The organism is Methanobacterium sp. BAmetb5 (assembly GCF_003491305.1).
Classification (GTDB): Archaea; Methanobacteriota; Methanobacteria; order Methanobacteriales; family Methanobacteriaceae; genus Methanobacterium.
In genome coordinates this window covers 2172501-2217500 of record NZ_CP022706.1, presented here as the reverse complement: position 1 = coordinate 2217500, position 45000 = coordinate 2172501, and the positions used below count along the sequence as shown (strand labels likewise).

38 protein-coding genes (2 of these 38 running past the window's edge) are annotated in these 45000 nt (G+C 39.3%); 17 read left to right on the top strand and 21 right to left on the bottom strand.

Annotated elements, in window-relative coordinates; all coding sequences use genetic code 11:
• The 7 genes from CIT02_RS11025 to CIT02_RS10995 form a co-directional block, all read left to right on the top strand.
• Positions 1–1143, top strand: partial view of a glutamate synthase-related protein gene (locus CIT02_RS11025; protein ID WP_292612452.1) — the 3' portion only. 357 nt of this gene lie to the left of the window's left edge; 1143 of the gene's 1500 nt are visible here — the last part of the coding sequence; the start codon falls outside the window, past its left edge; the stop codon is at positions 1141–1143.
• A 359-nt stretch (positions 1144–1502) separates the two neighbouring features.
• On the top strand, positions 1503–2735 hold the full coding sequence (locus CIT02_RS11020; RefSeq protein WP_292612450.1) for an ammonium transporter: 1233 nt from the start codon (positions 1503–1505) through the stop codon (positions 2733–2735).
• Between the two features lie 60 nt (positions 2736–2795).
• Positions 2796–3134, top strand: a complete 339-nt coding sequence (locus CIT02_RS11015) for a P-II family nitrogen regulator (RefSeq protein WP_048072255.1) — start codon at positions 2796–2798, stop codon at positions 3132–3134.
• Positions 3135–3564: 430 nt separating this feature from the next.
• Positions 3565–4791: an ammonium transporter gene (locus tag CIT02_RS11010; protein WP_292612446.1), complete on the top strand. Its 1227-nt coding sequence runs from the start codon at positions 3565–3567 to the stop codon at positions 4789–4791.
• 15 nt (positions 4792–4806) lie between these two features.
• Positions 4807–5145, top strand: a complete 339-nt coding sequence (locus CIT02_RS11005; protein WP_292614980.1) for a P-II family nitrogen regulator — start codon at positions 4807–4809, stop codon at positions 5143–5145.
• 315 nt (positions 5146–5460) lie between these two features.
• Positions 5461–6243 (top strand): Fpg/Nei family DNA glycosylase, encoded by a 783-nt coding sequence (locus CIT02_RS11000; RefSeq protein WP_292612444.1) that lies wholly within the window; start codon positions 5461–5463, stop codon positions 6241–6243.
• Between the two features lie 126 nt (positions 6244–6369).
• Positions 6370–6864 (top strand): methane monooxygenase/ammonia monooxygenase subunit B, encoded by a 495-nt coding sequence (locus CIT02_RS10995; protein ID WP_292612441.1) that lies wholly within the window; start codon positions 6370–6372, stop codon positions 6862–6864.
• Positions 6865–7119: 255 nt separating this feature from the next.
• On the opposite strand, the gene pdxS is transcribed toward CIT02_RS10995, so the two are convergent.
• A complete protein-coding gene (pdxS, locus tag CIT02_RS10990) occupies positions 7120–8001 on the bottom strand; it encodes a pyridoxal 5'-phosphate synthase lyase subunit PdxS (RefSeq protein ID WP_292612439.1) in 882 nt (293 codons plus the stop codon).
• A gap of 518 nt (positions 8002–8519) precedes the next feature.
• Between pdxS and CIT02_RS10985 the strand changes: the two genes are divergently transcribed.
• Positions 8520–8879 carry a hypothetical protein gene (locus CIT02_RS10985; protein ID WP_292612437.1) on the top strand — a complete coding sequence of 120 codons (360 nt, stop codon included), beginning with the start codon at positions 8520–8522 and terminating at the stop codon, positions 8877–8879.
• Positions 8880–9371: 492 nt separating this feature from the next.
• Entirely contained in the window at positions 9372–9860 is a 489-nt protein-coding gene (locus CIT02_RS10980; protein ID WP_292612435.1) for a tetratricopeptide repeat protein, read from the top strand.
• A gap of 40 nt (positions 9861–9900) precedes the next feature.
• Here CIT02_RS10980 and CIT02_RS10975 read toward each other — a convergent pair whose 3' ends face one another.
• The 6 genes from CIT02_RS10975 to CIT02_RS10950 form a co-directional block, all read right to left on the bottom strand.
• Positions 9901–11031 carry a DUF763 domain-containing protein gene (locus tag CIT02_RS10975; RefSeq protein WP_292614978.1) on the bottom strand — a complete coding sequence of 377 codons (1131 nt, stop codon included), beginning with the start codon at positions 11029–11031 and terminating at the stop codon, positions 9901–9903.
• A 260-nt stretch (positions 11032–11291) separates the two neighbouring features.
• Positions 11292–13043 (bottom strand): MJ1255/VC2487 family glycosyltransferase, encoded by a 1752-nt coding sequence (locus tag CIT02_RS10970; RefSeq protein ID WP_292612433.1) that lies wholly within the window; start codon positions 13041–13043, stop codon positions 11292–11294.
• Between the two features lie 48 nt (positions 13044–13091).
• On the bottom strand, positions 13092–14102 hold the full coding sequence (locus CIT02_RS10965; RefSeq protein ID WP_292612431.1) for a hypothetical protein: 1011 nt from the start codon (positions 14100–14102) through the stop codon (positions 13092–13094).
• A gap of 85 nt (positions 14103–14187) precedes the next feature.
• Complete coding sequence (nadA, locus tag CIT02_RS10960; RefSeq protein WP_292612429.1) at positions 14188–15099, bottom strand: quinolinate synthase; 912 nt, start codon at positions 15097–15099, stop codon at positions 14188–14190.
• A gap of 234 nt (positions 15100–15333) precedes the next feature.
• Positions 15334–16113 carry an S-methyl-5'-thioadenosine phosphorylase gene (gene mtnP / locus CIT02_RS10955; protein ID WP_292612427.1) on the bottom strand — a complete coding sequence of 260 codons (780 nt, stop codon included), beginning with the start codon at positions 16111–16113 and terminating at the stop codon, positions 15334–15336.
• Positions 16114–16140: 27 nt separating this feature from the next.
• Positions 16141–17589, bottom strand: a complete 1449-nt coding sequence (locus CIT02_RS10950; RefSeq protein ID WP_292612425.1) for an RtcB family protein — start codon at positions 17587–17589, stop codon at positions 16141–16143.
• A 364-nt stretch (positions 17590–17953) separates the two neighbouring features.
• Here CIT02_RS10950 and CIT02_RS10945 point away from each other — a divergent pair, with 364 nt between their 5' ends.
• A complete protein-coding gene (locus CIT02_RS10945) occupies positions 17954–18319 on the top strand; it encodes a hypothetical protein (protein ID WP_292612423.1) in 366 nt (121 codons plus the stop codon).
• Positions 18320–18393: 74 nt separating this feature from the next.
• Entirely contained in the window at positions 18394–19035 is a 642-nt protein-coding gene (locus tag CIT02_RS10940) for a PHP domain-containing protein (protein ID WP_292612421.1), read from the top strand.
• 37 nt (positions 19036–19072) lie between these two features.
• Here CIT02_RS10940 and CIT02_RS10935 read toward each other — a convergent pair whose 3' ends face one another.
• The gene (locus CIT02_RS10935) at positions 19073–19531 is read right to left on the bottom strand and encodes an archease (protein ID WP_292612419.1); all 459 of its coding nucleotides are present in this window, start codon (positions 19529–19531) and stop codon (positions 19073–19075) included.
• Between the two features lie 42 nt (positions 19532–19573).
• Complete coding sequence (locus tag CIT02_RS10930) at positions 19574–21859, bottom strand: CDC48 family AAA ATPase (protein ID WP_292612417.1); 2286 nt, start codon at positions 21857–21859, stop codon at positions 19574–19576.
• Between the two features lie 306 nt (positions 21860–22165).
• Between CIT02_RS10930 and CIT02_RS10925 the strand changes: the two genes are divergently transcribed.
• Positions 22166–22354, top strand: a complete 189-nt coding sequence (locus CIT02_RS10925; RefSeq protein ID WP_292612415.1) for a hypothetical protein — start codon at positions 22166–22168, stop codon at positions 22352–22354.
• Between the two features lie 47 nt (positions 22355–22401).
• Here the strand turns inward: CIT02_RS10925 and CIT02_RS10920 are convergent, their stop codons facing one another.
• Positions 22402–22770 carry a hypothetical protein gene (locus CIT02_RS10920; RefSeq protein WP_292612413.1) on the bottom strand — a complete coding sequence of 123 codons (369 nt, stop codon included), beginning with the start codon at positions 22768–22770 and terminating at the stop codon, positions 22402–22404.
• Positions 22771–23015: 245 nt separating this feature from the next.
• On the opposite strand from CIT02_RS10920, the gene CIT02_RS10915 reads away from it, so the two are divergent.
• Together CIT02_RS10915 and CIT02_RS10910 are read left to right on the top strand one after the other, a co-directional pair.
• Positions 23016–24224 carry a DUF1616 domain-containing protein gene (locus tag CIT02_RS10915; RefSeq protein WP_292612411.1) on the top strand — a complete coding sequence of 403 codons (1209 nt, stop codon included), beginning with the start codon at positions 23016–23018 and terminating at the stop codon, positions 24222–24224.
• Positions 24225–24291: 67 nt separating this feature from the next.
• Positions 24292–25119: an LCP family protein gene (locus CIT02_RS10910; protein ID WP_292612409.1), complete on the top strand. Its 828-nt coding sequence runs from the start codon at positions 24292–24294 to the stop codon at positions 25117–25119.
• Between the two features lie 24 nt (positions 25120–25143).
• Here the strand turns inward: CIT02_RS10910 and CIT02_RS10905 are convergent, their stop codons facing one another.
• Both CIT02_RS10905 and CIT02_RS10900 read right to left on the bottom strand, forming a co-directional pair.
• A complete protein-coding gene (locus CIT02_RS10905; protein ID WP_292612407.1) occupies positions 25144–26550 on the bottom strand; it encodes an undecaprenyl-phosphate glucose phosphotransferase in 1407 nt (468 codons plus the stop codon).
• Between the two features lie 38 nt (positions 26551–26588).
• On the bottom strand, positions 26589–27476 hold the full coding sequence (locus CIT02_RS10900; protein WP_292612405.1) for a glycosyltransferase family 2 protein: 888 nt from the start codon (positions 27474–27476) through the stop codon (positions 26589–26591).
• 422 nt (positions 27477–27898) lie between these two features.
• Between CIT02_RS10900 and CIT02_RS10895 the strand changes: the two genes are divergently transcribed.
• On the top strand, positions 27899–28522 hold the full coding sequence (locus CIT02_RS10895; RefSeq protein WP_292612403.1) for a CARDB domain-containing protein: 624 nt from the start codon (positions 27899–27901) through the stop codon (positions 28520–28522).
• Positions 28523–28552: 30 nt separating this feature from the next.
• Here the strand turns inward: CIT02_RS10895 and CIT02_RS10890 are convergent, their stop codons facing one another.
• From CIT02_RS10890 to CIT02_RS10860, 7 genes are all read right to left on the bottom strand, one after another.
• Positions 28553–29503 carry a glycosyltransferase family 2 protein gene (locus tag CIT02_RS10890; protein ID WP_292612401.1) on the bottom strand — a complete coding sequence of 317 codons (951 nt, stop codon included), beginning with the start codon at positions 29501–29503 and terminating at the stop codon, positions 28553–28555.
• Between the two features lie 56 nt (positions 29504–29559).
• On the bottom strand, positions 29560–30306 hold the full coding sequence (locus CIT02_RS10885; RefSeq protein WP_292612399.1) for an ABC transporter ATP-binding protein: 747 nt from the start codon (positions 30304–30306) through the stop codon (positions 29560–29562).
• Positions 30307–30325: 19 nt separating this feature from the next.
• Positions 30326–31126, bottom strand: coding sequence for an ABC transporter permease (locus CIT02_RS10880; protein WP_292612397.1), 801 nt, complete (start codon positions 31124–31126; stop codon positions 30326–30328).
• A gap of 1 nt (position 31127) precedes the next feature.
• Positions 31128–32465, bottom strand: coding sequence for a UDP-glucose/GDP-mannose dehydrogenase family protein (locus CIT02_RS10875; protein ID WP_292612395.1), 1338 nt, complete (start codon positions 32463–32465; stop codon positions 31128–31130).
• Positions 32466–32507: 42 nt separating this feature from the next.
• Positions 32508–34268, bottom strand: coding sequence for a hypothetical protein (locus CIT02_RS10870; protein ID WP_292612393.1), 1761 nt, complete (start codon positions 34266–34268; stop codon positions 32508–32510).
• Between the two features lie 104 nt (positions 34269–34372).
• Complete coding sequence (locus tag CIT02_RS10865; RefSeq protein WP_292612391.1) at positions 34373–36154, bottom strand: hypothetical protein; 1782 nt, start codon at positions 36152–36154, stop codon at positions 34373–34375.
• Between the two features lie 170 nt (positions 36155–36324).
• Positions 36325–38427 carry a glycosyltransferase family 2 protein gene (locus tag CIT02_RS10860; protein WP_292612389.1) on the bottom strand — a complete coding sequence of 701 codons (2103 nt, stop codon included), beginning with the start codon at positions 38425–38427 and terminating at the stop codon, positions 36325–36327.
• 231 nt (positions 38428–38658) lie between these two features.
• Here CIT02_RS10860 and CIT02_RS10855 point away from each other — a divergent pair, with 231 nt between their 5' ends.
• The gene (locus CIT02_RS10855; protein WP_292612387.1) at positions 38659–39912 is read left to right on the top strand and encodes an FkbM family methyltransferase; all 1254 of its coding nucleotides are present in this window, start codon (positions 38659–38661) and stop codon (positions 39910–39912) included.
• 97 nt (positions 39913–40009) lie between these two features.
• On the opposite strand, the gene CIT02_RS10850 is transcribed toward CIT02_RS10855, so the two are convergent.
• Positions 40010–42907, bottom strand: coding sequence for a glycosyltransferase (locus CIT02_RS10850; protein ID WP_292612386.1), 2898 nt, complete (start codon positions 42905–42907; stop codon positions 40010–40012).
• Between the two features lie 357 nt (positions 42908–43264).
• On the opposite strand from CIT02_RS10850, the gene CIT02_RS10845 reads away from it, so the two are divergent.
• Positions 43265–43972, top strand: a complete 708-nt coding sequence (locus tag CIT02_RS10845; protein WP_292612384.1) for a DUF4012 domain-containing protein — start codon at positions 43265–43267, stop codon at positions 43970–43972.
• A gap of 175 nt (positions 43973–44147) precedes the next feature.
• Here the strand turns inward: CIT02_RS10845 and CIT02_RS10840 are convergent, their stop codons facing one another.
• A protein-coding gene (locus CIT02_RS10840) for an ORC1-type DNA replication protein (RefSeq protein ID WP_394340415.1) crosses the window boundary here: on the bottom strand, positions 44148–45000 show its 3' portion. Its footprint extends 290 nt past the window's final position; 853 of the gene's 1143 nt are visible here — the last part of the coding sequence; the start codon falls outside the window, past its right edge; its stop codon occupies positions 44148–44150.

Here is a 45000-nt window from a genome sequence, read left to right as displayed (position 1 = left end):
CTGCCCACCTTCGATGACCTGGTAATTGTACCCGCCCAGGTTTCCCGGCCACCCATTGATAAATACCGGGAACCCTGCAACACCAGAGTAGTTCTGGGAAGCCGTTACGCTGAAAACCCCCTGGTATTAGACACACCCATCATGATCGGAGCTATGAGTTTCGGGGCCCTGTCTAAAGAAGCCAAGATCGCCCTGGCCATGGGGGCCACCCTGGCGGGTACTGCCACCAACACTGGGGAAGGTGGAATGCTCCCTGAAGAACGTAGATATGCCAACAAACTCATTGCCCAGTACGCTTCTGGCCGTTTCGGTGTGAGTGCTGAATATTTAAATAAATCCAATGCCGTGGAGATCAAAATAGGCCAGGGAGCAAAATCTGGTATGGGAGGCCACCTACTGGGAGAAAAGGTTACTGCCGAGGTCTCCAAGATCAGGATGATACCCGAAGGGACCGATGCCCTTAGCCCCGCCCGGCACATGGATATCGTGGGCCCGGAAGACCTTTCCATGAAGATCAGCCAGCTCCGGGAAATCACCGACTGGAAAGTACCCATCATGGTGAAATTCACCAGTGGAAGGGTCAGTGACGATGTGAAGATCGCAGCCAAGGCCGGGGCCGATGCCATAGTAGTGGATGGTATGCAGGGAGGAACTGGAGCCGGACCAGACGTGGTCACTGAGCACAGTGGAGTGCCCACCATTGCCGCTATCGTGGAAGCAGACGAGGCCCTTAAACACATCAACTTGCGGGAAGAAGTGAGTCTGATTGCTGCGGGAGGTATTAGGAATGGTGCCGATGTGGCCAAGGCCATAGCCCTGGGAGCTGACGCCTGTTACATTGCCACCAGCGCCCTGGTAAGTATCGGTTGCCGTGTGTGTCAGATGTGCTATGCTGGAACCTGTCGTAAGGGAATAGCCACCCAGAACCCACAACTTAGAAGGAGACTGGATTACATCGAAGGTGGTAAACGAGTGGCCCGGTTCATTGAAGCCATGACTGAAGAAGCAGTGATGTTAACCCAGCAGGCAGGTAACACTGACCTTCTGAAATTGGAGAAGGATGATCTGCGGGCCCTGACTGTAGAGTCATCGGCCATGACCGGAGTGAAAATGGCAGGCCTGGAAGCACCTATAAGGAGCTAAAAGGCCATAATACTTTTTTTCTTTTTTTTGAAACTTACCCAATTCTTTTTTTATTAACTTTTTTTTTAATTTAAGGACTTTTTATTTTTAGACTCCCCCTAAACATTTTGCTGGAAAATTTTCTTGCACTTTTTAGGGATAATAACGACCCTTTTTCAGCAGGAATTATTATAACCTCCTTAAAAATTAAGACACAAATTTTATATAATACCAAACCCATAATCGGAAGTATGTTTCCCCCATCCTATTGCCACCAGGTTCCGGCTTCAGGAACATGACAATTAACTGGGAGTTAAAACATGTTGAAAGTGGAGAAAAACAAATTTCAGAGATTTGTTTTATAAAAGGAGGAAAAATTAATGGATCCTATTCTTAGTAGCGGTGATACAGCCTGGATGTTAATATCCACCGCCCTGGTAATTTTAATGACTATACCCGGAGTGGCTCTCTTTTATGGTGGGCTTATACGCCGAGAAAATGTGTTAAATACATTGTTTCTATCGTTCATAACCTTTTCCATAGTAAGTGTATTATGGTTCATCTACGGATACGATATGGTTTTCAGCACAGATATCTGGGGAGTTATAGGGGCCCTGAGTAATCCATTCTTCAATGGAGTACTAGAATCCGGTGCCCTTTCTAGCTACGCACCAACCATACCTCAGGGACTCTATGCAATGTTCCAGATGACATTTGCCGCCATCACCGTGGCCCTTATCAGTGGTGCCATTGTAGAGAGAATGAAATTCTCAGCCTGGCTGGCCTTTGTACCCGTATGGTTGACCATGGTTTATATGCCCATTGCCCACTGGGTATGGGGTGGAGGATGGCTTTTCCAGATGGGTGTCCTGGACTTTGCCGGAGGAATAGTAGTACATCTAAGCTCAGGTGTGGCTGCCCTGGCCATGGTCTTACTGGTAGGAATACGGAAAAATGCTAAATTACTTCCACATCACCTTGGTTATTCCGTAATTGGTACCGGTCTTTTATGGTTCGGTTGGTTTGGATTCAATGCTGGTTCCGCATTAGGGGCCAGTAATCTGGCAGTTTCGGCCATGATAGTAACCAACACCTCGGCAGCCATGGGGATGCTGGCCTGGGTACTCATGGACAAAATCAACACCGGGAAACCAACGCTTTTAGGTGCTTTATCTGGAGCAATAGCTGGTTTAGCAACCATAACCCCTGCTGCAGGTTACGTGAATGTCACTGCGGCATTAATCATTGGTTTTGTATCATCGATAATATGTTACTATGCTGTAAGCCATTTAAAACCATTAATCGGCTACGATGATGCCCTGGATGTATTCGGAATCCACGGTATGTCAGGAATCATTGGAACTCTGGCTGTAGGCATATTTGCCACCCCCCTTATAAACAGCGCCATAAAAGGAGGAGTTATAGCCGGGAACCCCGCACAACTGGGAATTCAGTTACTGGCCATAGTGGTTGTGGGACTTTACTCATTTATAGTCACTTACCTTATTGGTATGGTTATTGACCGGACCATAGGCCTGAGAGTGGAAGAAGAACACGAAGTACAGGGCCTGGATATAAACCTACACGAGGAATCCGGTTACAGACTGTCATAGGCAGCTATAAATAATACAAAACGGCCATAGTCACTCATAAGAGAATCATGAGGTGATTAAATGAAAAAAATAGTAACTATTATCAGACCTGACAAATTAGAAGATGTTAAACAGGCTTTAGAAGAAATTGGATGCCTGGGAATGACTGTAAAAGAAGTTAAAGGAAGGGGAATACAGTTAGGAATCACGGAAAGTTACCGGGGCACGGACTACAAGGTGGATCTGTTACCCAAAACCCAGGTTGAAATTGTAGCCAAAACCGAGGAAGTGGAAAAAATTGTAGATACCATCGTCAAAAACGCCCAAACGGGTTGTATTGGTGACGGGAAAATTTTCATCTCCCCGGTAGAAGAAGTAGTACGTATCCGTACCGGAGAAAGGGGAGAAGACGCCATATAAATCCATCCTCCTCTCTCTAAACTCTTTTTAAGTTTTAAGTTTCATCATTTTTTAACCACCATTATTTTAAATACAATATAATTTTTAAAAACATCCCTCTCCAGTGTAACAAATTCTCAATGAATACTGGAAAAACATGTCAAAAATTCAGGGCATGTTACCTTTTGTCAGATTATGACCCAAACATTTATAAGGAGGAAGATACAATGATCAGTTGTCGGAAGTATGCTTCCGATATCCGGTAAATTGGGGTGAATCTTCCATGAAATAAATCAACAAAACTGTGGAAAACATAATTAAAGCTATTAATTAACCCAAAATACCATAAAACATCTTTAACACTGGAAAATAGTGTTTGTATCTTTGTTTACAAAATGTATCTTAAAAAAACCAAATATATGGATAATATGAATAAAGGAGGAATATATAAATGGACCCTGTATTAAACAGCGGCGATACCGCGTGGATGCTAATCTCCACTGCACTGGTAATGATCATGACCGTGCCGGGAGTAGCACTCTTCTACGGAGGTCTCACCAAGAAAGCAAATGTATTAAATACCATGTTCATGTCTCTTATTGCGTTCTCCATTGCCAGTATCATATGGGTACTCTATGGTTATCAGTTCGCCTTCGGAGAGGACATGTTAATGGGAATCATAGGAAATCCGGCTAATCTTCTATTCAGTGGAATAGGAGTGGATCAACTATCCACATTAGCCACAACCATCCCTGAAACCGTATTTATAGCCTTCCAGATGACTTTTGCCGCCATCACCGTGGCCCTGATCTCCGGTGCAGTGGTGGAAAGAATGAAAGTTTCTTCCTGGATGGTATTCATAGCCGCCTGGGTTTCCCTGGTATACGTACCTATAGCCCACTGGGTATGGGGTGGAGGATTCCTGGCACAGTTAGGAGCCCTGGACTTCGCCGGAGGTACCGTAGTACACATTAACTCCGGTGTAGCTGCCCTGGCCCTGATACTGTTACTGGGTAAAAGAAAAGACACCAAACTATTACCACACCAGCTAGGTTACTCCGTTCTCGGTGCCGCCCTACTGTGGTTCGGTTGGTTCGGATTCAACGCTGGTTCCGCACTAACTGCAGGTGGACTGGCCGGCAGTGCCTTCATAGCCACTAACACTGCTGCAGCAGCAGCAATGATCTCCTGGGTAATAATCGACTACCTCAAAACTGGTAAACCAACAGTACTGGGTGCAATATCCGGTGCCATAGCAGGTCTGGTAGCCATCACCCCGGCAGCCGGTTTCGTGACGGTGCAGGCCGCAGTAATCATTGGTCTAGTAACCAGTGTGGTCTCATACTTGTCCATAAGCTACCTCAAACCCAAACTGGGCTACGATGATGCCCTGGATGTATTCGGTATACACGGTATGTCCGGTTTATGGGGAGCACTGGCCACCGGTTTATTCGCCGCACCATTCATCAATGAACTGGGAACTGGATTGTTCTACGGTAACCCGGGACAGTTACTCACCCAGGTAATTGCCGTGGTAGTAGTAGCCGGTTACAGCTTCGTGGCCACACTCATAATTGGTAAAGTCATTGATATGGTCATGGGACTTCGTGTGGAAGATAAAGAAGAAATCGAAGGACTGGACATCAACCTACACGAAGAAACTGGTTACCGAATTTAAGGCTGAGGTGATATGATGAAAGAAATTGTGGCCATAATTCGACCAAACAAATTAGACGAAGTTAAAGACTCCCTTGAAGAATTAGGATGCCATGGAATGACAGTGACTGAAGTTAAAGGTCGTGGTCGTCAGTTAGGCATAACCGAAAGTTACAGGGGAAGTGATTACCGCATTGACATGTTACCCAAAACCCGTCTGGAAATTGTGGTGGCCGATGAACAGGTAGATAATGTAATTGATAAAATAGTAAAAACCGCACAGACTGGAGATATTGGGGATGGAAAAATCTTCATTTCCCCCGTAGAAGAAGTTGTGCGTATAAGAACAGGAGAAAGAGGAAACGAGGCCGTTTAAAACCCTCCAAAAATCCACTTTCAAACCCCTCTTTCCTCTCTCCTTTTTTTTATTTTTAAAACAACTTGATATAACTCTTTAACTGGACTCTTTTAATTTTGGATATTTTTAAGATTATTATTCCAGTTAGATAGTACTCGTTTTCTGTGATTTTGGCCTCGCGATTGGTTAATCTTAATGAATGATATATTTTTAACAAAAATTAATTAAATCTAAAAATTAATTTATTCTAGTTTACTTAAACTGATCCTTTACCAAAAATTGTTAAACTGATTTATCTAAAAACTGATCCTTACCTTAACTAACGGTGCTATCATGCCAGAACTACCCACCCTGGAGATCTATAAAAAATATTTTGATGAAACCTCACTCCATCAGACCATAAACAGCGTACGTGTGGTAAGTCCCGAAGTTCTGGTGGAAACCAGTAGTGAAGAGATTAAAGAAACATTACTAGGTCATGAATTTATACAAAGCCGCAGGTACGGGAAATATCTTTTCTCCCAGCTGGACAACGGCCTGTTTTTGATTATGCACTTTGGTATGACGGGTTTCCTTCACTATGGCTCTGTTGATGGTTCCCGATACCCCCGTCTTTTGATAGAATTTTCCACCGGCAAATTTTTGTCCTTTGATGATGCCCGCAAATTCGGTAAACTGGGTCTAACTCGCCATCCTGATGAATTCATTAAAGAGAAAAAATTAGGTCCTGATGCCCTGGAAATTAATTTCAAAAATTTTAAAGAAATTTTTAAAAACAAGAAAGGTATGATCAAACCACTACTCCTGAACCAGCATGTTCTGGCGGGTATTGGTAATCTTTACGCTGATGAGATACTTTACCAGAGCCGGGTACACCCCTTGACCCCAGCCCACATGCTGGATAAGGAAGAATGGGAACAACTCTTTAAAGATATGAAAAGGGTGCTTCAAAAGGCCATTGAATACCAGGATAAACCAGAGGCTCTCCCGGAATCATACCTTCTGCCTCATCGCCACCAGGGAGGTAAATGCCCGGAAGGAGATCAATTAAACATCATACAGGTTGGTGGCCGTACTACCTATTTCTGCCCCCAACGGCAAAAAATAAAACATTAGATATTTTTATTAAAAAGTTACTCATGATGGACCACCCACCCGCCGTGACCCCAAAAAATCAATAAAAAGGGAAATAGCTAAAATTATATACTTCCTATTCCTTTATTAAAATTGATCACCAACAGGATGTGGACCAACATGAAACGTAAAATAGGATTATTGGGAATTATAGGCTTATTCATACTAGTTGTTCTGGCCTCAGGGTGCACCGACCAAAAAAATAACCAGACTACTCCCGTTAACAATTCCAGCACAACCAATACCTCAACAGTTAAAGAAGCTGATGTATCGGCAAAAATGACTGGCCCAGCAACAGCAACCAAAGGGAGCACCGTAACCATAAACTGCAGTGTCACTAATAAGGGTTCTAAACCAGTTCAAAATGTTTTAACACATAGTCAGGATTTTGACAAAAATTTGGGCACCATTAACGCTGGTCAGACCAAAACCTTCACCTGGAACATGTACATACCTACTGACAAACAGGTCCAAGAGGACTTTGGAAGCAGCGCCACCGTATCCAACCCCTTTTCCATTGGAGGATTCGCAGTTACCTTCACCGATAATAACGGATCCAAACATACCATAAACTCCAATTCACTGGAAATAAAACTGAGTTAGACCCTCTAAAATGATAGAGAATCCGTGAAAAAAAATATTTAACCTGAAATACCCGTAACCCGGGTATAACTTTTTTTTATTAAATTTTAAGGATAAAAACCGTAAAATAAGATAGAATCATAATAACATACTAGTTAACGTGCTATTTTCAGAAAATAAGGGATTTTTGATAATATTTAGAATAACTCTACTTAAAATAACTCTTCTTAATTAGATGAAAGTTAACAGTAAAAAAAAAGTTTGAAAATAGGAGAATTACCATCCCCTATCCTGTAACCTTTCTGATTCTGGTATCTGACTTATTTCCAGTCCAGGCATGGCTTTACCCAGGTCACGGCTGACCTCGGCAATTAACTCGGCATCTTCGTAGTGGGCGGTTGCCTCAGCTATGGCTTTGGCCACTATTTCCGGGTTTTCGGATTTGAAGATTCCACTTCCCACGAATACCCCGTCTGCTCCCAGCTGCATCATAAGGGCGGCATCTGAGGGGGTGGCTACTCCACCGGCGGCGAAGTTCACCACTGGCAGGCGTCCCTGTTTCTGGGTTTCTTTAACCAGGTAAAACTGTGCTTCTTCCTGGCGGGCCACACTCCACAGTTCTTCTTCAGTTTTGTCCTGGAGTTCCCGGATGGTTCCCTGGATCATGCGCATGTGTCGGACTGCTTCCACCACGTTACCGGTTCCAGCTTCTCCTTTGGTCCGGATCATGGCTGCTCCTTCATCGATCCTGCGGAGAGCTTCTCCCAGGTTTCTTGCTCCGCAGACAAAGGGAATGGTGAATTGTTTTTTGTCAATGTGATATTTTTCATCGGCCGGGGTGAGTACCTCACTCTCGTCGATCATGTCCACACCCAGTGCTTCCAGGACCTGGGCTTCCACAAAGTGACCGATACGTACCTTAGCCATCACCGGGATGCTGACGGCATCCATGATCTCGGTGACCTTACTGGGGTCAGCCATTCGGGCCACTCCTCCGGAGGCCCGTATATCTGCTGGCACCTTTTCCAGGGCCATTACGGACACAGCCCCTGCCTCTTCGGCAATAGCTGCTTGTTCAGCGTTAACTACATCCATGATCACTCCGCCCTTGGTCATCTTGGCAAAGCCCTTCTTTAAAAGTTCTGTTCCATGTAACATGTCATTTCCTCCGTAAAATCATGTGATTAATTAGAATGTTCTAAAAAATCCCATTTGAACAAATTCCCAGTAAACAATAAACAAACATTATCATTTTATATTTATCCTGGAAATCAGGTCCTTTGAAACTATTTCAGTAAAATTTTGATAATTTTTTAGTATAGATATTTAAGTCTCCCTTCGGGTTATTAAAATTTTGGAAGGATACTTGAAAAACATACTAAACCATTACCAAACAGTACCTTACGGGAGAACAATATACTGATCATTCCCACTGGTGCTTATCAAAATTACATTAGGTAGGGGCGTATAACTAGGAAACCCCACATAATAGATATTATATTTTAGTTGTTGAGAAATATGAAGGGGGGTTTACTACGAAAGACCAGGATGATCGGGCGGAGATAATTGTCAAATTAACCAGATACAAGGTAGTATTAGAGGAAGAAAGACCTCGTCTGATTGAGCAACTTTTCAAATATTATCATCAGGAAGAAGGGGAAGGGAATTCACGGGAAATGGAAGATTTTGTTGATGGTCCTAAAAAGGTTAAATACATTAACTACGACAATCCCTACGAAGCCTATATTAGTGCACAGATACACCTGGATCAGGCGATGGTCCCTATACTGGAACAGCATATCGCGTTTTTGGAGGAAGGGGAGGATGTAGATCTGGTGCTGGAATCAATGGAACACAGTATATATCGGGTGAAGAAGCAGACCTACACCGATGTCCCGGAGTGGGAACAACTTCTCCACCACCTGCCCGCTGATCGATTGGAGGAAATTGAAAACAATCCCAAGGGTCCCGGTGATCTCCTCTTAAAAGAACTGATCTGGATTCAAAACTATGAAAGAAAATGGATGCAAAAATAGATTTACAGACCAATAATGGATTTACAGATGGAATAGATGAAAAACATTAATCAGTACCACTATTACCTTAATTTACTCATCAATAACTCTTTCTATTAGTAAATCTATTGACTTATCAGCAAGGTAAATATATGTAATGGACTGTATCTACTTATATTGTATGTAAGTACATTTCGATTTATTTCTTAGAAAATTCTAAAAATTTAAAAAATCAGATACCCCAAGATTAACTAAAAAGACACTCCACACCAATAATTAAAATTAAAGGGATCTCCCCGATTACCCCCATTAATAATAATCATACCAATTATAATAAAATTACAATAAATTAAAAGTATTACTTTTTACTAAATAATTACACATAATGTTGACAGGGCCAATTAAAAAAAGTAGTAGTGTGCCCCCTTTTACTGGTCTTAAACCACCGGGCGGAAAACCATACACTCAAAGTTATATACCCTCCCATCAAAATATAGCCAGGAGTTGATTTAAATGGCCACTAAAGAAGCTGAAATGTTTTACAAACAAGCAATGTCATTCTTAGATCAGGGTAAAGTAGAAAAATCCATAGAATTTTTTAACAGTGCAATTGAAATTGATAAAGATTATGTTTCCGCCTGGAATGATAAAGGAGTAGCCCTCATGGAACTTGGGAACTATCCTGAGGCACTTAAATGCTTCGAAGAAGTGATCCGGTTGGAACCCGGTGATAACATGGCCTGGTATAACCGGGGATATGTACTTCTCATCCTGGAAGAATATCAGGAAGCAGCCAACACCTTCGATCTGTTCCTGGGCCGATACTCCAAAAAGAAGGATGATTTTTATAAATATGCATTATTTTTACGCGCTCAGGGATTATACCACCTTAAACAGTATGATGAAGCCTTAGAACTAATTAAAGAAGCTCTTAAGATAGATAAAAAATTCAAAGAAGCCCGGGATCTCTTAGAACTGGTAGGAAAAGAAAAGGCACAGTAAAATAGGCACCTTGCACATAACGACCAATATAGCAAGATAACTAGTTATCCACCTTGATTAATTTTTCCAACCTTTTAATAGCCTGATATCTGTCTTTTTTTTCTAATCTGGCCTGCTGCAGAGCGTCCTGCAGGGTCTCGATGGAATGATCGTATACTTCCCGGTTCACCGGGTAAGGGAATCCATCTTTACCACCATGGGTGAAGCTATATTTTACTGGATCCTCCCAGCTAGGTTTATCTCCATAAACCAGGTCGGAAATCAGGGCCAGGGCACGTATTTTCTTGGGCCCCATACCCTGTAAAGATATTAGTTCTTCATAACTTTCTGGTTGTAATTCCCAGGCATTATGGAGGATTTCAAATTCCTTAGGGGATAAATCTGTGTTAAGCACAGGATGGTGACTGGGTAAAGTAAGTTGGGGGCAAAAAGCATCAAGGCTAGCCTGCTCGGCTACCACATCCACCTTCTTCTGGAAGTACTTCTTCAGGTGTTCGGGGTTATCCAGTATCAGGTCCAGGCTGGTTTGTCGTGAATGGAAACTCTGATCAGCGGTCATATCCAGGGTCTTGGCTTCCTTCAGATCGCAACAGATGCCATTGTGTGGCTCGTTAATATAGGTTTCCACTGAATCAGAGAGCCAGTGATAACGGCGGGCGTACTGGGTGGATTCATTCATACCCTGCTGCACCACTGACCAGTCACCCCTCTCTGTTAAAAAAAACACGTGATGATAGAGTTGATACCCGTCCTGAATGCAGGAATTATCTATTTTTGCGGAAATTTTACTGGCGTATACCAGGTCATCCAGTTTTGCCGTGGACAGTGAAAACAATTCCCCGGCACCCTGGATTTCTTGGGGTGTTCGGCGAGAAGCACGACCTTTGCCTCCAGCAATGAGTATTCCATGTTCTTCTGGATTTATGGCAGTTTTAAGTGCCCCACAGGTGGTGGTGGTAGTACCGGAACTGTGCCAGTCAAATCCCAGTACACAAGAAAATGCCTGGAACCAGTACGGGTCAGAAACTCGGGTTAAAAATTCTTCAGGACCATATTCATATATAATGGCCTCGGTAACTGCTCCTGCCAGTTTTACCATTCGCTGGAAAAGCCAGCGCGGTGCACGGCCACCGTGAAGGGGTAGATTGGCCACCCCACTTCTAGAACTCATATCCATGTCTTTATTCCTTTTACAATATTAGTTTTGAGGGAGAGTAGAGGAGAAGTATTGAAACTTTCTGGATATCCCATTCTTAGTGATCACAATCAAGGAGTAAATCAAACCACACCCCCAAATATGAACCATCCATTTAAGCTGGATAAAAGGAGGGGGAGAAGTTAGTGTCTGGGAAAGGAGATATACATCATTAAGGTCTATTTTAAAAATCTTCTAAAAATAGGAGGTAATTAAGTGAGGAATAATGTTTATGGTTATGCATACTTATCCAGGAGTGAGTCCAGTTCTTCTAAAATGGCCTGGTTATTATCATGTTTGAAGGTGAGATCTATGTTCTTACGGTATTCTTCCAAACGTGAGAGAAAGTTGGCAATATCCTCTTCCTCCAGATCCTGGTGGAACTCACCATAACCCAATCGGTCCATGTAAATCGCGTTTAAAATCTGTTCAAACTGTTTTTTAACCGGAACACTTAATACTGGTTTCCCCAGGTACAGTGACTCGCTGATAAGAGTGAATCCACCGTTGGCAATAACTGCCCGGGCCCGGGCCAGGTCCTGGAAAAACTCATCCTCATTGAAATTCTTAAACCGTAGATTTTCATCCCTACCCTCCTGGTGAAATCCATAGACAATGAATTCATCATCAAATTTCTTTAAAATATCCAGCAATTTCACATTGGAATCACTGGTCTGGTAAACCAGGACATGCTCCCCGTTGTATGGTTTGAGGTTTATGATAGCCTCACGCAGTACTGGAGGGAAATATTTACTTTTTTCAGGGTTTTTAAGGGGAGGATAGAAGTAACTGGTGATGAGGTAGAAGGTGGGCATTTGAATAAAGGATCGCACCACACCTTCGGCAGCTATTCTTTCCGTGCGAAACTTGCCCGGAACATCAAGTTCTGCCTGGGTAAGAACGTGCATGTTATCCAGACTGATAAGGGGAAGACGTAAAATTTTGGATAGTAAGTTAGAGTAGAACTCAAAATCAGAAATGATAACCTGGGGCTTTACTGCCTTGGCCACACTGTACATCAACCTTAAACTTTTTTTCAAATCACCGGGGAGGTCTTTCATCCCCTTAATGAATGTTTTAGTGTTCTGGACGGTGTTATCCTCATATACTGTGTTGAAACCACCTATCTCATAGACATTGTCAAAATGTTGGGACAGATAAGTGTAGGCACGGTCAGAGGCAAATATGTGAACTTCGTTCTTTTGGGTTAGATGATGGAGAAGTACCTTGGCCCGGATAGCATGACCCATACCTTCTCCGCATACTGAATAAATTATTCTCTTGGTATCGGGATGGCCGAAGGTGTAATCCAGATCTTCGGCGGTGATCTGCTTACCTCGGAACTGGTAGAATGTACTTTTAGCATATTTGAAGGCCACATTACGTAAACCTTCTTCCTGGAGACGTCGGGTTGAAACCAGGAGTTTTGGACTTCTTAAAACCTTAAATTGGCTGATGGCACCGATACGTTCAATGTAATCTGTGTCCTCCCCAAAGTCCAGGTCTTCGTCAAATCCTTCCACTTCCTGGTGGAATTTTTTAGTGGTTACTATACCGTAGCAACCTGCTCCGTGGGGTTTGATCTTTTCCACCTTTCTCATGAAGAAATTGGCAAAATCATGGGTTATTTTATTCAAAAAACTATCACTTAAAGGGGCTATTTGGGTGATGGCAATACCCAGTTCTCTTTCTTGAAATTCATCCACACACAACTCCAGGTAATCCCTGGTTAAAATCACATCAGAATCTAAAAAAAGGAAGTACTCTCCCTGGGCTATATCTGCACCACGATTGCGGCCCACTGCTGGGAGACCCCCCTCCACGATTTTACACCCGAACTCCTGAGCTATATCCCTGGTGCTATCTGTAGATCCTGCATCAGCTACTATGACCTCATAATCCCGGAAATCTTGTCTTTTTATACTTTCCAGGAGGTGAGGGAGGTAATTTTCCTCGTTAAAGGTGGGTATAATAATTGAAAGTTTCATTTTCCTCGTTATGCTATTTTTTTCTTTTATTTTTAATATTTTCGGACCCTAAAAGTAGGAAAAGAAATTCCAGGTCATGAAAAATCCCTGGGCACGGCCCTGGTAAGTCTTGAACAGACTTTCTAAAGTGTTTTTATCACTGACACTGGTGTCAGTACGTATCACTGTCCGGTTACTCTGTTGATCAATGCTTAACACATTATAACCACTAAGATCAACTGGTTCAAACTGGTTTACAACGGTTATCTCATGGTAAAAGCTGTTGTTCCCGGCAAGTTCCAGACCTAACCCTGAAATGGCCACCAGGAGAATGAGGGCCACCGGTAAAATCAGTTGGCGGAACTGGAAAGGTCTTTTTACAAAGTAGAGCATGAATAAAAGGCCCATGCCTATGAGTAGAGGTTGGCTGTATAATCCACCGTCTACCATTCCAATGAGGGCGAGAGTTAGGGCAAAGGCCAGTAATATCCGATAAATCACACTTCTATTGTTTAACGACAGAAGGCCAGTTATGTATGCCATGGGAAGGGTTATGAATATTAAGTAGGCCCAGGGGACCACTTCCGAGTACAGGCTACTTCCGGTGTGAACATGTTCCGGCACCAGACCCACAAAATTATCAGCCAGATGCCCGAAGACTGATTTAAACACGTGAGAGTGCATGGGGCTGGTGGTGGTGGAGGTGGGATTGGTGGAGACAAAAATGGTTAAAGGGGACACCCCGTACTTCAATCGAATGGAGACCTCAATTAAAAGGCCCACCAGGCAGGTTAAAAAGATGATGATTAGGGTCCACTTAAGGAACCGTTTACCATCCGGACTAAAATCATGGGCACGATTCTTTACTGGTGCTAAGAAACCCCTATTATTGATTAAAGAGTTTATAATAAGTAAACTGCCCATTAAAACCATTAAAAGTACTGCTTTGCCCTCGGATGAACCGGATAGAAGGGGCCAGGTGATCATCATTACCAGCTGGTCCAGGGGAGATGTGGCATAGATTACCAAACCCAACAGTACTAATATGATTCCAGCTAACCCTGTCCTGTCTATTTTCACTATTATCACCATGAAAAATAATATTTTTGAGTTTAAACCTGTTTTAAGCTTAAATTTTACGTTTGGGGGATAATTAAACTCGGTGTTAACTAACTTCCAGCATTCGTTCCACGGCAATTCTGGCTTTGGCAGCAATTTCTGGTGGTACTTTAACCTGGAATTTCTCTTCCTGGAGTGATTCCTTAACTTTTTGCAGATTGTGTAGTTTCATGTTTTCACAGATAGCTTCATCCAGTAGGGGGTAGATGGTTTTATCCGGGTTTTCCCGGCGGAGTCGGGTCACCATGTCCACTTCCGTACCAATGAGGAAATTTTTACGGTCAGAGCTAGCCACGTGGCGCATCATTCCCCCGGTACTTAGTATGTGATCAGCTATTTCCTGTACTTCGGCATCACACTCGGGATGTACCAGTACCTCTGCATCGGGATAGTTTTCCCTGGAGAAGGTAACATCCCCTATGTTAAACATCTTATGAACGTAACAGTAGCCCTCTTCAGGAATGGGGATTATTTCTTTATCTGTCCTTTTTTGTACATAGCTGGCCAGGTTCATATCCGGGCCAAAGAGTATCTGATCCGCATCTAAACTTTCCACCACCTGAACTGCATTGGCGGAGGTACATAATATATCTGCTTCGGCCTTTGCTTCTGCCAGGGTATTCACGTACAGCACCACCTGTGCCTGAGGATATTTGTTTTTGTACTTTTTAACCTCTTCTGCAGGGAGCATGTGTGCCATGGGACATTCTGCCTGGGGGTCAGGTATTAATATCTTTTTTTCTGGGTTTAAAATGGCTGCAGTTTCAGCCATAAAGTCCACGCCACAGAAGACCACCAGATCCGCGTCTTCTATCTGGGAGGCAGTGATGCACAGTTCCAGAGAATCCCCCAAAAAATCTGCTATCTCCTGTATTGGTGCGGTTTGATAATTATGAGCCAGTATTACGGCATTTTTCTCTTCTTTAAGTTTAAGAATTTCTTCTTGCTCTTTATTCAACCTAAACTCTCCTTTAAATCAGGTTAATGGATGAAAGCCCTTTTGAGTGATTAAATTTATAAAAAAGATGATTAAATAAATGGGCATTTATGATATATATCAGGATGTTTTATAATTTCCCCTAAAAAAACTTTTCCCTTCCATTTGAATAACCCTGAAAACAATCATCCTGGAATTTAACATCTTTAAAATAAGAATAATTGATTTTCATCAATTAAAAACCTATTTTTTAGATTAATCTACCTCTGCACCCTCCAGGGCACATTGGCAGGGGCAATTTCTCCCCTCAGGGATGTTCACAATGGAGTGGTAAATGAGTTGGGTGAGTGATTTCTTCTTCTCCTCCAGCATCTCAAATACTTCATCTATGGTGATTTTATCCGGGGAAACCGATGCCGCATAATTAGATACCATACAGATGGATGCGTAGCACATTTCAAGCTCCCGGGCCAGTATCACCTCGGGAAGACCAGTCATACCCACCACTGTTCCCCCTATCTGGCGGAACATCTTGATTTCTGCCGGGGTTTCAAAACGAGGTCCCTCAGTACATACATAGACTCCCCCGGGGACCAGTTTTCCATCCACACTCCGAGCAGCCCTTTTTATGGTTTCAGCCAGCTCCGGACAGTAGGGCTGGGTAACATCCACGTGTACCACCTGATCATCGTAAAAGGTGAACGGTCTTTTCCTGGTGAAATCGAGAAAATCATCAGGTAGTAGAAAGTCACCGGGCTTGATGGATTCATCAAGTGATCCCACCGCGTTGGTGGCAATGATGCGGTCCACACCCAGCATCTTCAGGGCGTATACATTGGCCCGGTAATTGATCATGTGGGGGGGATTATCATGACCCTCACGGTGTCGGGGGATAAAGGCCACCTCCTGATCATCAAAGGTTAAAATAGATACCGGGGGAGATTCACCAAAGGGTGTGTTTAAAACCTTTTTTTCCTTCAAATCTCCCAGTTCAACTATCTGGTACACTCCGGTACCACCAATTATTCCTATCATTCCCTATTCTCCCTGTATAAAAAGAAATTATCCCTTGGCCACTCCAATAGGCACCATTCTTCCCACCAACTTGGAAATACCAGCCCGGTGGGCGGTTTGAACTACCTGATCCACGTCTTTGTAGGCTCCGGGTGCTTCTTCTGCCACCACCGGCATGGAGTTGGCCTTCACGTAGATTCCTCTTCCTTCCAGGATTTTAAGGATATCTTCGCCACGATAGTTGCGTTTGGCACCGGCACGGCTCATTTGGCGTCCGGCACCGTGGGCTGTGGAACCGAAGGTTTCTTCCATTGCAGTCTGGGTACCATGCAGGACGTAGGAAGAGGTTCCCATGGTTCCGGGAATGAACACTGGCTGACCAATTTTCTGGTAATCTGCCGGTAATTCCTTCCTTCCCGGTCCAAATGCCCGGGTTGCTCCTTTCCGGTGGACATATAGCTGGGTTTCCCGTCCTTTGATGTTGTGCATTTCCTTTTTGGCAATGTTATGGGCTACATCGTAAACAATTCCCAGGCCCATGTCCTCGGCATCGCGATGGAAGACTTGTTCAAAGGATTCCCGGACCCAGTGCACGATCATCTGTCGGTTGGTCCAGGCGTAGTTAGCAGCGGCAGCCATTGCCGCGAAATAATCTTGAGCTTCTTCAGATTCTACTGGGGCACAGGCTAACTGCCGGTCTGGGAGGTCAATCTTGTATCGCTTGGCAGCTTTGTCCATGGTTCGCAGGTAATCACTGCATACCTGATGTCCACATCCCCGGCTTCCAGAATGGATCAGGACGGTTACCTGTCCTTTTTCCAGCCCGAAAGTCCGGGCTGCATCCTCATCAAATATTTCGTCTACCTTCTGGACTTCCAGGAAATGGTTACCCGAACCCAGGCTGCCCAACTGAGGTATACCCCTTTTTTTGGCTTTTTCACTGACCTTGGTTGAATCGGCATCATCCATACAACCATTTTCTTCCAAATACTCCAGGTCCTTGTCCCAGCCGTAACCATTTTCCACAGCCCATTGGGCCCCGTTATCCAGAACATCATCAATTTCACCTTCTTTAAGGCGTATTTTGCCTTTACTACCTACACCTGAAGGTATGTTTCGGAACATTACGTCGATGAGTTCTTTGATCTTGGGTTGGACATCTTCCAGGGTGAGATTGGTGCGGAGGAGTCTTACTCCACAGTTTATATCAAAACCAACACCTCCAGGACTTATAACTCCTGTACGGCTGCTGAATGCCCCCACTCCACCTATACTGAATCCATAGCCAAAGTGGATATCGGGGAGTCCTATGGAGAATTTTTGTATCCCGGGTAAGCTGGCTACGTTGGCCACCTGATCCACTGCTCCCTGTTCCAGGGATTTTACAGCCTCATCATCAAGATAAATTCGACCAGGCACCCTCATTTCCTTTTTATAATCTCCGGGAACTTCCCAGACACAATCGCGTACCTTTTTTAGTGTTTCTTCCATGACCATAATAATTCAGTCTCCTATTTTAGTCAATAGCTTAATATTAAGGTTATTCTATCCTACTCCTCTATTGAAAAGATAGATTAAAATTTAATATTTTGGTAAAGATAAAAACTTGGTAGTTAGATATGATATTGGTTCTATCTATTATACCAAGATTTCTATTTTATAAAATTTTTATACCAAGAGTCTATTACTAAAAAAATCTAAAAAGCATGACCCTCGGGTTGAGGTGGATTAGTTGAAAATAAATAATTACCTTTCTATATATAGAATTACCTTTCCTAATACCCAGAATAATTTCCTAATACCGAAAAAAATAGTTTATTCATATAATACTGTTGCTTATATAACTGGAGGGATTTGCCCTATGGAATCGGAGATGGATGAAGGAATAAGTGAAAAAGATGTTATGGGCTTGATGCATGTTTTCACCCGTGTCCCGCCCCTGGTGTTGAAGATGGTGGTAAAGGGGAATAAAAACGTGGTTAGATCATTCGAAGAACAGGTAAGGGATCATTACCAGCAGTTAACCGAAGATGAAAGGGTTAAAGTGGAAAAAGTGTTAGAAATGCCTGTATTTGAACTTCAACGAATACTCCAGAATGTTTATCTGGAAACACACCAGAAACAGCTTAAAATCCTTGCCGACCCCAGTGCAGAGCCCTTCATTACCCTGAATCTCCAGGAACTTAGAAAGGTGTTGAACTCCCCCCAATCTTTAGACCGAAGTTAGTAAGATATCTAAATGATCAGTAAAATACCCAAATGGTTAGTAAGGTGTACCTAATTGATTAGTAAGGTGTCTAAATGAGATATGATCTGCACATTCATTCCAAATACTCATTAGATGGATTAATAGAACCTGAAATCATTGCTAAAACCGCGAAAAATCAGGGATTATCCGGGATAGCCGTAACTGATCACCATACCATTAGGGGAGGTTTGGAAACTAAAAAATTTGCCCCGGAAGATCTGGAGGTCATAGTAGGTTCGGAGATAGGGACAGAACGCGGTGAGGTTATAGGTCTTTTCCTGTCGGAAGAAATTGTTTCACATCGATTGGTGGAGGTTGTGGATGAAATAAGAGAACAGGGCGGACTGGTAGTTCTCCCCCACCCTTTTGACCAGCTGAGGGGAGGTGGAATCCAACCAGCCAAGGAGGATGCTAAACTGGCCGACTGTATTGAAACTTTTAACTCCCGTTGTTTGCGTGATTCATACAATGAAAAAGCCAGGATTTATGCCGAAAAGCATTCTTTGCATGGTTCTGCTGGAAGCGATGCTCATTTTGCTCGTGAAATTGGCAATGCCAGTGTGGATATCTCCTCCGGTAACCTGCGAAAGGACCTTCTGAAGGGAAATTTCACGATTTTCGGCAGGAAATCTGCCTTGATTAATCTGGGGCTGACTGAAATAGTGAAAACATGGCGGAAAACCGTACCCCGATGAATTAAATAAAATAGAATTAAATCATGTTAGGGGCACTTTATGTGTCGAGAATAACCTGTAAAGTGCAGCCAGATTCATCTTCAGTGATCTCCATTAAATGGAAGGTGACTGCTTTAACCTCATCCCTCACCTCGTGTGTTTCCTGGTGGAATTCTTCTCCCCACACTTCGCCCTGTAATCGGAAGGATTCTGGTCCCTCCTGGTTTATGCTGACCAAGAACTTGGAGAAAACCAGTCCCTCATAGTCATGTAAAAATAGCAATTCACTGAGCCAGTCATAAAGGAGGGCCTTTTTATCCTCGGATTCCACCATAATTTCTCTTTTGATGGTGGGCTTTATCTGGGAGGTGTCAGTCATTACCTCGAACATGGCTAGGGCCGAGTTCTGGAAGGTTTCGGCCAGATCCAGGCCATGGGCCCGGAATCCCACATCGGCAGTTACATCAAAAAATTCAAACTTTTCTAGGGTTTTATCCTCTTCTTTATGATTATCCACTGATCTAACTCCTTTTAAAAAAATTTAAAAAAAATGACCCTCTCAGGCCACTTCCCGGGGGAACTCTTCCCTCACTTTCTTAGGTTCCAGTCCCCGGCCCAGTTTCTGGGCTATTTGCTGGTAGTACTCCTTGGTTTTAGGGGTGGTAGAGGGGTTAATTTTCTTCAAGGCCTCTTTGAAATGGCGATAAGACACTTTCTGAATATTCATATCTTCATGGAGTGCAATCATACCGGCCTTACGACAAAGAACTTCAATATCTGCCCCGGAATAACCTTCTGTCTTTTTGGCCAGTTCTTTAAGTTTAACATCTTCATCCAGTGACATGTGGCCGGTGTGAACCTTTAATATTTCTTTTCTAGCGTTTTCATCCGGGGGTGGTACCAGTACCACTTCATCGAACCTCCCGGGACGCAGGAGGGCCGGGTCCATGAGGTCCGGTCGGTTGGTGGCTCCAATTACCACCACTCCCCGGAGTTCCTCCAGGCCATCCATCTCCGAGAGGATGGTGTTGACCATACGTTCGGTGACTCGGGGTTCACCGGCAGCAGATCCCCTTATTGGAGCTATAGCATCAATTTCGTCAAAGAACACAATACAAGGTGAGGCTTGTTTGGCTTTTTTGAATATTTCCGCGATTTTCCGTTCAGATTCCCCGAACCACTTGCTCAGAATTTCTGACCCCTTAACTGAGATGAAGTTGGCCTTGGATTCTGTGGCCACGGCCTTGGTGAGCAATGTTTTCCCGGTTCCAGGGGGTCCGAAGAGGAGGATGCCCTTGGAGGGTTGTATTCCAATGCGATGGAAAGAAGAGATATTACTCAGAGGCCATTCCACCACTTCCTTTAAGCTTTCCTTGAGTTCATCCAGCCCCCCTATATCTTCCCAGTGGACGTTGGGTACTTCAATGAACACTTCCCTCAGTGCAGAGGGGTTGATGGATTTCATGGAATCCATAAAATCGTTGCTGGTAACGAAAAGTTTTTCCAGAATCTCCGGATCAATACGCTGCTCCTGCAAATCTATATCTGGTAAAACTCTCCTTAAAGCATTCATAGCTGCTTCTCGGCAGAGTGCTGCCAGGTCCGCTCCTACAAATCCATGGGTGGTTTCGGCCAGTTCGTTGATGTCCACATCATCAGATAGGGGCATAGCACGAGTGTGTATTTCCAGTATTTCAATCCTACCGTCTCGGTCGGGTACGCGTAGTTCTATTTCCCGGTCGAATCGTCCGGGTCTGCGGAGGGCAGGGTCCAGGGCATCGGGCCGGTTGGTGGCTCCAATGACAATTACCTTTCCCCTCTCTTTCAACCCATCCATCAGGGCCAGTATTTGGGCCACCACTCTTCTTTCAACTTCACCGGTGACTTCCTCTCTCTTGGGGGCAATGGCGTCAATTTCATCTATGAATATCACTGTGGGGGCATTTTCAGCTGCTTCCTCGAATATTTCACGGATCTTCTTTTCTGCTTCTCCCACAAATTTGCTCATGACTTCCGGCCCGTTGATGGCCACGAAGTTGGATCCACTTTCACTGGCCACTGCCTTGGCCAGGAGGGTTTTTCCGGTACCGGGTGCACCATGGAGGAGTATTCCCTTGGGAGGGTCTATTCCCAGACGGTCGAATATTTCCGGATGGCGTAGAGGGAGTTCGATCATTTCCCGGACCTTGGACATTTCCCTTTTAAGTCCACCCACATCATCATAGGTAACATCCGGGACCTTTTTCTCCATGACCTCCACTGCCTCGGGTCGGACTTCCACCACGGTGCTGTCGTTGATACGGACTAGTCCTGCCGGGCTGGTTGAAACCACGGTGAACTTTATTTCACCCAGTGAGAAGGGTGTGGTGGCTTCGAAGAATTCCCGGAATATATCTTCAGAACCAGGGAATTCCCTCAGGGTTTCTTTGGTTCTGCGTGGAGAAACCAAGGCCAGAACATCTCCCCTGGTTACTGCTCGGCCCATGAGGTTTCGTTTGATGATGTCTCCCGAGGCCATGATGCGCATGCCCTTGGCTGCCGGGGCAATGACCACCTTACTGGCCATTCGGGGTTGTGTTTTGCGGATGGTGATCATCTCGCCAATGGAGGTCCCGGCATTGGAACGGGTTAATCCATCCATGCGTATTATTTCCAGTCCCACATCAGCAGGATAAGAATTCCCGGCAATGGCACCGATGGTTCGTTTACCAATTATTTCCACAATGTCACCGGGAGCTGCACCAATTTTATTCATTAACTCATGATCTATCCGTACCATTCCCTTGCCTACATCCTGCTGTAGCGCTTCAGCAACTCTCAGTTCTATTTCACCACTATCCGGCAATTTAATACCTCCAAATAGTTAAAACAATCTGCAAATTAATTTATTCAACTGTGGTTGTGTGTTTCTTACTTTCTGTGGGTTTATCTATGGGTGAGATGATTTAAATTTTTTATTGATCCTAAAAATCCCCTGAACTGGATAATTTACCAGTTTATTCTTCATTTTTAGTTCATTTATTTTTTAGAAAGAAACTGGGATGAATCTCATCCCACTGTCTTCAGGACCCGGGGGATTACTTTTCAGATGCTCTCTATCTCTTCCCTTAAATACGTTATGAGCCTCATTCCTTAATAAAGGAGGCATAACATGCAAAAAAGTTACAGAAGTAATTCAATTCCAGATTTAAGAAGAAAAACTCAGTACAGGGATGAAATAGATTTACGGTACCTGGGTATGCGCTACTTTGTTCCTATGATAATTATGATAACCGTGGTTATGATCAGCGTGATGATGGTGGCCGCAACCCCCAACTCCAATTTCCCCGCAGGTATTTAATTTCAATTTAATTCATTTTGAAAAAATGAAAAAAAAGAGTAGTAGGTTTAAACGATATTTATTTCTGGAGATGTATCTGGTTCTGGTTCCGGAGGTGTCTCTGGTTCAGGAGTTGGTTCTGAAGGAGTCTGTGTGTTACCCGTGTTAGTATTAGTGTTAGATGTTGATCCGCTGTTAGATGATCGGCTACTAGTCACTTGGGTGGAAGTTTGAGTGGAATCATCATCCGCGTCTGAGTCATCACTAGCTACAGTATTATTAGTAACAGTGGCATTAGATTCATCAGTACCATTATAAGCAACCGAGTTTACCTGGGAATCAGATTGTGAACCTAAAACTGGGATTCCATACAGCCCAATGCATAAAATCAGTATGACTGGTACCAAACCACCCATCAATTTATAATCTTTGTTCATAATAACACATCTTATTGTATGTTTTTTTAGTGTATATAATCTTTGGCCATAAATTACCTCTTATATTCATTGATTAGTCCATATTCAAATATATTTACCAGAGTACCATTCATTATTAATTACTCCAACCTTCCCATAATCAAACTCCCCGGAAATATTAAAGCATAATTATTATAAATTCTAAATTTAAATGAAATTAAAAAGGTTTATTAAAGCCAGAACTCTATGAATAACGGAGGATCATAATGAAAGGGATATCATCTAAAGATTTAATGTTACTTTTTATAATATCAATTATCACTACCATATTTGCATCAACCCAGCCCATTGATAACTTTATAGTAAATATTCTTGTATTTATGGTCATCTTTGTATCCTCAGGATATTCATTGATATCAGTACTTTACCCGGAAGAAAATTACTCAGGGCTTCTTAAAAAACCACTACTGCTCATGGAGCTGTGTGTATTTCTAACCATTTTAATTAGCGTAATACTTAAATATTCTTCTTTAGGACTTCAACTTAGAGATCTAATCTTGATTTTATCGTTAATTACCATAGTACTTTCCATTACAGCCTATATACTTAGAATTAATCATTTTAAAGGTGAACCTGAAGAAACTTCTGAAAAATTCATCCCCACCTACTCCAAGGGGGCCTTGTCCAAAAATTTGATAACCTTAATCCTGCTAAGCGTACTGATGATCGTTACGGTTATAGTTCCCCCCATAAACAAAACACCCCTTTGGATGGTTCCCGGCAGCCTGTTCGTATGTTTCATACCAGGATATCTGTTACTGGCTGTTACCTTCCCTAAAAATTATGATCTGGAACTGGTCGAACGTTTTGCACTGGGTTGTGGAGCTAGTTTAATCCTGACTTCCCTTATTGGTTTGGCCTTTAATTATACTGCTTGGAGTATACGTTTAGAACTAATACTCATCGTTCTTGCTGTTTTCAGCCTTATATTCTGCCTTATAACATTCCTCAGAACGAAAAAAATACCCCTGGAAAGAAGGCTGCATATTCCAAAACTGGAACGGATACTGAGAGTATTCCTGATCATCTGCATTATCCTAACATTATGTACTGCGGCCTACACTATTATTCAACCGGGTCAGCTGCCAAGTGGAGATGATAAAACTAATTCCACCGATTTTTACATTAAAGGGCTGAATGCTAATACTCTCAATCTCACTTCTGGAACAAAAACCAACCTAACCATGGTTGTGGTGAACCGGGAAGGATCCACTGTGAATTATCGTTTACTAATTCAAGTAAACAGTACTATCTTAAAACAGGATAACATTACCTTACAAAACAATGAAAAAATGGAAATCCCATTTAATTTCACTGCGGGAACATCAGGGGAGAGGAAGATGGAATTCCTTCTTTATAAACTTCCTGACAATAATCCTTACAAAACACGAGATTTATGGATGAGAATAACCTAATTTCCTCTATTTTCACTACCAAAGGAGACAATTCAATTAAAAAATTATAGTTAGGGGCGCTATGCAGATGAATAAAAAAGTAGTAATATTGTTATTGATGGGAATAATCCTCTTGGCAGCTAGCTTGTCTTACCTTCTGTTTATTCCCCAGACCAATTCCTCCAGTGAAAGAATTAACATATTGTTTTTAGGTGCCGATGCCCGGACACCCCAGACCCAGGGGTATACAGATTCCATTAACATTTTATCCATAGACAAAAACACCAAGGAAGTTTCTATTCTTTCCATACCACGCGATACAAAAGTGCAGATTGCTGGAAAGGGTGTGGATAAGATTAACAGTGCATATGCCTATGGAGATATAAATACCACTAAAGAAACTGTGGAGAACTTTTTGAAGGTTAGAATTGATTACTATGTGCTGGTGGACTTCACTGATTTTAAAGAAATGGTGGATAGCCTGGGTGGGATAACCATGAATGTAGAACCTCATATCTCCGCAGTGAGACCGGAACTTCATGGTAAAACTGGGGTGAGTAAATTAACCGGTGATGAAGCTTTGATCTATGTTCGCTTCAGGCAAGACTCCGAATCCGAGGGTGGGCGGATGAAAAGACACAGGGAAGCAATAACCGCTATTATCAATGAAGCTTTAAATCCCTCCAACATTCTTCAAGCCCCTACTGTTTTGAACCAGTTAAGGAAAAATGTGAAAACAGATATACCACCACTAGAGACAACAGTAATTGAAAAATTAATCACTGGGTTTAATATAGACAATGCTAAAACCGGGGTGGTTACTGGAGAATATACTCATATAAATGGGATAAACTATATGATCCCCGACATAAATAAAACAGAAAAAACAATCATCGATCTGGGATTGAGGAATTAGGATTATGAGAATGAATTCACCTATTCAATAGGCATTCTCATCCCTAAATAGGTTTATAAGGGTTTTGAAGAATATTTTCACATCAAGGGTGGTTGTCCAGTTTTCCACATAGTAAATGTCATGTTCTATTCTCTTCTTAATGGAAGTGTTCCCCCGGTAACCATTGACCTGGGCCCAACCAGTCATCCCCGGACGAACATGATGTTTAACCATGTATTTGGGAATTTCTTCCTTGAATTTTTCCGCAAAATGTGGGCGCTCGGGTCTAGGCCCTATTAAACTCATTTCTCCCTTTAATATATTGAAAAACTGAGGTAATTCATCTATACTGGTTCTCCGGATAAACGAACCAAACCCGGTTTTACGGGGATCATCCTCAGTGGTCCAGTGAAATTTTTCTTTCTCTTCATCCTGAACTTTCATGCTGCGAAACTTGTACATTTGGAAACTTTTCTTGTCAAGTCCCAGTCTTTCCTGTTGGAATATCACTGGCCCGGAAGAGCTTAATTTAACCAGAAAGGCCACTAAAATCAGTAGAGGAGATAAGATTACAATGGCCGGGAGTACTAATATTAGGTCAAAACACCGTTTTAGGAACCTATTGAATGAATTATCCAGGGGTATGTGCCTAATCTGGATCAAAGGAATGCCTTCGATGACATCCAGGTATGGTTTGGTGGGCATGTAACTGTAATAGGAGGGTATGATCTCAGCACGCACTCCACACTTTTCACAGGTTTCCACCACCCACTCCAGGAGATTGTAGTTGTCATGAGAAAGGGTTATAACCGCCCGGTCCACCAAGTTGTTAGACAGTACATCTTCCAGATCTTCAACTGTACCTAAAATCTTAAAACCATTAAGAAAATCAGCCCGGGAATGGTTCTCATCTAGGAATCCCATGATATCATATCCCAAGTATTCATTCTGGATGATTACCTCGGAAAATTTCCTGGCCAGTTCCCCAGTTCCAATGACCAGAATGTATTTGATGTTATACCGTCTGCTACGCAGATACTGCAATAGCTTCCTTATTATGAATCTTTCAGTGATGGATAGAACTGTGCTGAATATACCAAACATGGCCAGCATGTACCGAGAATAGTCCGTGAATTCCAGTACAAACAGCATGGTTACAAGGAAAAACAGGCCCACAACGTTAGCCTGGAGGATCTTAAACGCTTCTGAAGTTATGGTCTTTTTAGTCCTTTGGGGTGTGTATAGACCCAGAAGATAGTAAATGAAAATATAGGATGGTAAAATCAGGAGAATAGGTAGTATGTAGTGGTAGAATCCCCCCACATTGCTGCCAAAACCCAGAAGATCAGTGGCAAAACGGATGTACCATGCCAGGACCAGAGCCAGGGTGATGACTGTAAAATCAATAATTACTAAGGCTATGTTGAAGATTCTTTGATTTTCTCTGATCATTTAATCACTCAAATTAAAGCGAACCCCATAAAGGGGGTTCATATAATATTCTTTAAACGATTCAATATAAGTTTTAAACCACAAAAACTCCCAATCCCCAAGTAAGTGATCCCGGTAATTATAAAAGAGTAATTATCCCGGTAATGTTTATGGTAGAATAAATACATGGAACGATAAAATTCGCGAATTAAACGTGGCTCTTCCTGGTTATTATTACTTCCCCCCTTGTAGTGGACAATTTCCGCATCACTGTAGTAGACTATTTTCCAACCACCCGATTTAATACGGTAACACCAGTCAATATCCTCACCGTACATGAAGAACTGTTCATCCAGGAGACCTACCTCCTGGATTGCTTCAGATCTGACCAGCATGAACGCCCCAACTAAACAATCCACCTCGTATGTTTGATTTTCATCCAGAAAAGTCAGGTTGTATTTACCGAAACGTTTACTTTTAGGGAAAAGTCGGGAAAGGCCTACCATCCGGTAAAATGATACACTGAAGGTGGGAAAACTTCTCCGACAGGCCTTATCCAATGAACCATCAGGCAGGACCACCTTACACCCTAAAGCTCCTATACTGGAATCTTCCTCCATGTGATTGATACATTTAGCAAGAGCATTATTAAGGATTACGGTATCTGAATTAAGTAATAAGACATATCTGGCATTGCTCTTCTTCAGGGCCAGGTTATTGGCATGGGCAAAACCACTATTTCTGTTGTTGGCAATGAACTTGATTAAACCGTTTTCCTGTTCTCGGGCAAAGTCTTTCTGCAGTCTTTCCAAGCTGTCATCAGGGGAAGCATTATCCACCAGAAATATTTCATACTTAAAGGGATGATCCTTGCTGATAATGGAATCTATTGTTTGTTTGGTAAGTTTGTAAGTTTGATAATTTACTATTATTATTGATAAATCCATTTTACCGCCTTTAAGTAACTTAAAAACCTATACAGTTTTTCATGGTTATAAAATATCAAATATTAAGGACACATTTACATTTAAAACATTTATTTAGGAAATATGGGGATAGTAATTTCTAAAATATGGTGAAATGTGAATTAAAGCTGTTATAAGAATATGTTGATGGTTCTAACTTTAATAAGTTACGTTGAAAAATGACTAAATTAATGAAGGGACTCCCCATGGACAGAAAAGGGAGATATTTTCTAAGGTTTAGGGGCTAAAAATGAGATTTTTCTCAAGTTAGGGGGGCTTAAAAGATCTGACTGAATATAGGAGGAATGGTGGTCCCCTTAAACGCTGTTTATTTCAAATAAGTTGTTGAGTGGAAAAACTTATAGTAAATAAGAATATATATCACTAGAGGCGAGGAGGATAACATGGACGTCAAATGTTCAAGGTGTGGGGAGGAATACCAGCTAAAACCTGATGAAAACCCCTCCGACTTTCAATGCAAATGTGGGGGAGAATTAATAATCAAACCAGATGAAGCCACAAATATTCCAGAACCATCAAACAATACCTCTGATGACCAGGAGACAAAAACTCCTAAGAGTATCTTCGATGACTGGAAAAAACAGTACATGATTGTTATAGCCGTGGTTTTTTTGGTTTTCATAATTATAGCTGTGGATAGTGCTGTTTTCTTTGGAGATCTGGTTGTAACCAATGTAACCGCTCCTTCAACAGCCGTGAACGGTCAGGAAATAATCATTCCCAACACCATTAAAAATAATGGTATTTTACCCACCGATGATTGCAATGTTACCTTCCAGTTCACTCCTGAGAAAAAGCCAGAGAACGTCATATTCCTGGGCAAAATACGGCTTAGTGAACTTTTCAGTGGTGATAATATAACCCAGAACACCACATTCACGGTACCTGCCAATATCACACCTGGCAAATACTACATTAGATTGGTAGTAGATTCCAATAAAGAAATATACGAATCCAATGAAAACAACAATGATATCTACAGTTCCACTCAAGTCAACATAATCTGATGAGTAACTCCCAATTATCTTTATATTTTCTTAATAAAATAGGAATTTAAGAGTGTTTCTGATTAATATCCACTGTATGCTAAGATAGTTTCTAAGATTTTTAGGGTTATATGCTACTTTGTCAATTTCTTTCCGTGAATTAAACCCCTCTTTTAGGCCAGCTAAGTAGATCTCACCGTACCCTTTCCTCCAGAAAAAGATGTATTTGATGAAATAGCCGGTGCAGAGGAAAACAATGTTCAACAACAGTTGCGGCCAGGGCATGTTCTTGTAGGGAACGTAGACATTGTTTCGGGCTGATAAACGGGTTTTGAATTCATTGTACTTGCTACCACTGGTCTGGCTCCCCACATGGTAAACCACCGCTTCTGGACAGTACCGGCATTTATAACCATGAATCCGGGCCCGGTAACTGAGGTCCACGTCTTCTAGGTAGGCGAAGAAGTTCTCATCCAAGTATCCTATTTTATCCAGGATACTTCTACGGTAGAGGGATGCAGCAGCACAGGCACTGAAAATCTCCCTTTCTACAGTATACTTTTCCGGTGACTTCCCATAACCCACCCTCTTTGTCCAGCCCAGGATGGTATATTCATCCCCGGCATCATCCATTTTAGTCCGGTCGTGGTACTGGATCATCTTCGAGGAAACTGCATAGATGTTTTCATCGGTTTTGATGCACTTTAGAAGGTTAGAAATGGTTTCTGCTTCCAGGCACACATCGTTGTTCAGGAGAAAAATATATTCTGCATTGGAGGCTTTTATTCCCTGATTTACTGCTGCGGGGAAGCCAAGGTTCTCTGTGTTTTCAATTAGTTTGAATTCTGGATGGTTTTTCCGGATGTAATCTGCACTTCCATCCCGGGAAGCATTGTCGATTATTATGACTTCAAATTGGCAGTTTTGATTCTTTAAAGATTGAAAACACTCTCCTAAAAAATGTTTGCCGTTGTAGTTGGGGATTATGACTGTTAGATCCATAAAGCCACCATAATTGATGCATCCCTGTTGTTAAAAACAATTTTATCCATGGTTTTTCAATCTTTTAACTGGATAAATTTCTCATAAGCATTACAAACTTCATCAACAGGACCTTCAGCGATTAATTTCCCCTTATCCAGCCATATCGCCCTGTTACATATATTCCTTACTTGTTGAGTGGCATGAGATACAAAAAGAACCGTTGCATCCTCATCCAATAATGAATTCATTTTTTCACGGCTTTTTTGCTGGAATTTAGCATCTCCCACCGATAGGACTTCATCAACAATTAATATTTCCGGTTCAACCATAGTAGCTATGGAAAATGCCAGTCTGGCTTTCATCCCTGATGAGTAATTTTTCAGGGGGACATCGATGAATTCTTCTAACTCGGAAAACTCCACTATTTCGTCGAATTTTTCTTCTAAAAAAGGCCGGGTGTATCCTAATAGAGCTCCCTTGAGAAAAATATTCTCCCGACCAGTGTAATCTGGATCAAAACCAGCACCCATCTCCAATAAAGGCACCATACTTCCTTTTACCCAGATTTTACCTTCCGTTGGTTTCATTACCCTAGAAATAAGTTTTAAAAGTGTGCTTTTACCCGCACCATTTAATCCAATTATCCCGAATTTATCTCCCTTTTCAACTTCAAAAGAAACGTCATTTAAGGCCCAGAATGGTTGATATTGTAGTTCTCTTTTTAGGAACTTAATAACATATTCTTTAAGGTTGTCTGTTCTTTCCTTACTTAAGTTAAATTTCATCTTTACATTTTCAACCTTAATAACCGTGTTTTCCAATGTTTCACCTGTGTGAACTTTATACGTGTAGTATGAATTTATCCTGGTATTTATAAAACAGTGCTAAACCTACAATCATGGCCACTGCAGCCGATATTAATGCGAATATTAGTTGATGTGGATCGTACAATTTACCGTAGAGAAAAGCACTCCGACAACATTCTATAACAGCATAAACTGGGTTATAATCCTGAATAAATCTGAAACTGGCCGGTACAATGCTAGCAGGGTAGAATATGGGCGTAGCGTACATTAATAGAGTCATAAGAACCCCATACAAATGTTCAAGATCACGGAAGAAGACGTTTATGGTGGCCACTATCAGTCCCACCCCTATGGTGAAGAACAGCAGGGCTAGGATAGGTAAACTGGTGAATATTATGTAAAGGGTAAATGGTGCATTGGTGGCAGCCATTACTAAAAATAACACTACCAGGGATAGTAAGAAGGTTACAAAGTTGGATAATACTGCTGAAAGGGAATAAATATATTTTGGCACGTAAACTGTTTTTAAGATACTTGCACTACTCCTTATTGATCGCATGGCAGCAGTGGTTCCACCTGAAAAGAAGGTGAATATCAATCTACCAGTTAATAAGTACACAGGATAGTTTTCCACCCCAAAACCTTTAAATAATGTTGAAAATATGATGGTGAGCACGATCATGGTAAGGAGGGGTTCTAAAAAACTCCAGAATACTCCTAAAACCGACTTACGGTACTTGGTTTTTATGTCTCTGCTTACTAACTGGTAAAGTAAGAATTTATATTTCCTAAAATTGTATAGAAATCTGTGCCCAGTGACGTTCCCTGCTGCCATATTAACTTCCTTTATAACCATTGCCTATTTGATGATAGTCAAAGCCAATTTCGTGTAGTGTTTCCTTATTATATTGGTTTCTACCATCGAAAATTATTTTATTAATCATTCTCTTACTCATTTCCTCGAAGTCCGGACTTCTGAATTCCTTCCACTCCGTCAATAACAGTAAAGAATGGGCACTATCTAGGGCATCGTACTTATTTTTTGCATATTTTACTTGTTTGTTATCTTTAAAATAGTACTTTTCAGCAACTTCCATTGCCTGTGGATCATAAACCTGCACTTTAGCCCCTAATTGGCATAATTTGTTAATGGTGACCACTGAAGGTGCTTCTCGCATATCGTCAGTTCCGGGTTTAAAGGAAAGGCCCCATATTCCGAAGGTAAAGTCCGAGAGGTTTTCCCCAAATTTATCTACTACTTTACGTACTAATGAAAGTTTTTGTTGGTTGTTGAGTTCTTCCACTTTTTTTAATATGTTAGCGTCATATCCATGATTGGCAGCGGTTTTAATCAGAGCTTTAACATCTTTAGGGAAGCAACTACCCCCATATCCACAACCCGCATATAAAAAGTTGTATCCAATCCTTTTATCACTGCCTATGCCCATACGCACATTATTAATATCGGCGCCTACTTTTTCACAAATATTGGCTATTTCATTCATGAAGGATATTCTGGTGGCGAGCATGGCATTGGCGGCATATTTAGTCATTTCTGCGCTGCGAATATCCATGGTGATAAATCTCTCATGGTTTGTGGTGAATGGAGCGTATAATTCTTTCAAGGTTTCAATTACATTTCCATTACTTGATCCAATTATCACCCGGTCAGGTCGCATGAAATCTTCCACTGCAGATCCTTCCTTTAAGAATTCAGGGTTAGAAACTACTTCAACATTGAGCTTAAGATTTCTTTGTTCTAATTCATTCAGGATAGTGGTTTTAACTTTATCGGCGGTTCCCACTGGAACTGTGGATTTGTTAACTACGATTATGTCATGATTTACCAATTGTCCAATGTCTTTAGCCACATCAAGAACATACTGCAAATTAGCACTGCCATCTTCACCCATGGGAGTGCCCACGGCGATGAAACAGAGATTAGAATTATCCAAACCTTCTTTAAGGTTATTGGTAAAGATAAGTTCCCCTTTGGACTGGTTTTTAAGTACTAATTCTTCTACTCCTGGTTCATAAATGGGTATGATACCTTTTTTTAGACATTCTACCTTCCCATTATCAATATCTATGCAATAAACTTTATTCCCCATTTCTGAAAAACAGGTACCTGTGACTAACCCCACATAACCTGTTCCGATAACTGTTATTTTCATATCCACCCACCAGTAAGATAATTATTTACGCATTGAAGTATATTAAATAGCAAAATCCTTTTCCATTTCTTGGAATGAATAATAATTTGCTACTGCAGCAAAATCCATTAATATCTGCATCTTATTTATATAAGGATAACGATTTTCCTTGGTCATTATTATCATGTTTTTTGTCCGAGGATATTTATCCGAAAATCTTTCAATTAATAATGCTTTGAAACATTCTTTTAAATTAATTTCTTTTTCATGATATGAATTAATAATTTTGCTTATTTCTTCATTAAGGAAATAATCTAGCTCGTTTAAACCTAAAACTTTTATAAAATTTCGGTCAAATTTGTCAAGTTCATTGAACTTTTTACTTAATACTTGCTTTAAATTTGCATTAACATAATTATAATCCCATAAAAAAGGATCTTTTTCATGGTGTGTTGAATCAAGTTTTGTTAAATAGGGTTCTACATCGGTTTGGGGTAATGAATCACCTGCAAACGGAATAGTTAATAATTTAGGTTCAGAACGTTTCAATATTTCATAAACAAATTCTTTAAAAACATCTTCATCTCCGTGTTCAGCATACAATAAAGCGAACCATGTCTCATATTCTGTGAAGAACAACGGAAAGAAAAAATTTTTATGGAAAAGAATTCTTCTTGCAAACCATCTATTACCAGAATATATTTTATCTATTGTATATCTTTTAAAAGCATCCATGCCTAATTGAGCAATTACAGAAAAGTTGGATATTTTTCTAGTATAACCAATTACAAAATCTTTTGAATTCCAATCTCCCTGGGCCATATAAAATGTTAAAGCATATTCTTTATACTCATTTGTATTTGGACGTTTATTATTTTGAGGAACAACATGAAAATGTTTGACATTAAGAACTTTGGCCACTTTTTTAGCAATAACTACATCTGGATGAGTGTCTTGACCAGAAGTACTGCATTCAAATGATATTCCATGCTTTTTACATATTGGTGAAAGAATAGCTGCAGTTAATCTAGAATCTAATCCTCCAGTCAATCCTAAAGTTATTTTTTCAAAGTTAGGTTTCAAACTAACTAAATTAGCTTCCACAAAACTAATCAAACTATCATAATACTCATCAAATAACTTGAGTTTGTTATTGTTAAATAACTCTCTAAACCATTGCGGAACTTCAATAGATTCTTTTATTTCTAGTAATATTTTACCTTCTTTAAAATATTTAGTATCTTGTGGGAATATCCTCTTTATCTCTTTAAAAATAGTATTTCGTGGAAAATATCTTGGAGTCCATTCCCTGAAAACAGAATCTTCAATGAAATCATAATCAAAATGATGAACAAAAGGTCTTTCCCTAAATTTCTGAATACCATCAACAATCAGCTTTATTTCTGTTGAAATTACATCACAGTTCTCGTCTTCATAATGAAATAATTGCCTTACACTTAAAGGAGGAGTTCTAATAAATCCATTGGCTTCTTTATCTATCGAAATTATTTGGTAATCACCCAACAATCCAGTTGAATCGTTCAACTCGTCAAAAAATTCACATATATCTGGATTTCGTAGATTATTGTTAACATTAACAATACCATTAACCAACAAAAGCCTATCTTCATCAGCAAAATAAGAATAACCATAAACCTCATGATCAATATGGTCATAGGGATAAATATAAATTATAAAATTAGATATTTCAAATTTAATGGCCTCTCTAGAAATTAAAGAAGGCACATCAGACGAGCTTAATACGTGTTCATTTATTTGTTCATCTTTAAATGAATCTTTTTTTGAAATCAAAATAAAATGCATACTTTCACTATTCCCTAATATTCAACAGTTTTATTAAATTGTTAAATGAATTATAAAAATTTTATTTTTTCCTAAAAATAACATTTAATATAATAACATGAAACTTATTCATTAATCCCCAAATATCTCTCAATTTCTTCAAAGGAATGAAAATTTGCTACTGTAGCAAAATCCATTAATATCTGTAGCTTTGAATTATAAGGATAGCGATTTTTCTTGTTCATTTTTATCATACTTTTAGTTCGCGGATAGTTATTAAAAAATCTTTCTTTTAGTAATAGCTTGAAAAATTCATTTAAATCAATTTTGTCTTCACGATAAGATTCAATAAACTTATCTATTTTTTTATTAAGAAAATAATCCAATTCATTTAGACCAACAAAACTCAAAAAAGACTTTAAGTCATCGTCCAACTCATCAAATTTTTCACTCAATACTGGTTTTAAATTCATATTAACAAAATCATAATCCCACAAAAAAGGATCCTTCTCATGAATTTTAGAATCAAAAACTGTTAAATAAGGTTTTACATCAGTTTGGGGTAATGAATCACCTGCAAACGGAATAGTTAATAATTTAGGTTCAGAACGTTTCAATATTTCATAAACAAATTCTTTAAAAACATCATTCTCCCTATGATCCGCATATAACAAAGCAAACCACATTTCATACTCAGTGAAAAATAATGGAAAGAAAAAATTGATGTGGAAGAAATTTCTCCTCCCATACCACCTATTGGCATAGGCGATCTTATACAATTCATCCTTTTTGTAACCATCCATCCCTATCATAAGTATTAAAGATAAATTTGAAATGTTCCTTTTATATTGTGGTACAAAATCTTTAGAATTAAAATCGCCTTGAGCCATATAAAAAGTTAAAATGTAATCACAATATGCAGTAGTATTTGGACCCATAAACGGAAATGAACCCAAATCATCAGAAGCATAAATTGAAGTATGTTCAATATCCAGAATATTTGCAACCTTTTTTGATAGGATCACGTCCGGGTGGTCATTTTGACCTGAAGTTTGACATTCAAAGGGGATCTGATGTTTTTTACATATTTTAGAAAGGATTGAGGCACTTAATCTTGAGTCAAATCCGCCGGTTAAACCTAGACATATTTTTTCAATGTTTGGTTTCAGTCTTACTAGATTAGATTCTGCAAAATTCACCAAGTTTTTGTAATAATCATTGAATAATTCGACTTTACTCTCTTTATACATTTCTTCGAACCATTGAGGGATTTGAATATCCTTTTTTTTGATTATAAATTTTCCTTCTTTGAAATATTTAGTATCATAAGGAACTACTCTTTCTATTTCTTTAAAAATTGTTTTTTGCGGGAAATCTCTTGGAGTCCATTCCCTGAAAACAGAATCTTCAATGAAATCATAATCGAAATGATGAACAAAAGGTCTTTCCCTAAATTTCTGAATACCATCAACAATCAGCTTTATTTCTGTCGAAATCACAACACAGCTCTCATCCTCATAATGAAATAATTGCCTTACACTTAAAGGAGGAGTTCTAATAAATCCATTGGCTTCTTTATCTATCGAAATTATTTGGTAATCACCCAACAATCCAGTTGAATCGTTCAACTCGTCAAAAAATTCACATATATCTGGATTTCGTAGATTATTGTTAACATTAACAATTCCATTAACCAACAAAAGTCTATCTTCATCAGCAAAATAAGAATAACCATAAACCTCATGGTCAATATGGTCATAGGGATAAATGTAAATTATAAAATTAGATATATCAAATTTAATGGCCTCTCTAGAAATTAAAGAAGGCGCATCAGACGAGCTTAATAAGTATTCATTTATTTGTTCATCTTTAAATGAATCTTTCTTTGAAATCAAAATAAAATGCATATTAACTCCTCATTTAATTTTCTTCCTTAATTATTTATAGGTATAACATGGAGAGGAGGGATTAAAATTTAGTTTGAATGTTTAAACCATTATTTAAGAAATCACTATAAAAAATTATTTATATAATTTATTAATTCATTTACCTGGATTTTCAACATAAGCAGTTTTTTTCATTTAACATAACCTTTTTTAGCTTCAATCACCCAAGGCCAACGATTTATTTCATCCAAACATAACTCTTTAGTCATCTGTCGAGTTTTTTGTAATTGTTCAACATTATTTTGAGTTCTCTTTTGGGGCCTATGATGATAAAGATGATATAATGTATCGTCGATTCTATATTGTTTTAGGTTAAATAGATCTGCCCTTATCATTATTTCATTATCCTCGCCGCCCCAACCACTAAAATTTTCATTTTCCATACCTATATTGATAAATGAATTTTTATCCCAAAAAACAATACCTCCATCTGCCCAAGGCCTATTCTGCACAGTAGTTTTTATAGTATGGAAATCAAATTTTTTTTGAAATGTTTTCTTATCTATTATGTCGGTGACTTTCCTATCAAAAGGATGTACAACTTTATATCCTTTTTTTAAAAGCTTAATAGCCCTATTTACATTTTCTTTTTTGGTTATGCAATCAACATCAACAATTGCAACATATTGTGTTAGTGATTCTAGAACTCCTTTATTAATAGCTCTAGATTTGTTAAATAATTGACCGTTAGCAAAAACCGTGCAAACTCTAAAAGAATTAAATAAATGAGCATATTTTTTAATTAAATAATCTTTGGAGGATTTATCAGAATGCTCAGATATTATCATATTATTTATCCCTATCTTACTAAAAAAATTTAAAGTAATATCCAAATTCTCTTCACGATCCGGATCATTTGTTTTTCGATAGGGTAAAATTAATGTTAAATCATCATAACGTATGGAAGGGTTTAACCCCTGAAGTTGGATATATAATTTAAAAATTCTATCTTTTGTATTTACAAAAAAATTTTTTAATTTGATATACAAACTTTTAATATTCCATTTAAAACGTTTATTGATCCTAAAAGCAATATTTTTCGATTTGTATTTTATATAACCAGTAAAAGTTAAGTGTTCTGCCAATTCGTTTTTACTTGAATCTAATATTCGTTGTAAATCATCTTTTTCTTTTTCTAGTTTATTTTGAGTTTCTATGAAATTTTTAATAATCTCCGACAGTGAAATTGCATCATCATATCTTTTATCGACTATATTGTTAAAAAGTGGAGTTATATACCTTTTATTGAGTTCTGTATCATATTTATTGAATTCCTCAATAAGAAAACCGATTGTTTCTAACAATTCTCTTTTTTCAATTGAACTTGTATTACTTATTATAAAGCCATCCATCCAGAATTGTAAATGTCCCTTAAAAAGAGTTGGATAAAATTCTTCTTTCCCATAATTCTTCAATAAATCAAATGTTTTATGGTATGCCTGAATCATACCCATTAAGTTTTTCTTATTCTTATTTCGACTTATGCCTTTATCACCTTTTGAATCACGTATCCTATTATAATTAAATAAAAAGCGATTATTTAAATAGACAATTCCATTTGCTTCTAGAAAAGAATGAACCATGAAAGTCAGATCTTGGGCAGGGATACCTTCTGGAAATCTAATATCATTTTCCACAATGAAACTTCTTTTAAATATTTTTGTCCATACTGACGGAGGAATTGTAAAGAGTCCAGGTTCTTCATCAATTTTTTTGACTTTTATCTCATCTAAATCACCAAAAATACTGTGACATCTTTGGATTTTATTTTCAAAGACATAAACATATCTACTAAATACAATATCTACATTATCCGCAACAATCCGACCATATAAGACTTCACAAGCATCTTCAGTATAATAATCATCAGGATCAAGGAACATTAGATAATTCCCTGTAGAATTTTCTATTCCAACATTTCTTGGCCTTCCAGCAGCTCCACTGTTTTCATGAAGATGTATTGAGGTGAAATTTTTATATTTATTAGCATACTCATCCATTATTTTTCCACTTTTATCAGTGGAACAATCATTTACCATGATTACTTCCAGATGCTTTAAACCGATAGTTTGCCTTACAATCGAGTCCAAAGCATTTTTAATATAATTTTCCACATTATATACTGGAATAATTATGCTTATCTTAAATTGACTGTCATTTAAAATTGATTTTAGATATTTCATTTGATCACTAGTTCTAATGGGGTATGTATTCGATTTTTCTTGATTTTTCATAGAATCAACACACCTGAATAAGAATAATGTTAATCATGTTTTTTATCAGATGATTTTAATAGATAAAAATTATAACTTTGATTTGAAGCATGTTCCTTTGGTTACTATGATCATTTAACTGTTTATTTATTAATTTTATTCCAAATATATAATTATTAATTTTAATAAAAAGGCTATAAGAAAGTTAAATGATTTAATGAGATTATATCAAAATTTATCGAGGCGGTTAATATGGTTTCTTTAAAAAATCCTTTGAATTTTATTAAAAAAGCGAATAGAACATTCAATGTATACCTAGGAAATTATAAAAGGATAGATGATTTTTTAAATGCATATGAAAGAGACCAGCAAAAATCAGATGCCTTTTTAAACGCTTTTTTAGACATATACGGAGAAAACCAAGAAAAAACAAACAAATTCATAGAAAAATACGAACACAACCAAGAAAAAACAGATGCCTTTTTAAACGCTTTTTTAGACATATACGGAGAAAACCAAGAAAAAACAAACAAATTCATAGAAAAATACGAACACAACCAAGAAAAAACAAACGCATTTATGGATTCTTATATTTCTATAAGAGAAAATTTAAAAACAGCTATTGATACATTCAATCAAAATTATGATATTTGCAAGGGATATTTCTTTAACGGTGATGAAAATTCATTTGAAATGATGGACACCGATCAATTCTTCCAAATGTGTTTTTTTAATAATATCCAACTTTTATCTCATTCCCCATCAGAAAATAGAATATACTTAGAAACTGAAGAGGGGATTAAGCTTGTTACAAATAATCGTTTTTATACTATTGGCGAAATTTATGCAAGGGATGGATATTCCGTACCACAATTATATCAGTTTAAAGAATTTGTTGTTTTTGATATAGGAATGAATAGAGGATATGCTGCACTGAAATTCGCTAATTATGATTCCTGTAAAGCAGTCTACGGTTTTGAAATAAATCAAGAAACTTATGATTTTGCTTTGGAGAATCTTGACCTGAATCCCGAGTTAGCTCATAAAATAAAAACATATAATTTTGGACTTTCTGATAAAGATGATGAAATCGACATATATTGTCTTCCAGGTTCCGATGGAATCACAACAGCTGAATTAGAGTTTACTAATATCCAATCAGAATGGTTAAAAGGTAAAGAACAAATGAAGATTAAAAAAGCGAATGTAAAAGAGGCAAGTGCAATTATTTTAGATATCATCAAAAAGGATAATATCAATTCAAATATCGTGTTAAAAATAGACACTGAAGGTTCAGAACATAAAATTCTTGATAATTTAATAGATAACAATGTATTAGATAAAGTGGATTTAATTATGGGTGAAAACCACTTAGGCGAAGATTTAGATGGAAAATTAGTTGGATTTGAAAATATTAGCAAAAAGTTCTATGCAAATAATATACACAGTTTTTGTTATGTAAAAGATGAATATTTTAATAAATTACCACAGGCAAAATTTGCATAAATCACCAAGTTATTTAAAGAAAATTTAAATAATTATGGAAAATATTTATCTATTATCCTTCTAAAAACCAAATTAATCTTATTTTTTATAACGAACACTAATCTATTAACTTTATTATTAATTCTACCCTTTTTTCAAATGTAAAGTTAAATAAATCAGTTCTATCTAACGCTTCTTCCTTTTTCTCATCATTGATTAAATAATAATTAATAAGTGATTGAAGATCATCAGGATTATCATAAGTCACCATCGTATCTCCAAAAACATCCTCTACTCCCCTAACTTTATCCGAAATAATAAAAGCCCCACAGGCGGATGCATCGAATAGGCGATTTGAAAGGAAACCTTTATCCCTCATATCATCCCAGTGATCACAAAGGAGGATTTTACATGATGAATAAGCTTTTCTCAACTCCTTGTTGGGAATGTGCTCTCCTTTAATATATTTTGTATCGATCAGCCCTTCCCAACCTGCACCGTAAACTGCCAGGTCCTCCTCAGTGGGCAGTAAATCCTTGATTATCTTCCGGTGCACTCCCCTGGAGTTTCCCACAAATAACAGGTCGTGTTTGTATTTATCATCAGGGTCCGGGTAAAAGAGTTCGGGGTCTGTGCACTGCAGCATGGCTTCCACAGGGACATCAACTTTTGGGGCTATTTCCTCAGCCCAGAACTCGGATGCTATGAACACGTGCTGGTACTGGTTGTACTCCTCAATGGTCACCTCATCAGGGTGGGATATGTTCCACATTATATTGAAGTGCTGTGGTTTTGGCTGATAACGGCTCAATCCCCTTAAAACCAGGACAGTGTCACAGCGGGCATCACCATCACCCTCCCATTCCGGTAAAACTTGGAGTACTACTTCACAATCCTTCCTCTCCAGTTCTTTCTTCAATCCCATGGCCAAATAGTAATCACCCCACTCCTCCACTTCATCCCAGCTTGGTGCAGGAATTTTAATGGCCATCTTCCTCTTCAGGATGTAACTTTCCAGGCAATCCCTTATTTTATCCGCCCGCTGGTCATAGGTATGATGGGACAGAACAAAATCCTTTAACTCCTTTATTTTTGCTTTCCTCTCCTCATCATGAGATAGATATAATTCAAGGAGTTTTTTAAGCTCTTTTTTAGATTTATAGACTGGTAAGATCCCCTTAAAGGTTTCCTCTGCACCTATATCTCCATTGGTAATTACCATAACGCCAGAGGCAATGGCATCGAATACCCGGCTATTCACTGATCCATATTCCTTGGTCACTCTGTTGGCATCATCCAACACCAGCCGGGTGGACCTGTAAACCCGGGGTATGTCTTGGTAGTTAACGAAACCTTCATAGTAATCCTTTAATTTATCGAATTCATCCCAGTTTTTACCGAAAAGCTTGAAGTTGTAGGGTATGCTTTCCGGGTCCAGCATGTCCACGATTTCTCGGGGATCCTTCCAGTAGCTACCGGTGAAACAGTAATCACATTCCCATTCTTCACTTTTTACTACTTCAGTGTTGAATATCTCTGGATCCGTGGCTAGGGGTAGTAGATCAGTTTTCATCCCGGTTTTATCTTCTATGTAATGGCAGGCAGTTTCACTGGTGGTCATTATCAGGTCAAAATCCACAAAGTCTGGGTGTGATATCCACCGGCTGAGCCAGTTCCGGGGCCAGGCCACTTTAATGAGTAGATTATTTTCACAGCGAATCCGGCGAATATCATAGGCATCAAGTAAGGATATTAAGACATCCACATCGGGGTCAACCTCGTACCAGTCCTTGGATTCAGTCCGGGAAAGGTAATCAATTTTCCAGCCGAATTTTTTGAAGCTCTTCCCCAGGGATAGGGCGGTGAAGTAATCACCGGCAGAACTGTTTTCACCAGTTTCAGTGACCACGAAGGTTACTTTAAGAGGTTTGGGGGAAAAAATTCGGTTATCATTTAATTTATCCAGTAACAGTTCCCTGCGCAACCATTTTCCCCATCTTTCCTGGAATAATCTCCTATTATTTAAACGCCTTTCTCTAACTTCATTGTTTTTGTCAGATTCCTGTGTACCGAATTCATAGTGGAACAATAATGCTCTAGAAGAACATACATTCTTGTAACCTTTTTTAAGTAACTTTAAACAGAAATCCACATCTTCATACCCGTATAAATATCCCTCGTCCAGACCATCAACCTGGAAAAACTTGTCCTTAGAAACCAGTAAGGCTGCTGCAGTGATTGCTGCCCTATTTATGTTTTCGTCCTCATCAACAGTAAATGCATCACCATTACCAATATTGTAGGGTTTTATAAACCCTTTTTCCTCTCTAAATGCTATTCCCGTATGTTGAATTTTAAAGGAGTTTCTCCAGTTATAACGAGAAGCTGAACAGTCAGGGTAAACCAGTTTTGCCCCCACAGCTCCCACTTCCTCGGACGGGAGTGCTGATTTCATCATCTGGTTGAGCCAGCCATAGATGGGTTCAACATCGTTGTTTAAAAGAAATAAGTAATCACCATCGGCTATTTCAGCTGCCTGATTGTTTGACTTTGAAAATGACTCGTTTTTAGTGTTTTTAATAAGTTTTAAAGGCAAACTTTCCGAAAGACCCTCTAAAAAGGTTAAGGATTTATCCTGAGAGTCATTGTCTACCACGATAATCTCATAATTAGGATACTGTATCTTTTCCTCAAAATCCTCGAACAACCTTTCAAGATGCTTAAGACCATTCCTGTTAATTATTATAATGGAAACACTGGGTGAATCATCATCAAAATTTTCAATATCAATATTTAAAGTATTCTGATTTATTATGGATTCATATAACTCCTTTTTTTGGCTTTCAGTGAGTTTATAATCCTGTTTAATAAACTCCGCTAACCTGGACTCCTGTAACTTCCTAAATCTAGAGTTAGTTAAGTGTTTCCAGGATTTGTAAGAGTCCCTGGTACTATTTCTAAATCTTCTTAATTCTTCAAAGCCTTTTAATTTTCTTACCCAGGGAGGAATCTTCACTATAAAACCTCATAATTTTATTACTCTTAATTAACATTTATCTAATCCAATTAGGATCATCATGAAATTGACAATTAGTACAGAATATCCATTTTATATCAATTCTTATTTCCAGACTCTTTTATAAATTTTAGGGTGTTAAGTCAGGGGTTTAGATATATAATGAGTTCCTACACGAACTTCGAGGGTTTGTACAAAAATCTTGGCCTTTAAATTTAACCTAAAGTTATATAAGGTAGAATCTAACATAAAATTTTATTTAAGGTTTGCATTCATCCTAAACTAATCATTTTCAATTAATAGTAGTATTTTATTCTGCAGTAAAAAGCAGAGAAAAAAATAAAAGTGGTTAAAACAATGTCCAAGAAATTAATAGCATTAATAATATTAATAATCCTCATTGCAGCGGGAGGATTGATTGTATCTCATTTTTATTCACAGGGAAAAGAAAAATTTGAGGGAAATTATAACGTGTTACTCCTATGTGCAGACCCCTCTGAACAACGACCGGGTGTTGGAGGTGTGGACATGGCATTTGTAGTAAACGTGAAAAATTTAACCATGGTTAATATGACCCCTATCTATCCTGGAGGTATGTCTCATCCCACTTTATCTCCCACTGCAGACATGAAAAGTAATGGAATTGATAGGTACTATCTACACGATTCATTATGGACTTCAGATGTGGAGGGAGGGGCTAAAATAGCCCAGGAAACTGTTGAATATAACACTGGCATGAAAACTGATCTAGTAGTTATTGTAACCCCTGAAGCAATAGATGCCATTATAAAGGCTATTGGACCCATTTATGTGGAAGGTCAGGGTACTGTGAGTGGTAACTCCATTGAATTTTTGAGGGAAGAACAGAATGCCAATGGTATGTCCAGAGGTAGTGCAGTCCAGTCCCTTATGAATGGTATTAAAAAAGCAGCCCAAAATCCAAATAATCGAAAAACTCTCATAGACACCATGACATCCCAGTATACTCAGGGAAACGTATATGTATTCCCTCCAGATGCTTTTAGAGAGTTTGTAACTTATGAAGGTATAAACAGCATTTTTTAAGGGTTGCATAACCTAAACAGAAGGTTAAAACAACTGAACAAAAAAAAATATCTTCCATCCTCATTTTTCTTTTTTTCTCCCTTTTTTACATATCCCATTTCATCCTAAAAAAAGTAGAAATTAATTAAAGTCTTTTCATAAGTAACTTTTTGAAAGTTTAAAAAAAATGAGTAATCTATCTAAGATATTTTTCTATTTCTTTAATGTCGAAACGTATAATAATCAACCTAGTATTACCCCTTATTCCTTTACCTGTAAAACGAGTGTCAATTAAACGCACAAATTCAAGTTTTTTCAATGCACGATCGAAGGAAGCGTAACTGAAAGATTTCCCTTCATTTACTTTCGCTTCTTTAAGGATGTTAAAAATGTTCCCCGCTGTAGGATGTTCATCCTCTACCTTAACTATTGCCCTTAGAAGATTTTTTTCGTCCCCGGATAATTTGTCAATGGTATCCTGAATATGGTGAGAGTCAAAATCCTGCATAGCCTTATCTAAATGTTCTCTTTGAATGTTTATGGAGGCATCAGCCTCAGCAAAATTCCCACTGGTACGTAAAAGATCAATGCCCACCCTTAAATCCCCGGTAGACAGTGTAACCTCGGTAATTTCATCCAATAATTCATCAGATAAAACAGATGGATAAAAACCAACTTTAACCCGATCGTGGAGTATGTCCCTGATCTCCTGGAAAGTGTAGGGATCGAACACTATCTCCTGGGGTATAAAGACCGAACTAACATTCTTATCCAGCATGTACCGGAATTCTATGTCTGATATTATGGCAAAAACACCGGTTCGAACGCCAGGGAATACTTCATGAGCCCTTAATATGTCATAAAGTATTTGGTTGGCATTTTTACTGTAAAATAGATGGTTGATATCATCCAGGGCCACCACCAGGGCTTTCCCCTCATTGGCCAGTTTTTTCATTATCTCTCCGTAGATACGGGAGAAGGGAACACCAGTTTCTGGAGGCACATGGCCGAATATATGCTGGTAGATCTGGGAGAAAATGTTAAAACGA

Bases quoted from the DNA above. Each gene is read 5' to 3' on its own strand.
- CIT02_RS11020 (WP_292612450.1), top strand. From the start codon at position 1,503: ATGGATCCTATTCTTAGTAGCGGTGATACAGCCTGGATGTTAATATCC.
- CIT02_RS11015 (WP_048072255.1), top strand. From the start codon at position 2,796: ATGAAAAAAATAGTAACTATTATCAGACCTGACAAATTAGAAGATGTT.
- CIT02_RS11010 (WP_292612446.1), top strand. From the start codon at position 3,565: ATGGACCCTGTATTAAACAGCGGCGATACCGCGTGGATGCTAATCTCC.
- CIT02_RS11005 (WP_292614980.1), top strand. From the start codon at position 4,807: ATGAAAGAAATTGTGGCCATAATTCGACCAAACAAATTAGACGAAGTT.
- CIT02_RS11000 (WP_292612444.1), top strand. From the start codon at position 5,461: ATGCCAGAACTACCCACCCTGGAGATCTATAAAAAATATTTTGATGAA.
- CIT02_RS10995 (WP_292612441.1), top strand. From the start codon at position 6,370: ATGTGGACCAACATGAAACGTAAAATAGGATTATTGGGAATTATAGGC.
- pdxS (WP_292612439.1), bottom strand. From the start codon at position 8,001: ATGTTACATGGAACAGAACTTTTAAAGAAGGGCTTTGCCAAGATGACC.
- CIT02_RS10985 (WP_292612437.1), top strand. From the start codon at position 8,520: ATGGAAGATTTTGTTGATGGTCCTAAAAAGGTTAAATACATTAACTAC.
- CIT02_RS10980 (WP_292612435.1), top strand. From the start codon at position 9,372: ATGGCCACTAAAGAAGCTGAAATGTTTTACAAACAAGCAATGTCATTC.
- CIT02_RS10975 (WP_292614978.1), bottom strand. From the start codon at position 11,031: ATGAGTTCTAGAAGTGGGGTGGCCAATCTACCCCTTCACGGTGGCCGT.
- CIT02_RS10970 (WP_292612433.1), bottom strand. From the start codon at position 13,043: ATGAAACTTTCAATTATTATACCCACCTTTAACGAGGAAAATTACCTC.
- mtnP (WP_292612427.1), bottom strand. From the start codon at position 16,113: ATGATAGGAATAATTGGTGGTACCGGAGTGTACCAGATAGTTGAACTG.
- CIT02_RS10950 (WP_292612425.1), bottom strand. From the start codon at position 17,589: ATGGTCATGGAAGAAACACTAAAAAAGGTACGCGATTGTGTCTGGGAA.
- CIT02_RS10945 (WP_292612423.1), top strand. From the start codon at position 17,954: ATGGAATCGGAGATGGATGAAGGAATAAGTGAAAAAGATGTTATGGGC.
- CIT02_RS10940 (WP_292612421.1), top strand. From the start codon at position 18,394: ATGAGATATGATCTGCACATTCATTCCAAATACTCATTAGATGGATTA.
- CIT02_RS10925 (WP_292612415.1), top strand. From the start codon at position 22,166: ATGCAAAAAAGTTACAGAAGTAATTCAATTCCAGATTTAAGAAGAAAA.
- CIT02_RS10920 (WP_292612413.1), bottom strand. From the start codon at position 22,770: ATGAACAAAGATTATAAATTGATGGGTGGTTTGGTACCAGTCATACTG.
- CIT02_RS10915 (WP_292612411.1), top strand. From the start codon at position 23,016: ATGAAAGGGATATCATCTAAAGATTTAATGTTACTTTTTATAATATCA.
- CIT02_RS10910 (WP_292612409.1), top strand. From the start codon at position 24,292: ATGAATAAAAAAGTAGTAATATTGTTATTGATGGGAATAATCCTCTTG.
- CIT02_RS10905 (WP_292612407.1), bottom strand. From the start codon at position 26,550: ATGATCAGAGAAAATCAAAGAATCTTCAACATAGCCTTAGTAATTATT.
- CIT02_RS10900 (WP_292612405.1), bottom strand. From the start codon at position 27,476: ATGGATTTATCAATAATAATAGTAAATTATCAAACTTACAAACTTACC.
- CIT02_RS10895 (WP_292612403.1), top strand. From the start codon at position 27,899: ATGGACGTCAAATGTTCAAGGTGTGGGGAGGAATACCAGCTAAAACCT.
- CIT02_RS10890 (WP_292612401.1), bottom strand. From the start codon at position 29,503: ATGGATCTAACAGTCATAATCCCCAACTACAACGGCAAACATTTTTTA.
- CIT02_RS10880 (WP_292612397.1), bottom strand. From the start codon at position 31,126: ATGGCAGCAGGGAACGTCACTGGGCACAGATTTCTATACAATTTTAGG.
- CIT02_RS10875 (WP_292612395.1), bottom strand. From the start codon at position 32,465: ATGAAAATAACAGTTATCGGAACAGGTTATGTGGGGTTAGTCACAGGT.
- CIT02_RS10870 (WP_292612393.1), bottom strand. From the start codon at position 34,268: ATGCATTTTATTTTGATTTCAAAAAAAGATTCATTTAAAGATGAACAA.
- CIT02_RS10865 (WP_292612391.1), bottom strand. From the start codon at position 36,154: ATGCATTTTATTTTGATTTCAAAGAAAGATTCATTTAAAGATGAACAA.
- CIT02_RS10860 (WP_292612389.1), bottom strand. From the start codon at position 38,427: ATGAAAAATCAAGAAAAATCGAATACATACCCCATTAGAACTAGTGAT.
- CIT02_RS10855 (WP_292612387.1), top strand. From the start codon at position 38,659: ATGGTTTCTTTAAAAAATCCTTTGAATTTTATTAAAAAAGCGAATAGA.
- CIT02_RS10845 (WP_292612384.1), top strand. From the start codon at position 43,265: ATGTCCAAGAAATTAATAGCATTAATAATATTAATAATCCTCATTGCA.